44 protein-coding genes and 1 pseudogene are annotated in these 42,131 nt (G+C 35.6%); 23 read left to right on the top strand and 22 right to left on the bottom strand.

Annotated features, from left to right (window positions below; genetic code table 11):
* On the top strand, nt 1-273 hold a 273-nt coding region (locus BM088_RS21000; RefSeq protein WP_218156544.1), incomplete at its 5' end, for a transposase.
* Between the two features lie 47 nt (nt 274-320).
* Here BM088_RS21000 and BM088_RS21005 read toward each other — a convergent pair.
* Nucleotides 321-518 (bottom strand): helix-turn-helix transcriptional regulator, encoded by a 198-nt coding sequence (locus tag BM088_RS21005; RefSeq protein ID WP_091989427.1) that lies wholly within the window; start codon nt 516-518, stop codon nt 321-323.
* Nucleotides 519-527: 9 nt separating this feature from the next.
* Nucleotides 528-965 carry a hypothetical protein gene (locus BM088_RS21010; protein ID WP_091989430.1) on the bottom strand — a complete coding sequence of 146 codons (438 nt, stop codon included), beginning with the start codon at nt 963-965 and terminating at the stop codon, nt 528-530.
* Between the two features lie 247 nt (nt 966-1,212).
* Here BM088_RS21010 and BM088_RS21015 point away from each other — a divergent pair, with 247 nt between their 5' ends.
* Nucleotides 1,213-1,443 carry a hypothetical protein gene (locus BM088_RS21015; protein WP_091989432.1) on the top strand — a complete coding sequence of 77 codons (231 nt, stop codon included), beginning with the start codon at nt 1,213-1,215 and terminating at the stop codon, nt 1,441-1,443.
* Here the strand turns inward: BM088_RS21015 and BM088_RS21020 are convergent.
* The 3 genes from BM088_RS21020 to BM088_RS21030 all read right to left on the bottom strand — a co-directional run bounded on the left by BM088_RS21020 (nt 1,440) and on the right by BM088_RS21030 (nt 4,609).
* A complete protein-coding gene (locus tag BM088_RS21020) occupies nt 1,440-2,573 on the bottom strand; it encodes a hypothetical protein (RefSeq protein ID WP_091989435.1) in 1,134 nt (377 codons plus the stop codon). The two genes, BM088_RS21015 and BM088_RS21020, sit on opposite strands and share 4 nt — an antisense overlap.
* A 540-nt stretch (nt 2,574-3,113) precedes the next feature.
* The gene (locus BM088_RS21025) at nt 3,114-3,962 is read right to left on the bottom strand and encodes a lamin tail domain-containing protein (RefSeq protein WP_091989437.1); all 849 of its coding nucleotides are present in this window, start codon (nt 3,960-3,962) and stop codon (nt 3,114-3,116) included.
* Between the two features lie 17 nt (nt 3,963-3,979).
* Entirely contained in the window at nt 3,980-4,609 is a 630-nt protein-coding gene (locus BM088_RS21030; protein WP_091989443.1) for a glycoside hydrolase family 19 protein, read from the bottom strand.
* Between the two features lie 241 nt (nt 4,610-4,850).
* Between BM088_RS21030 and BM088_RS21035 the strand changes: the two genes are divergently transcribed.
* Nucleotides 4,851-5,945, top strand: a complete 1,095-nt coding sequence (locus BM088_RS21035) for a hypothetical protein (RefSeq protein ID WP_091989446.1) — start codon at nt 4,851-4,853, stop codon at nt 5,943-5,945.
* Between the two features lie 80 nt (nt 5,946-6,025).
* Here the strand turns inward: BM088_RS21035 and BM088_RS21040 are convergent, their stop codons facing one another.
* Nucleotides 6,026-7,033, bottom strand: a complete 1,008-nt coding sequence (locus tag BM088_RS21040; RefSeq protein ID WP_091989448.1) for a LacI family DNA-binding transcriptional regulator — start codon at nt 7,031-7,033, stop codon at nt 6,026-6,028.
* A gap of 185 nt (nt 7,034-7,218) precedes the next feature.
* On the opposite strand from BM088_RS21040, the gene BM088_RS21045 reads away from it, so the two are divergent.
* From BM088_RS21045 to BM088_RS21060, 4 genes are all read left to right on the top strand, one after another.
* On the top strand, nt 7,219-9,660 hold the full coding sequence (locus BM088_RS21045) for a GH92 family glycosyl hydrolase (protein ID WP_245763882.1): 2,442 nt from the start codon (nt 7,219-7,221) through the stop codon (nt 9,658-9,660).
* A 168-nt stretch (nt 9,661-9,828) separates the two neighbouring features.
* On the top strand, nt 9,829-12,381 hold the full coding sequence (locus BM088_RS21050; protein ID WP_245763883.1) for a GH92 family glycosyl hydrolase: 2,553 nt from the start codon (nt 9,829-9,831) through the stop codon (nt 12,379-12,381).
* Nucleotides 12,378-13,370 (top strand): carbohydrate kinase family protein, encoded by a 993-nt coding sequence (locus BM088_RS21055; protein WP_091989451.1) that lies wholly within the window; start codon nt 12,378-12,380, stop codon nt 13,368-13,370. Before BM088_RS21050 ends, BM088_RS21055 begins: the two co-directional genes overlap by 4 nt.
* Nucleotides 13,371-14,558 (top strand): AGE family epimerase/isomerase, encoded by a 1,188-nt coding sequence (locus BM088_RS21060; protein WP_091989454.1) that lies wholly within the window; start codon nt 13,371-13,373, stop codon nt 14,556-14,558.
* An 84-nt stretch (nt 14,559-14,642) separates the two neighbouring features.
* Here BM088_RS21060 and BM088_RS21065 read toward each other — a convergent pair whose 3' ends face one another.
* Genes BM088_RS21065 through BM088_RS21075 form a run of 3 tightly spaced genes read right to left on the bottom strand, consistent with a single transcriptional unit; the run spans nt 14,643 to nt 15,641 of the window.
* Nucleotides 14,643-14,882, bottom strand: coding sequence for a hypothetical protein (locus BM088_RS21065; RefSeq protein WP_091989456.1), 240 nt, complete (start codon nt 14,880-14,882; stop codon nt 14,643-14,645).
* 15 nt (nt 14,883-14,897) lie between these two features.
* Nucleotides 14,898-15,434, bottom strand: coding sequence for an RNA polymerase sigma factor (locus BM088_RS21070; RefSeq protein WP_091989459.1), 537 nt, complete (start codon nt 15,432-15,434; stop codon nt 14,898-14,900).
* Nucleotides 15,435-15,641: a YgaP family membrane protein gene (locus BM088_RS21075; RefSeq protein WP_091989462.1), complete on the bottom strand. Its 207-nt coding sequence runs from the start codon at nt 15,639-15,641 to the stop codon at nt 15,435-15,437.
* Nucleotides 15,642-15,853: 212 nt separating this feature from the next.
* Between BM088_RS21075 and BM088_RS21080 the strand changes: the two genes are divergently transcribed.
* From BM088_RS21080 to BM088_RS21090, 3 genes and pseudogenes are all read left to right on the top strand, one after another.
* The gene (locus BM088_RS21080) at nt 15,854-17,158 is read left to right on the top strand and encodes a metal-dependent hydrolase family protein (protein WP_091989464.1); all 1,305 of its coding nucleotides are present in this window, start codon (nt 15,854-15,856) and stop codon (nt 17,156-17,158) included.
* A 36-nt stretch (nt 17,159-17,194) separates the two neighbouring features.
* Complete coding sequence (locus BM088_RS21085) at nt 17,195-17,806, top strand: MSMEG_1061 family FMN-dependent PPOX-type flavoprotein (protein WP_091989467.1); 612 nt, start codon at nt 17,195-17,197, stop codon at nt 17,804-17,806.
* Nucleotides 17,807-17,985: 179 nt separating this feature from the next.
* Nucleotides 17,986-18,465: pseudogene (locus BM088_RS21090) on the top strand (YSC84-related protein); the annotation flags it as partial.
* A gap of 52 nt (nt 18,466-18,517) precedes the next feature.
* On the opposite strand, the gene BM088_RS27945 reads toward BM088_RS21090, so the two are convergent.
* Together BM088_RS27945 and BM088_RS21095 are read right to left on the bottom strand one after the other, a co-directional pair.
* Nucleotides 18,518-18,649, bottom strand: a complete 132-nt coding sequence (locus BM088_RS27945; RefSeq protein WP_281247183.1) for a hypothetical protein — start codon at nt 18,647-18,649, stop codon at nt 18,518-18,520.
* Between the two features lie 38 nt (nt 18,650-18,687).
* The gene (locus BM088_RS21095) at nt 18,688-18,879 is read right to left on the bottom strand and encodes a hypothetical protein (protein WP_091989470.1); all 192 of its coding nucleotides are present in this window, start codon (nt 18,877-18,879) and stop codon (nt 18,688-18,690) included.
* Nucleotides 18,880-19,162: 283 nt separating this feature from the next.
* Between BM088_RS21095 and BM088_RS21100 the strand changes: the two genes are divergently transcribed.
* The 3 genes from BM088_RS21100 to BM088_RS21110 all read left to right on the top strand — a co-directional run bounded on the left by BM088_RS21100 (nt 19,163) and on the right by BM088_RS21110 (nt 20,751).
* Nucleotides 19,163-19,660 carry a hypothetical protein gene (locus BM088_RS21100; RefSeq protein ID WP_091989473.1) on the top strand — a complete coding sequence of 166 codons (498 nt, stop codon included), beginning with the start codon at nt 19,163-19,165 and terminating at the stop codon, nt 19,658-19,660.
* Nucleotides 19,661-20,015: 355 nt separating this feature from the next.
* Complete coding sequence (locus BM088_RS21105; RefSeq protein ID WP_091989476.1) at nt 20,016-20,450, top strand: glycine-rich domain-containing protein; 435 nt, start codon at nt 20,016-20,018, stop codon at nt 20,448-20,450.
* 61 nt (nt 20,451-20,511) lie between these two features.
* Nucleotides 20,512-20,751, top strand: a complete 240-nt coding sequence (locus tag BM088_RS21110) for a hypothetical protein (protein WP_091989478.1) — start codon at nt 20,512-20,514, stop codon at nt 20,749-20,751.
* A 128-nt stretch (nt 20,752-20,879) separates the two neighbouring features.
* Here BM088_RS21110 and BM088_RS21115 read toward each other — a convergent pair whose 3' ends face one another.
* A complete protein-coding gene (locus BM088_RS21115) occupies nt 20,880-21,230 on the bottom strand; it encodes a hypothetical protein (protein ID WP_091989481.1) in 351 nt (116 codons plus the stop codon).
* Between the two features lie 120 nt (nt 21,231-21,350).
* On the opposite strand from BM088_RS21115, the gene BM088_RS21120 reads away from it, so the two are divergent.
* Complete coding sequence (locus BM088_RS21120) at nt 21,351-22,109, top strand: hypothetical protein (RefSeq protein WP_091989483.1); 759 nt, start codon at nt 21,351-21,353, stop codon at nt 22,107-22,109.
* On the opposite strand, the gene BM088_RS21125 is transcribed toward BM088_RS21120, so the two are convergent.
* Entirely contained in the window at nt 22,093-23,118 is a 1,026-nt protein-coding gene (locus BM088_RS21125; protein WP_091989486.1) for a M48 family metalloprotease, read from the bottom strand. The genes BM088_RS21120 and BM088_RS21125 overlap by 17 nt on opposite strands.
* A gap of 66 nt (nt 23,119-23,184) precedes the next feature.
* Entirely contained in the window at nt 23,185-24,306 is a 1,122-nt protein-coding gene (locus tag BM088_RS21130) for a hypothetical protein (RefSeq protein WP_091989489.1), read from the bottom strand.
* 809 nt (nt 24,307-25,115) lie between these two features.
* On the opposite strand from BM088_RS21130, the gene exaC reads away from it, so the two are divergent.
* Both exaC and elbB read left to right on the top strand, forming a co-directional pair.
* Nucleotides 25,116-26,636: an acetaldehyde dehydrogenase ExaC gene (exaC, locus tag BM088_RS21135; protein WP_091989491.1), complete on the top strand. Its 1,521-nt coding sequence runs from the start codon at nt 25,116-25,118 to the stop codon at nt 26,634-26,636.
* Nucleotides 26,637-26,934: 298 nt separating this feature from the next.
* Complete coding sequence (gene elbB / locus BM088_RS21140; protein ID WP_091989494.1) at nt 26,935-27,588, top strand: isoprenoid biosynthesis glyoxalase ElbB; 654 nt, start codon at nt 26,935-26,937, stop codon at nt 27,586-27,588.
* A gap of 129 nt (nt 27,589-27,717) precedes the next feature.
* On the opposite strand, the gene BM088_RS21145 is transcribed toward elbB, so the two are convergent.
* Nucleotides 27,718-29,619 (bottom strand): phospholipase D-like domain-containing protein, encoded by a 1,902-nt coding sequence (locus tag BM088_RS21145; RefSeq protein ID WP_091989497.1) that lies wholly within the window; start codon nt 29,617-29,619, stop codon nt 27,718-27,720.
* Nucleotides 29,620-29,662: 43 nt separating this feature from the next.
* Nucleotides 29,663-30,925 (bottom strand): Tat pathway signal protein, encoded by a 1,263-nt coding sequence (locus BM088_RS21150; protein ID WP_091989500.1) that lies wholly within the window; start codon nt 30,923-30,925, stop codon nt 29,663-29,665.
* Nucleotides 30,926-31,481: 556 nt separating this feature from the next.
* Between BM088_RS21150 and BM088_RS21155 the strand changes: the two genes are divergently transcribed.
* Nucleotides 31,482-31,685, top strand: coding sequence for a hypothetical protein (locus BM088_RS21155; RefSeq protein ID WP_091989503.1), 204 nt, complete (start codon nt 31,482-31,484; stop codon nt 31,683-31,685).
* Nucleotides 31,686-31,849: 164 nt separating this feature from the next.
* Here the strand turns inward: BM088_RS21155 and BM088_RS21160 are convergent, their stop codons facing one another.
* On the bottom strand, nt 31,850-32,731 hold the full coding sequence (locus BM088_RS21160; RefSeq protein ID WP_091989506.1) for a hypothetical protein: 882 nt from the start codon (nt 32,729-32,731) through the stop codon (nt 31,850-31,852).
* A 262-nt stretch (nt 32,732-32,993) separates the two neighbouring features.
* Between BM088_RS21160 and BM088_RS27340 the strand changes: the two genes are divergently transcribed.
* The 3 genes from BM088_RS27340 to BM088_RS21170 all read left to right on the top strand — a co-directional run bounded on the left by BM088_RS27340 (nt 32,994) and on the right by BM088_RS21170 (nt 34,986).
* Complete coding sequence (locus tag BM088_RS27340; protein WP_177208122.1) at nt 32,994-33,161, top strand: hypothetical protein; 168 nt, start codon at nt 32,994-32,996, stop codon at nt 33,159-33,161.
* A gap of 283 nt (nt 33,162-33,444) precedes the next feature.
* A complete protein-coding gene (locus tag BM088_RS21165; protein ID WP_091989509.1) occupies nt 33,445-33,747 on the top strand; it encodes a hypothetical protein in 303 nt (100 codons plus the stop codon).
* A gap of 78 nt (nt 33,748-33,825) precedes the next feature.
* Entirely contained in the window at nt 33,826-34,986 is a 1,161-nt protein-coding gene (locus BM088_RS21170; protein ID WP_091989511.1) for a hypothetical protein, read from the top strand.
* A gap of 361 nt (nt 34,987-35,347) precedes the next feature.
* Here BM088_RS21170 and BM088_RS21175 read toward each other — a convergent pair whose 3' ends face one another.
* Nucleotides 35,348-35,962, bottom strand: a complete 615-nt coding sequence (locus tag BM088_RS21175) for a hypothetical protein (RefSeq protein ID WP_091989514.1) — start codon at nt 35,960-35,962, stop codon at nt 35,348-35,350.
* 277 nt (nt 35,963-36,239) lie between these two features.
* Here BM088_RS21175 and BM088_RS21180 point away from each other — a divergent pair, with 277 nt between their 5' ends.
* Complete coding sequence (locus BM088_RS21180) at nt 36,240-36,749, top strand: hypothetical protein (RefSeq protein ID WP_091989516.1); 510 nt, start codon at nt 36,240-36,242, stop codon at nt 36,747-36,749.
* 99 nt (nt 36,750-36,848) lie between these two features.
* Here the strand turns inward: BM088_RS21180 and BM088_RS21185 are convergent, their stop codons facing one another.
* Nucleotides 36,849-38,039 (bottom strand): IS4 family transposase, encoded by a 1,191-nt coding sequence (locus tag BM088_RS21185; protein WP_091989519.1) that lies wholly within the window; start codon nt 38,037-38,039, stop codon nt 36,849-36,851.
* 101 nt (nt 38,040-38,140) lie between these two features.
* The gene (locus BM088_RS21190) at nt 38,141-38,341 is read right to left on the bottom strand and encodes a hypothetical protein (RefSeq protein WP_091989521.1); all 201 of its coding nucleotides are present in this window, start codon (nt 38,339-38,341) and stop codon (nt 38,141-38,143) included.
* 338 nt (nt 38,342-38,679) lie between these two features.
* Here BM088_RS21190 and BM088_RS21195 point away from each other — a divergent pair, with 338 nt between their 5' ends.
* A complete protein-coding gene (locus tag BM088_RS21195) occupies nt 38,680-40,788 on the top strand; it encodes a hypothetical protein (protein ID WP_091989524.1) in 2,109 nt (702 codons plus the stop codon).
* Between the two features lie 5 nt (nt 40,789-40,793).
* On the top strand, nt 40,794-41,336 hold the full coding sequence (locus BM088_RS21200; RefSeq protein WP_091989527.1) for a glycine-rich domain-containing protein: 543 nt from the start codon (nt 40,794-40,796) through the stop codon (nt 41,334-41,336).
* Nucleotides 41,337-41,555: 219 nt separating this feature from the next.
* Here BM088_RS21200 and BM088_RS21205 read toward each other — a convergent pair whose 3' ends face one another.
* Nucleotides 41,556-41,819, bottom strand: a complete 264-nt coding sequence (locus BM088_RS21205) for a hypothetical protein (protein ID WP_342742246.1) — start codon at nt 41,817-41,819, stop codon at nt 41,556-41,558.
* Between the two features lie 6 nt (nt 41,820-41,825).
* Nucleotides 41,826-42,131 (bottom strand): IS66 family transposase (locus BM088_RS21210; protein ID WP_143085131.1); only part of this gene is annotated, 306 nt, incomplete at its 5' end.

Here is a 42,131-nt window from a genome sequence, read left to right on the forward strand (position 1 = left end):
AAGGAACTCGATGTAGATTTGATTACAACAGTTCGAAAAAACATGAAGTCGAAAGCCATGTCAGCCTTCGATAGAGCCATGTTATCAAAGAGATACATCATTGAAACTATCAATGACCAGTTGAAAAATATATCTCAAATAGAACATAGCCGCCATCGCAGTGAAACAAGTTTCATGCTCAACTTGATATCTGGAATAGTGGCTTATTGCTTAAAGAAACAGAAGCCGTGTATAAAACTATCAGCAGATGTATTTGGTATGATGCCAGACTAATAAATGGCGATGCTTAACCAGATCTCAGGTTATCTAAGTACTAACTTTTACTTCAAGTAAAATATCTCTTCCACAGTTACGTTTAGTACACTCGCTATCTTTAGCGCGAGAACGGTTGATGGAATAAATTTTCCATTTTCAACCGTATTAATTGTCTTTCTACTCACACCTACCTCCATAGCCAAATCAGCTTGAGTTAAATTATGAGTTGCACGATGTATTTTTAATGTATTAGATAATTCCAATTTAACTCTTTACGCCCCTAACTCTAATCGAATATGCACTAACAAATAAATAGAGACTCCAAAAAACAAAGAGAAAATGCTTATAAAAGCACCACTTAGAGGAAATAATAACAAGTCTATAAATAATAATAGAAAGTTACTCATGATTAAAGCAACAAAACTAACTTTTGATGCCCTGTACGAGTGACTTTTAAAGCGCTCATCATTTATCAACTGATTTTCATTTTTATACAACTTGTAATAACTGAGCCAGTCTTTACTAAAAATAACAAACCAAATAAAAGCAATGCATAATGTCACTATCATCCAACTGTGTATATTGAGCTCTTTTTGCTGCAATAAAATTGAGTAGAGCAGGCTTATGCCCAAGTTTAACACTACAAACAGCGCAAGAGACATGCTTGAAATATGAAACCTAGAAATAATTGAAAATGTATCATTTTTCATAAATATATCCTTATTTACATCGAATCAGACTAAAATGTAACACAAACACCACAAAAAGAAACCTTAAGGTTACATTTTAATTAATACTGCCTTATATGTATCAATGCATGCTTGAGAGTTTTAGCATTTTTATGATGCACTTAGTCGCTGTGGTTAAATAAAAAAAATGGCATAACATCCTTAATAAACCCAAGTTGATTTCTCTGATTGCTTTATTATTAAACAATGCAAGTTTGAGGAGTTAAAAATGAAAAATAAAGAAAAAGCACAAAAGCAAAAGGTTAAAGCCTTAAAACAAGCGCTCACCTTGTTAGATGAAATGGGTAATAAACCTAAAATGACCGCAAAACAATTTCAATTAATCACTAAAGTAAAAGTCACACTCAAAGGTGTGCAAAGTGGCACTGTCACGTTAGATAAGTTAATTGATGCACTTAATAAATTAAATGCATCTTTGAGTGAAACATTTAAACTTTAGCCATTTGATGGCTTTGACTGAGAATTTAAACTAGCCGTACTAGATTGAGATGTATTTGCAGGTGTTTTATCTATACTTTGTCTTAAATTATCAATAATTTTATCCATCAGTGTAAATAATACATCTACGTTATATCCCATTAAAAATGCAAGCGCCATAGATGAAACAGATGCTGACATTTGCACATCTTCAGGTTTTAAAAACCAACCTATGATCATGCCACCCAATGCACCTAAAGTCAGCCTTAACCTGTACCTTATTTCACAATCATAGGTGTACGTTATGGACTTTATTTCGCCTAACAAGCTTCTTAATACAAAAATAAATGCACCTAATAAGCCGTATAATAAAGGTAAAATATACCCTTGAAGTACTTTTAAAACCGCTTCTGCGGATAATAAATTACCAAAATAAACAATTCTTGCCTGATACAAACTTTGTTCTAATGTGAGCTTATCTAATTTATCATTTTGATTTTCACGTAGTAGAATTTTTTTATTCAGTTCGAACTTCTTTTGTGTATATTGCGGCATAACATCACTGAAATGTCCGCCAAGTGACCAAACCTGATTCCATAACATGAGCAGCTTGTAGTTAGCATCAATTTTTTGATTTAACAATTGCACTTCATTTTGATATTTAAGGTTTTGTGCATCTTTTTCTTCGCTATTCATCTTTGTAATTAGTATTTGGCGTTGATCAAAGAAATCACGTAAGTTACTACTTAGTCCATTGCCAAAAATATAATAAATTTGCATTGCTAATAAAATAAATAAGGCCAGCATAGTATAGCGTCTGTACCAAGCAACTGAACGCTCAGCTTTTGTAAGTTTAGGTTTTTTCCCAGACTTATCTGGGATCACTGAGTTGATGCTTTCAACTGTGACTGGATAAACAATTTTTGCCAATTTATCATAATTAATTAGATATTCTTGCTCATCTTCTACAGTCCATTCTTCATTAGAGATTTTATATTTTGCATTAATAATAATGTGAGTAACTTGAGGGTCTAATTCAGCATCACCATTTCGTGCAATATAGGTAATGAGCCTTTGCCCATCATTTATGACTTGCTCTATTTCGGGCGATACCTGAAATGCTTTAACTATTTCTTTTTTACTGACAGTCATATATATATAAATCCTATAAAGTATTGGTAAGTCCTAACCCGACCTTGTAACTAAACTTATTACAACTTGGTTAACTAAAGTATTCACCACCGAGGGCGCAGAGGTGCTGCCCACTACACCAATAAATTTCACTCTTCTTTCTCTGTGAACCTCTGGCTAAACTTATTTATTATCACCAAAGTAACAAAAGTCTTCACCACCGAGGGCGCAGAGGTGCTGCGCACTACACCAATAAATTTCACTCTTCTTTTTCTGTGAACCTCTGGCTAAACTTATTTATTATCACCAAAGTAACAAAAGTCTTTACCATCGAGGCCGCAGAGGTGCTGCGCACTACACCAATAAATTTCACTCTTCTTTCTCTGTGAACCTCTGGCTAAACTTATTTATTATCACCAAAGTAATAAAAATATTTACCGCCTAGCGCAGAGATGTCGTGCACATTACACTGAGAAAGTTTCAGTTTGCCCCCACCGACTTCTTTCTCAGTGAACTTCTTTATTTCTGCTGTTAAGTTTTTAGTGATCGAAATAAAACTAATTAACCATATTTATATTCACAGACTTGTTTACGTTTATAATCAAACAAGATGCCAATATCACTTTTGTTATTCCATACAGCTTTTTTACTGTTAAAAGAGTAACCGCCTGAATTTATATCTAGATGGTTTGTATATACTTTTATTTTTGCGTTCGGTTTCAAAGTTGCATTTTGGGGAAAAATGAACTCTTGATTTTTACCTGCACTCAATAACCAGTTTGAAATATCAATATAATTTGAACTTAAGTTCTCAATTTCAACGTATTCATCTGATTCGGTATACTTTTCCTGACCATCAAAGTAGATATGATTAATAAATACATCTTTATGCGCTTTTTCACCATACGCCCAAGTACAAATAAGTTGCTGACTTTTATCGAATAAAAAAGCTTTATCGCCTTTATTATTCCAAACAGATTGCTTACTATTAAAGCTGTAACTCTGATCTTTATTTGTATAAATACGAAGCTTAGATTTTGGATGAATTAACGTTCCTTTTGGAAAGATCATATCTTGACCTTCATTTCCTGCATTAATTTTCCAATCGGTTAAATCAACTATCATAGGCCCAGTGTTAAAGAGTTCAATATACTCACCATCTTCACTTTCAGAGCTATCAAAATTTAATTTATTGATGATAATTTGGCGCGCTGAAAACAATTCACAACAACTTAGCCACCAATCATTAAACGCAGAGCCTGACTCACTGCAATTGATTCTGTCTTGATGTAATAATTGTGCATTAGCCAAAACAGCTTTATCCATTTGATCCCAAGTATTTTGAACATCGGTTGAAAATTTAATCTCAGGTATTTTATCTATAAATTTTTGTAGGTTGAATGTATTCACTTTTTTTCCTTTGTTTTTTAAACATTAAATATTTTTTTAGCTCTGTCTAAGTAACTGGCACGGTCTTCTAAGCCATGATAGCCACCATTAATTTTTTTAGTGATGGTTTTTAAATCATCTTCATCTGCATGTCGATTAAGCTTTTTCATGTCCCAAAACCAACATGCAGCTCCCACAGCAATATCTGGGTCATGAATTAATAAATCAGGCTCTTCAATCAGGTCTTTTCCGATGACTTGTGAGCATTTTTCATAATTTTCACACCCTGTTAATTGAATTAACCCTCGGCCTCTATACTTCCAACCATCTCCGCTTTCAGTATCACTATTTCCCATGCGGTTTGCATAAACAGAGTTTGCTATTTTCTCTGGTTTTCTAGCACATTCCTGTGCTAATTCTTCGGTTGGAAAATATTTACCAAAAACAGCTTTAAGCGCTTTAGCACTGTAATTTAAATTTTCAGACTTATATCTAAAAGCACCGCTTTCATGTGCAATTTGTGCTATAAAATGAGCCTGCCTGAGTGGTGTATTAATTTCATATAGATTTAACTGCCTGTTTAATGCATCAAGATAAAAATCGATATCTTCATCTTTAGCATTAGGCATAATCTCTTTGAGTTGTAGGGGATCTAATATTACTGTCATTTTGATTCCTATATATTAAGTATTTACATAGAAATATTGACAGACAATTCTTGTATAAACTCTTGCAAATCTCGCTTAGATTGCGCAAAACCTCGTAAATGAATATTTAAGGTTTATAAAACAGATATTCGCTGTGGGCTTTGATTTATGGTCGAATAACGCTTGTAATTCGTTAATACAACCAAGTCACATTTTTCATTTTAGTGAATAGTTTACTCATTAATAAAATGAGGAAGCTAAAATGCTTAAAACGATTTACCTTGCGCTATTCATATCTTATTTATTCAGTGGTTATTTAAAAGCACAAGAAGTTCAAACAAATATAGATTCAATACTTGTTGTGACACAGCAACAAAGTAATTTAAACATGGCAAATTCAGAATTTCTTTATTCTTTAGATATAGAATTAACTCACCAAAGAAAAAAGTGGGGTATTTTTGCTTGGTTAGAACATGCAAAAAATACAAACTATAATGAAATTAGCAATTATTTTGGCGACGTTAATTCAGATGCAGGTACTGTGTCACATAATAATGCTCAAATATCTGCTTTTTATATTTATTCCGGTACTGATATTGAACATCCAAGTTGGCAATTTGGATTAACAGAAGTTTCAACTTTAATTGATACCAGCAATTTTGCAAACGATGAGGTAAGTCAATTTTTATCTGCTGGACTTGTTAATAACAAATCAATTAACTTTCCTGATTATGCACTATCTTCCCGTATACAAAATTTAGCTGCCTGGCAGCAGTTTGGCTACCGTATTGTCTTGGCAAGTAGCCATGGTTTAGGTGAAAATAATGGCAACTATCATCAACTACTTACTTTAAAAAATAAGCATGAGGGAGAAAAAAAAGGTTTTTTTAAAGCAGCCGAATTAGTGTATACAAATACTCAAAACAACATTCAAGCTAATTTTGGGCTATGGAAAAATACAGGTATCATAGAAGATGATGGAAACTTAATAGGCACAAGTAAAGGCTATTATGCAGGAGTAGATTATAGTATTAATGAAATAGACCTTAATCTTCGATATGGTCACTCCGATATAAATGAAACTGATGAACAAACTTCAATTAATTTTATTGGCGGTAGTTTTCAAATGCCATTTTATGAGGGAGTATTGGGCTCAGGTATTAGTTTTACTCGTTCTTCTTCTGAACAGAACGATTTAGGTAAAAATACTGAAGTTTATTATCGTTTCAAATTGCAAGAAACTTGCTACTTAACAGCAGCACTACAATGGACAAATGAAGTTAATATTCCTGAAGATAATCGCTTTAACCAAAAAACATACTTCATACCTACATTAAGACTAGAAGTGATGTTATAGCGACTAAAAAATAAAGTACAAAAATACCTTCATAATGACTCAGTTTGAATGCTTTTAAACATTCAAACTTTCCTATTCACCTAGCTTGTTTCTCTTTCTATTAAATCAACACCTACAAGAATCTTATTGCGGTTGCCGTCTTTAATATTACTTAAAATTTGACATACTGCGATGCCTATTTTATTTGCATCAACATGCACAGTGGAAAGTGAAGGAGACATCAATTTTGAGTCTTCTAAATCATCAAAGCCAACAACAGCAATATCTTTTCCAGGTATCTTTCCACTGGCACGCATTTGTTCTACGGCCCCATAAGCAATAACATCGTTAAAACAGACTATGGCTTCAATATCTGGCTCAACATCTAAAACTTCAAGCATGGCATTACGACCACCATTTCGGTTGGTTTCAGATTGAATGCACAATTTTTTTGCAACGCTTTTGTCGGCTAATACCATAGCTTCTGTAAAACCAGAAAGCCTTTGGTGGTAATCTGAAATTGATTCTAAACCGCCTATAAAAGCAAGTTTTTTATAGCCTTTAGCTAATAAATGCTCTGTCGCCAACTTAGTGCCTGTGAAATTATCTGGCAATACTGTCGCGACTTTAGCACCTGATATTTCACGCATAATATTCACAACAGGGAAGCCTTGGTCTACTAGTTTATTCATCCAATCAGATGTAGTGCCAGGCGCAGGACAAATTATAAAGGCAGCCACATTATATTCTTTTAAGTTTTTGACTAATTGAGTTTGTGTTTCAACACTTTCAGCACTGTTTACTAACATAGAAAACATGCCCATTTTTCTAATTTGTGCCTCTAAACCAACGGCAAGTTGTGCCGAATAGGGGTTGGTTAAGTCATTGATCACAATAGCAACTAAGTTAGAACGTCGGCTCCTAAGCGATGCAGCATCACGATTGTAAACATAGCCGGTTTTCTCTATGGCTTTTTCAACTTTTAATTTTGCTTTATCGCTGACTTTATCGCTTTGTGTTAAAACCAAGGATACGGTTGATTTTGATACACCAGCTTCTCGGGCTACATCAAATACAGTCACACTTTTCGAAGTTGGTTTGTCACCCATAGATTTATTTCCTGATTAAAATACCTTTTTATCCAAGCATTTTTACTTTAAACAGTATGTAAAATTTAAAGTATTTGGATATTTATTGATTGAATTATAACTAAGCATAGGTTACATTGGAATTTATTGGAACGTTCCAACATTAAAACAAATAAACTTTACACATAAAGTGGAATATTAACCATATGAAAAAATTAATGAAAAGCTATAAAAGCTCAATAATTAATGCTTTTAGTCATACAATAAAAGTATGTACCATTTCTATTGCTGGTTTAATCATTTTATTCAATGCCATCAGCATTTCAGCATCAGAAAAGTTAGAAGTAGATACAGATAAGACCCAATGGGTTGACACTTTTATTGGTACTGGTGGTGATGGTCATACTTTTCCAGGTGCTGTTGTGCCATTTGGTATGGTTCAGCTGAGCCCAGATACAGCAGCTGTTAATCGGGGTATCGACCCTCAAGCTGAAATTTATAAACATAGTGCTGGCTATCATTATGACGATACAAGCATTACCGGATTTTCACATACACATTTTAGTGGAACAGGCCATTCCGACTTAGGCGATTTGTTGATCATGCCATTTACCGGAAAAGCACATTTAGATGTTGGAACGGTTGAAAATCCAGATTCAGGCTACCGCTCTCGTTTTAGTCATAACAATGAACAATCAAAGCCGGGTTATTATTTTGTAGAGTTAGAAGATTACAATATCACAGCAGAACTCAGTGCGACACAAAGAGCGGGTTTTCATAAATATACCTTTAAAAATAACCAACCCGGCCAAGTCATGCTTGATTTAACATCCTCTATTTATAATTTTAGCAATAAAGTGATTTGGAGTGATGTAAGAGTCATTGATAAACAAACTTTGCTAGCTTATCGTTCAACCAACGGTTGGGCTAAACAAAGAGAAATGTATTTTGCGATTAAGTTTTCTCGCCCATTTGATTCTATTGATTTAATAAACTTAGATAACAATCGCTACCGCTGTCATGGTTGTTTAGATCACAAAAATTCAAATAATAAAACAAAACCTTCAACAATTGTAAATTCAGCGATTCAATTTACAGCGGGTAAAGCCATAAAAGTCATGGCACATTATAATAATCCGAACGAAGCACCATTAATGATAAAAGTGGGTTTATCGGCAGTCAGCCGCTCAAATGCACTTGAAAACCTCAATACAGAAATAAACCACTGGGATTTTGAATTAACAAAAAAACAAGCACAAAAACAATGGCAAAAGCAGCTCAGTGTTATTGATGCAAAAGGTTCAAAATCACAAAAACGCCAACTATATACTGCGCTGTATCATACGTTACAAGCCCCTTCGATTTACCAAGATGTCAATGGGCAATACCGTGGTGTTGACGGCGAAATTCACCAATCAGCTGATTTTACTAATTATACGCTATTTTCATTGTGGGACACTTATCGGGCACTACATCCATTATTAACTTATATTGCACCGGATAAAGTACCTGACATGATTCAATCTATGTTGGCTCATTACCAGCAAAGCTATGATAATATTTTGCCAATTTGGTCATTTCAAGCCCATGAAACATGGACTATGATAGGTTATCATGCTGTTTCCGTTATCGCAGATGCTTACCTAAAAGGCATTACAAATTTTGACACTGAACTTGCCATGAAAGCCATGTTAGATACCGCTAACCATGCCAGTTATGACGCCATTTCTGATTATAAAAAATATGGTTTTGTGCCTATGGATAAACTCAGCGAGTCCGTCTCCATTACCTTAGAATATGCCTATAACGATTTCACCATAGCAAAAATGGCTGACGCCATGGGCAATCAGGACGTTGCAAAAACCTTTTATCAACGTGCTTCATCTTATAAAAACCTATTTGATCATGATGTAAAGTTTATGCGAGGAAAAACCAGTAAAGGTGTTTGGGATCCTGACTTTGACCCCGAAGATGCAAAGTTAATGGGGCCCTTTACCGAAGGAAATAGTTTTCAATATACTTTTTATGTACCCCATGATGTCACTGGTTTAATTAGTTTAATTGGTGGTGATAAAGCCTTCGAAAATCGATTAGATACATTATTCAACAAAGAGTTGAGCCATGAGAAAATAAAAGAGCATGAAGATATTGCCGGATTAATTGGTCAATATGCCCATGGTAATGAACCCAGCCACCATATTGCTTATTTATATAACTACGCAGGTAAACCTTGGCGTACTCAAGAGCGTATTCGTCAAATAATGGATACCTTGTCATCCGATAAACCCGATGGCTTAGCCGGTAATGATGACGTAGGGCAAATGTCGGCTTGGTATATATTTTCAGCAATGGGTTTTTATCCGGTTTCACCTGCTGACTTAACCTATGCTATTGGAGCGCCGCAGCTACCATATATTGCATTAAAACTTAGCAACGGCAATGTATTTACTGTCAAAGCATCTGGCTTATCCATTAAAAATAAATACATCAAAACTGCACTCTTAAATGGTAAACCACTAAAACGCAGTTATATCACCCACAACGATATTATTAATGGTGGTGAATTAAAGATTAACATGTCTGATAAACCCAATAAGTCATGGGCCAATAAAATGTACGACCGCCCACCTTCCATGAATATGAACTAGTGCTTTCAATAAACTCCCGAATCGTTATTACGGGAGTTTATTTAAGATATGAGATCTGTATACGATAAAAATACGCAGCGCCAGCTTATTATCATTTTTAAATTCGTTTAAACCCTAACAAGTTCAATCAATAGTAACCCCCACCTAGCACGAGGTTAAGGATTAATAATGTCAAAATATCAAGCCATGAAAGTACTTACTTTAATGATCTGTTCTGGGCTTACAGCCTGTAATAAAGATACTGGCAATAATACTGAAAGTGAAAAGCATCAACATCAAACAATAACTGAAAAACACGCTAAAAACTGGATAAAAGACCCTGCGTCTTTAGTTGACCCATTCATCGGAACCGAAGGCGTTTATAATCATCGCCAAGCAGCTAATGTTGTGCCTGGCGCGGTATTACCCCATGGCATGTTCAATTTTGGACCTGAACATGCTTATACCCAAGACTTATTAGATGAAAGTAAAGAGATCAGTAAAAAAGTTCTTACAGAGCACAAACGCATTCCTGTCTCTCCTGGAGGTTATAATTATGCCGCCAGCCGTATCAAAGGATTTTCATTTACGCGTTTATCGGGCACTGGCTGTTTAGGTGCCTCGGGTGATATTCCTGTTTTACCTTTTACTTCAGATATTAAAGGTTCTCCTGAAACAGATATGCTTGATGCTTATTATAGTGCTGGTTTTAGCCATGATAACGAAACAGCAATCCCAGGTTATTATCAGGTTAAAATGCATAACGGTGTAAATGTAGAACTCAGTGCAACTACACGAACTGGTATCGCCAAATTTGCCTTTGATAATAAAGAAAACGCTAAATTATTATTTAAAACATCACATTCTCAACTTGGTAGTGGCGATGCACAAACGCAAGTAAATCTTAAAACAGGAGAGATCACAGGATCAGTCACCAGCGGTAATTTTTGTGGCTACTTAGGAGAGTATAATCGTCGTGATTATTACACGCTGCATTTTGTGGCCCAATTAGATGTCCCACTATCAGGCTCTGGTAGCTGGAGAAACGATAAAGTGACTTACAATAGCCAAGCAAGCTTTGGAGGCATGGGTTATGGTAAAAATGGAGTGCCCAAATTAGGAAGTGGCTCAGGGGTTTGGGTTAATTTAGATTTAAGCCAACAAAAAGTAGTGACGATGAAGGTTGGTATTTCCTATGTCAGTTTAGCCAATGCCCGTGAAAATTTAGCACATGAACAGAGTCAAAATTACTCTTTTGTTCAAGTTCGAAAAAGTGCTTATGAAGCTTGGGGGCAAGCACTTAATAAAGTTAAGGTCGTTTCAACCAATAAGTCACAACTAACCACATTTTATACCGCATTATTTCACTCTCAATTTCATCCGAATATATTCAGTGATGTAAATGGTGAATACTTAGGTTTTGATCAAAAACTACAAAAAATAAATGCAATGCAAGAAGCACAATATGCTAACTTTTCTGGCTGGGATGTATATCGCTCACAACTTCAACTTATCACATTATTAAACCCTAAACGTGGGAGTGATATAGCACAATCTTTGTTAAATCAAGCAATTCAGTACAATGGCATTTGGGATCGTTGGACTCATAATTCAGGACCAACAGGCGTTATGAGTGGCGACCCATCAAGTATAGCCATTGCTAATTTTGTTGCTTTTGGCGCCAATGAATTTGATGTTAAAACTGCCTATAACTCGCTGACCAATGCCGCAACTGTGCCCACAAAATTGGACTTAAGTGATGAAGGTTGCCCAGTATTTTGCCGTGGCCAGCACCCTTCTTTAGATCAATGGCTAGATATTAACTATATCGCTGATGAATCAAATAGCTGGGAAGGTGCTTCTGAAACATTAGAGCAAGCTTCTGCTGATTTTGCATTATCGCAGTTAGCAAAAAGGCTCGATAAAAAACAAGATGCTTTAACTTTATTAGCTCGCTCAGGGTATTGGAAAAACCTATTTAATCCTCTGGCAACTGAAAACCAAGGTTATATTCAGGGCCGTAACAAAGATGGTAGCTGGAAAAGTAAATTTGATGCAAATAGCGAACATTTATTTGTAGAAGGCAGCCCTGCACAATATTTATGGATGGTGCCATTTGATGGTAAAGGACTCAATGCACTTATTGGTGGCGATGACGTCATGACAAAGCGTTTAGATCAGCATTTTCATAAACCCGATGGTAGCTGGGTATTATTTAGAGATGAGGCCTCTTATGCCGATGTTTCTAATCAACCTTCAATTGCATCCCCGTGGATGTATTTATTTACTGGCAATGCCTATAAAACGCAAGACACTATTCGCGAAACGCTTAATCAATTATGGAATACCAGTACTAAAGGCATACCTGGACAAGATGACTTAGGTCAGATGTCGTCTTGGTATGTATTTTCAGCTTTAGGTTTATATCCATTAATGCCTGGCAGAGCCGACTTAGTATTAACAAGCCCTATTTTTCCACATGCAAAGATAGCAAACCTAACGATAAATGCCCCAGAAACCTCAAATATCAACAGATACATCAAATCTCTAAAAATAAATGATGAATTAACTGAGCGTAGCTGGATAGATGAAAGCTATATTAAAGAACCGCTAACCTTAGACTTTGAATTATCAAATTCACCTAATACTCAATGGGGTAAATCTTTGACTAATCGGCCTCCTTCGTATGCCACAACAAAATTGGCAACAAATAACAAGGCAATTTCAGGAGCTAAACAATGAAATCTGTGATTTGCTTTGGGGAAGCCTTAGTCGATTTTTTAAATACCAGCAAACAAACTGAAGATTTGCTGGTATTAAATAATTATCGACAATATCCTGGTGGCGCACCAGCCAATGCTGCGGTTGCAGTCGCAAAGTTAGGCGGTAAGGCCTATTTTGCAGGTCAGGTAGGTAAAGACATATTTGGTGATTTTTTAATGACAGCACTCAAAAAATATCACGTTAATACCGATTTTGTGGCGCAGCACCCCAATGCTAAAACCCCACTTGCTTTTGTTTCCTTGGATGATAAGGGGGAAAGAAGCTTTATTTTTCATCGTCATCAAACAGCTGATATTTTATTTAATCAAGATCAAATCAGCGAAACTTGGTTCATTCATGAGCCACTATTTCACTTTTGCAGTAATACCTTAACGGATGATCATATTGCACAATGCACCAATTTTGCTGTTAAAAAAGCATTGCAGTTCAATTGCGCCATCAGTTTTGATGTCAATCTCAGACATAATTTATGGCCTGATAATCGCGTTGATATCGATGTTGTTAATCAATTAGTATTTAAATCACATATCATAAAATTTGCCAAAGAAGAATTTGAATATTTAGCGCAAGGTGATTTTTCAGGTTATATAAACCAATGCTTAAAGGCGAACTGCCAACTCATCATTATTACAAATGGTGCCAAAGACATTTGTTATTACACCAAAACAACAAAAGGTAATATCACACCCCCTCAAGTAAATGCTATCGATACGACCGCTGGCGGTGATGGATTTATAGGTGGTGTTTTATTTGCTTTAAGTCAGTATTTAAACTTAAAAAATGTAAATATAAAACACATATTCAAAGATACTAACAAGCTCAATCAAATTATTTCTTTTGCCGCACAATGCGGCGCTTTTGCCGTGACAAAACCCGGCGCTTTTCCCGCATTACCAACTAAAACAGATATATCTAAAGCATTTTCAGATCTATTCTTGGAGCACTAAATGAATTTTTTCGACCGCAATTTTTTAACTGCGCACTGTCATAGTATTTTTAAATTTTATGATGAAAATATTATTGATAGCAGTGGCGGATATTTTCAAAATTTCTATGACAACGGTGTAGTATTTAACCAAACACATAAACAGTTAGTAAGTAGTACGCGCCTGGTTGTAAATTACGCTCTGGCAGCAAGCCTATTAAATAAACCTGAATATTTAAAAATAGCGAAACATGGCCTAAATTTTATTGAACAAAATCATTGGCAGGCAGATAAACAAGGTTATGCTTGGACTTTAAAAAATAATCAAGCGGATGATATGACACAACAAGCATATGGATATGCATTTGTTTTATTAGCTTATGCTGCGGCGAAAAAATCAGGCATTATTGATTCTAATTCAAATGATAAACTTAGCTTTGTGTATGATTTACTAGAACAAAGGTTTTGGCAAGCTGATTATGGTTTATATGCCGATACGCTAGATGAAAATGGTATTTTAAGTGATTATCGCGGTCAAAATGCCAATATGCATTTATGTGAGGCCATGATCGCCGCATATGAGGCAAGCCAAGATATTAAGTTTTTAAATCGTGCCCAACTCATTGCCACTAATATTTGTAAACGCCAAGCTGCTCTTAGTAAAGGACTTGTTTGGGAGCATTTCACAACAGATTTTAAACCTGATTGGGAATATAATAAAAACGATGCTAAAAATTTGTATCGCCCTTGGGGCTTTCAACCTGGACATCAAACCGAATGGGCTAAATTATTATTACAACTTAACCGACATGCACCAGAGCTTTGGTTAGTCGATACAGCAAAATTTTTATTTGATAGCGCATTTAAAAATGCATGGGATAGTCACTATGGCGGTCTTATTTATGGCTTCGATTTAGGTGGTATTTGGTGCGATGATGACAAGTATTTTTGGGTGCAAGCCGAAAGCTTTGCCGCAGCAGCCCTACTTTATAAAACAACCGGTGAACAAACGTATTTAGATAAATATCAACAAATATGGCAATACAGTTGGGATAATATGGTAGATCATCAATTTGGCGCTTGGTTTCGCGTTTTAAAACGTAACAATGAAAAAGACTCAAATGAAAAAAGTACCGCTGGCGCTAAGTGTGATTATCATACCTTAGGTGCCTGTTTTGAAGTGCTAAAATATGCAGGAGTTGAGGTTTGAGCTAAGTCCAAAGAAAGCTCATTACGTATTGCTATGCCTCAAGATGTAAATTCAAATTGTAACATCTTGAGGTATAATAGATATTCAGTTGATATGACGGTTTTTGAATTTGTGATACTGAAGATATACAGTCTCAAATAAACCAATGGTCCAACAAATAGGACACCCTCTAAATAAAAATAACGTTACAATACCAAGCCCCAAAGATATAAAGGGATCTGTGTAAGCCAGATCTATTGCAAACCATAATAAACAAATTCCCAGCCCACCCCTTAAAACATGTTCAATTAAAGAGTTACTGGCAAACATCGACTTTTCTTTCATTACAATAACCTTGCTTTAAACTAAAAGTTCACGCACTAATAACCTAGCGCGGTATAATTGTGCTTTGATACTTTCTCGTGAACGATTAAGTTTATTTGCGATTTCTTCAATGCTCATGCCTTCAATATCGCGTAATAATACCACATATCGATAATTCTCAGGCAATGACTGAATAGCCTTAATAAGATCAATTCTTAATTCATTTGAGGGTTTATTAGATAGCTGAATATCATCTTGATAATCATCAATATCTTCCATACCTTTAAAAAATGAATCACCAATTGTGCGTTGCGCAACCCGATAACATTCCCTACGTGCTACAGTAAATAACCATGCAGGAAGTGATGTGAGCATTTTTACTGTGCCGATTCTGCGCGCTAAAACCCACAGTGTTTCTTGCACAGCATCATCAATATCTGCAGCAGAGCAACTACGTCTGGCATAACGTTTAATATCAGGCTGAGTCGCGATAAGTAATGCTTTTAATGCTTCTGCATCACCAGCTCTTGCCTTTTCAAATACATTTTTGTCATACCTAATGAAACTTTTCATTTATTTTTTCTGTTTTCTCACTGCAAATGAACACATAGGGCAAAAGCCAATAAAACCCGTAAGCGCAGTTATAATACCCACACCACCAATTAAGTAACCTAATGGCAATCCTTGCAAACCATAATGAGCCCCGCAAGTAACCATAGCAAGTCCTGCAACAACTCTGATAATGCGTTTCCATGTCGGCAAATTTTTAACGTATAACATAACTATCCTCTTAGTATAATTTAAGGAAAACAATTTCTCCTCTTTAATGAAGAGGCGTCAAATCACCAAATGGGTTCACATTTATTTATATTTTTTTATTTATTAAATAAAACACGATCAATATACTGAGGTAAACACACATTAAATTATGTTTTTTTACGATTGCTAAGGTAAAAGAACCTCTCTATATTTTTGTCTTAACAGGTAAAACAATGAAATTATTTATCAAAGCTGCATGTATTACTGCTTTATCTCTATCAAGCATTGTACCAATGCAGTTATTAGCGCAAATTCAGGTGATCCATGCTGGTGAATTACTGGCTGTACCAGGTTCCCCAACCTTAAAAAAATATAGCCTCATTGTGACAAATAATATTATTACGGATGTAAAAAAAGGTTTTATAAAACCTAGCGACATTTCACAAACTGCTACTTTAATAGATTTATCATCTCGCTTTGTTTTACCCGGTTTAATGGATATGCATGTTCATTTACAAGGTGAATTCAGCCCAAAAAATGACAGTGAAAAGCTCAGAATGTCTGATGCTGACAAACTGGTAAAAAGCGCATATTTTGCAAAAAAAACCTTAATGGCCGGTTTTACCACAGTAAGAGATTTAGGTGGCAGCCCCGAGCAAAGTTTTGCATTACGTGATGGTATTCAAAAAGGTTTTCTTGATGGCCCTCGTATTATAGCTGCAGGGAGTAATGTTGCAGTCACAGGTGGTCATGGCGATGTAGATGGTATGAGTCCAGACTTATTAGATATACATACCGCAGAAACTATTTGTGATGGCCCATATGATTGTCGTCGTGCAACACGACGTGCCATAAAGTATGGCGCTGATGTCATTAAAATCACATCAACTGGTGGTGTATTATCAGATACAGATACTGGTACAGGTCAACAAATGGCTGATGATGAATTACGTGAAGTTGTCAATGCAGCTCATGCCTTAGGTCGAAAAGTTGCAAGTCATGCCCATGCAGCAGCCGGAATAAATGCAGCTCTTCGCGCTGGTGTTGACAGTATTGAACATGGCAGTTATGCCAACGATGAAAGCATTCAGTTATTTAAACAAACAGGCGCATATTTAGTACCCACTCTCATGGCCGGTGATACTGTGGTTGATATGGCAAAAAATAGTAATTTTATGTCGCCTGCCATTGCTGCTAAAGCGATCCGTGTTGGCTCTGACATGATTGCAAACTTTAAGCATGCTTTTAAATCAGGTGTAAAAATCGCTTATGGCACAGATAGTGGTGTATCCCCCCATGGTAATAATGCCCGAGAAGCCATTTTAATGTACCAAATAGGCATGACACCAAATGAAATTATCAAATCTGCCACCATAAATGCAGCTGATTTAATTGGTAAAAGTAAATCATTAGGTTCATTAGAGGTTGGTAAAATAGCGGATATCATCGCCGTAAATAATAGCCCGATTAAAAATATAGAAGCACTATTAGATGTTGATTTTGTAATGAAATCAGGAAAAATAATTAAAAATAAATAAACATCCAATATATAAAATAATTAAGGTCATATTCGAATGGAAGAATTAAAAAGTTTTAAAGATGTCAGAAAAGCCGTCGGTGAACCCAATCCAGTTGCAAGTAAAAAAATATATGACTTTTTAAATGATCGAATGACTCATTTTATTACCTTATCCCCATTAATGATGATTTCGACTTTAGATAGCCAAGGTTTTCCAACTATATCACCCAAAGGTGACGTTCCAGGTTTTGTGCACGTTGAAAATAATAAGACCTTATTAGTTCCTGAATTACGGGGTAATAAACTTGCATTTTCCTTACACAATATTCTTGAGCATAACAAAGTCGCTTTAATTTTTTTAGTTCCCGGAACAGTCGAATCTTTGAGAGTTCATGGTAGGTGTCGATTAATAAAAGCAGATGATATTTGTAAATCATTCGCTTCGAAATCTCACAATGCTTTATTAGTTATGGAAATTACAGTGACCAATGCTTATTTTCACTGTGGAAAGGCTTTTTTAAGAAGCAAAACTTGGCAACCTGATACTTGGGCCGAAAAAGTTAAAATTTCATTTGGTCAAGAAATAGCCCAAAACATAGATGAAAACTCTGAGTTTGTTGAAAACCTCGATGCAGGTGTTCAAGCACGCTATATCACAGATTTATAATTTAATGATCCATATTAATCACCCAAGTAAAGCTTTGGCTATTGAATCAAACAAACGTATTTAAAACACCATTCTCAATTTATAAATGTCATAGTGATATGAAAATCTGTTTATAAAACACCAGCAACCACAGTCAGCACCTACACCCACTTTGTGCTTTTAATATTGATTAGACATATAAAAAACAACACGAAACCCTCAATATGAAAGATAAAGTGCTCACTCAGCTTTTTAGCAAAAAACCTGATACTCGTGCACAAATTAATGCAGCCACAGGGTATACCGTATTTAGCAATGCCAGTATTAATCTGTTTTTAGTATCTGCAGGTACAGGATATGGGGTAGTGAAAAATATGCACACAAAACAACATATTTATATGAATATGGCAGAAGGTGGCGTTGGGCTGGGCCTTGGCGTAAAAGACTATCGTATTGTGATGGTATTTCATACCGACAATGCGATTAATGAGTTTATTAATCGTGGCTGGACTTTTGCTGGTAATGCCGATGCAGCAGCAAAAACAGCCGATTAAGGAGCATCAATAGAAGGTGAAGCTCACTATGGAGAAGTAACTGTTTATAACTTTACGCAAAGTGGTTTGGCCTTGCAAGCTACGGTAAAAGGTATTAAATTTTGGAAAGATAAAGAGCTAAATTAAGTTTATAAACTTTAAAAAGGTCAACTAAGTTGACCTTTTATATAAAGCGAACTTAACAAGCCCACATACTATGCTTACGACAGTGAACACATCCGCCAACAACTTGAGGTGTCATTTCTCTAGGGAGTGACCTTTTATCTTCTGATAAATTTTTAAGCTGCTTTTTATTTATTTTGAGTTTCATTTTTATTCTACTTAATAAATATTATCTTATTTAAACGACTACCAAATAATACATGGGCCATTAGGAGATTTTTGAGTGTAACAAATATCTACCGACTGGCAGTAAAGATCAGATTCACAGTTGTCAGAGTAGTTTTTACCGCCGCCAACATGAGGTGTCATTCCTAATGGAAGTGAATTGCTATCTTTAGATAAGTTTTTAAGTTTCTTTTTATTTAATTTAAGTTTCATTTTATTTCCTTATTAATAGTTTATTTTGTACCCACTTTAAAAACTATAACTTTATCACTACAATTAACAGGTGATATTTGTAACCAGATGTTTCCAAAATAAAAGCAACATTTAATTGATATTATTTTTATTCACGAGTCTCTGTTTTCAACAACCAAACTAAATAACGTATTTAAATTTACGATTCAACTTTTAATATTCATGGTCATACCTTGATCTTTTTTAATTTATATTGGCATTCATTTTGCTTTTTAAAAGCATGCTAAATAACGTGTAATTTTAAATGAATATAAACGCATTAAACAGCGCAGCTCAGGCTCTAACATTACAAAAAACTAATTTTCCAGCCAGTAATGCAATATCAAATGACACAACCCCACAGGTAGATAGATATACGCCTAGCAACCAAAAGCCTAACAATGAAAATACCTACGAACATTTAGCAAACAAAGCACAAAAGCCGAATCAAAATAGTGAAAAAGAAAAAGTCCAACCTATGACGGATAATGAAATAAAGGCAATGTTTGCCGACTTGCGGCAAGGTTTGCTTGATCAGAGGCTAGGCATTGACCGAGAAAAAATTGAAGAAATTAAAGTAAAGATAGAAGAGCTACAACGTGAGATTGCAAAATTAAAAAGTCGTGGTGAACCGACTTCTGAACTGGAAAAGCAACTAGAAAACTTGTATGAACAACTAGATAAAGAATATCAAAAGGGAAGAGAGCACTTAAAAGATGATAACAAGGATGAAAATAAAAACAAAATCAACATATCAATTTAACTATATTAGTTGTAGTTATTTGATTCTTAAACTTTTCTAACCTTAAAAATATAAGTTTATTTTAATTAAACCTTCTAACAGTAAAAAATAAGCCTCCCCCTTTAATTTTGGCTTATATTTGGTCTTGATGTACCCGATACTTTGACATTATAGTACTTTGTAAAATAAATATTCTTCAGTATTTATCAAAATGGATGTTTATAAAGAATTATTACAACAGGAAAGTAAGTGGAAACGTTAAAGAACATAAAACCAAAACTTATCGCAGATAAACCTCCCCTTGATCTTAAGTGTAATAAAGCACTCAAAAAAATTAGTACTACTAACAGCCCAGCTCGTATTGGAGGAGTTTAGGTTGAATAAAATAAAAAGCAACGAAGCAGCATGGCACTATATCCAAAATATAGACTTTTCAGCTGTCAATCGCAGAGTTGCATATAACAACCCGACATGGACAAAAGCCTGCTTAGAAAAATACCAAATACAATATTGCATGATGCTCTATATATTTAGGTTATATCCCAATGATAATCATGCACCTAGCATACCTATGGATGAGTTTTGGCATGAGCATTTGTTATATACAAAAATGTATTATGCAGATAGCGAAAAAATTTTTGGTCATTACTTACACCATACTCCAGGAGAAAGAACAGAAAGCATCCAAAAAGGTTTAGTAAAAAGAAAAACATTTGATGAAGGATGTGAATACCTTGAAGAAGCCTACCTCAATACACGAAGACAAATATCTTTGGTATTTGGTAATCAATATGATCCTGAAGTCGTGTAAACCTCTAAAAATTCAGTAATCATTTAAAAATGATTCTATTTCTCAAAATGAAGGAAAAAAAATGAAACTTAAATTAAATAAAAAGAAACTTAAAAATTTATCGGCTGATAAAAAAATGCTTCCTGAAATAATGACTCCATTTATTGCTGGCGGCGATGAACAAACTTTATCAAAAGTTGCGTGTGGCTCTTGGAATGGTGCGTGTCATGGTCGCTCTTTTGGTTGTACAAATGAAGTAAAATGCGCACCAAGAGAGTCTGACTACTCACAATGTGAGATATGCCCAACATTTGATTGTTAGATAACAATCGCATTAACTGATTAGCTTAATAAACTTTGCAGTTTATTTATAGCAAAAGGATGTGCATATACTTATCAAAAATAGCCGAGCATAAGAATAGCTCGGCTAATAAAAAAACTTTATTCTAATTAATTATTACAAGTGACAACTCTACTTTTACTATCACCAGTTAAAAAAACATCGACTTTATTAAATTGCTCATCACCATCATACGAAAATGAGTATGATTGAGTAAGCAGGTTCAATCTTTTCAAACCGACTTGAACAAGTTTATTATCAGATGTGATCCCATGCACAGCGACAGAATTATAATTCCACCAATCATTGTATGAAATTGACCCAACACTAATATCAATTTCTGTTGCTCCTGAGTAGCTATTACAATTAACAGTTCCTATATCTGCAGCAAATGACGTTGAAGATACGAGTAAAGCCCCTAGAGCGCAAGATAGTGAAATTGACTTTAATACATTTTTCATAATTTGTTCCTTTTAAGTATAAAATATAATAGGTTATGTGCTTCTTGAGCACGTATTTAGTATTACAAATACACTTTTTTAAAAACGTAACTTTAAGCAAAACTTAAGGAAGTTAAGAAATTGGATAAAATAAAAACGAGAAACAGGTCAACCAAGTTAGACCCTGCAAAAGTGAGAGGAAAAGCAGAAGCCCTTTATGGCATAAAAACCGAAAGAGAATTTATTCGAGAGTTTGAGTTATTTTCATCAATAAATGCAGCTGGAAGTGCTCCTAAACAAGCTTGGTCCGGAAGTTCAATTTGTATTAATCAATCTGAAAAAATAGCCGTATTTTTAAAATGCATGAGCCACCTAGCGTTATTACCAGAATCAACACCGCCATTTTGGGAAGATTTTATTCAACAATACCAATCAAAAAGCCAGTTTTCACAGTTTTGTATTGCTGATAAAAATAAACGACGTTTAATTGAGCCCGCTTCAGTTGAAAATGCTAACAGAGGATTTGATATACCTATAAATAGTGATTGGTGGCTTAAATTATCGGGTGAGGAAAATGACAGGTTTGTTATATTTATACGCTCTTCAAAACAGTTTTTTAAATTAGCTCCGATAAGTAATAGCCAATACTCAAGTGAAATAACAGAAAATATGAAAGGAATTGACTTTCCAAATACAGGCTTTCTTTCATTTTCAGAAAAAGATGGAGCAGGCTGGAGACAAATCATTGTGATTAAAGTAAAACAGTATTCAATAAAAAAAAGTGACTCTTTCAGGGAAGTGTTTGAAAGTGATCTAAATCTAATCGCTTATAATTTAGAGCACTTTAATGAAAGTGAAGATATTTTTGTAAATACAATCGACATTAATCTAACATGCTAATCCATTGTGCAACTTTAGAGTCAACCCAGTGAATATTATTCGAAGACTCATCATAAGACCCTATGTTTTCTTTCATCCAAGTTAACATTTTTTCGACTCTGATCTTTGCCGGCGGGTGCGTATTTGCACTGCGAAAACCTGATTTTGTTTCCAAAAACGCGAGTAAACTAAAAAACATATAAACTTGGGTAAAATTAGCCCATGCTGAAATAGGCGTTACACAAGTAGAACAAAGATAATGTAGCGCAAATGCATCGGCCTTAAATTCTGAATCCCAATATTGCTCACTTGTGCTTTCACTTTCAGAAATTAAAAAACGCTTATGGCTATCCATCACATTCAAGTCCTTATGTGCAATATGCGCAAACTCGTGAAGCACAATAAACTTTAATGTTATTGTGGCTAAGTTATGCTGACAGGCTGTGAGTTCAGCAACAACATCTATGTTATTAATATTGTCAAAATTAATATTTTTAATATCAAAATTACTGGTTTTTGAAAATAAACATGACGCCTGTTTAAAACTTTGAAAACCACACGCCTTAAATTGAGATAAGCTGCCCTCTACATTTTCTAATACGATAGACTTTGAAAGAAACAATATAAGAATGTACACATATTCATGCAAAATAATATAGTAACTATTGTGTGTTTTATTATCGTCGGTTTGCGCTAAACAGTATGCACATTGGTCCATTAGCGGTAATAAACCTATTTCGGTATTATTTACCAAAGATTGATATTGCTCTGAAACCCTCTCACTCAGATCCAGCTTAAGATCAGAACATAAACTATTTATTAATATCTCAGTTTGCTCTTTTACGCTCCCATTTTGAAAAAGAGGATCAAATACTTGCCCTGATCCCAAAACGTCACACATCAATTTATTTAACTTACTTTGTTTAATTGAATTTCGTGCAAAATTAAATTGGGTTGTTTCGCCTTTCGTATGAGCTTCATCTAATAAAGAGCGAATATAATTTTTTGCAGTTCGTTTTACATTATCCATATATAAATTATTCAGTATTTCACTCAGTTCAAAAATTAATTAAAGGCCATACGGCTATCTTAGATACTAATCAATCTTAATTGAAATAGGTCCAGGTTTAGCTGTATATGAAAATGATTTCATCTTCATCAATCTATTTAAAAACGCTTTATCATAGGTTTCATAAAATACTTTATCGATTGCTGTTTCTTGCGCATTTTTATCTAATTCACTTTCAACTAAACTCAATGCATGTTTTTCAGCAGCTTCAGTCGCCACCTTGTTTGCATCCATGATTAATTGCTCTATGTTTGCTTCATATTTTTGCAAAAATGATTTATTCATTTTTCTAAAATGCCCAGCAATGTTGCGGCCATATTCAATATTAGCATCAGAGATAGCAGCTAAAGGTACTTCATTGCCTAATACTTGCGTAATTAGTAACTTCTCATTTTGATTAGCAAAACCTCGAACAGTTGCCCAGTACAATCCTGTGTATTGTGGTCCTGTTAAAGTAATTTTATTAAACATTTCAGCAATAACTTGCAAACTTTTGTGTGTTTCTGAAGTCTGTTTCTCAGGTTCCACTACAGCAGTAACTTTAGCCGCCTCAACAGAAGCCGAAACCATAATATCAATCTCAGATGATGAGCAAATTGCAGAATAGCTTTTTAGCTGATTATGAACGGTATCAAAATCGCTTCCAGGAGTACTATCTATAACGTGTTTTGCACTATCCATAGCTCTTCTAACGAGCTTTGCAACAGACACACCACCAGGGCCTAATAAATAATAATTTTGATATAAATCCATCGAAGAAGTTACAAATGCCGTACCTAATACTAGCTTTTCTATACTTTCAGTACTTGCTTTATTCAATACTAGCATACCAGTACCTAAAACAGTTGCAGTGAGAAACTGACCTTTCATCCAGTTATGGTTTTTATCTTTTGAAGTTAAACTATCTAAATAGTTATCACACGCAGCTCTAGATAAGCTCATACCTCTTTGTAAATACAACGAAGCTAAACCTGAATTACTCGGGTCATCAAAAGAGTTTTTATACTGAACAAAATATCCATCACTATCTTCAGATACACCTAAAAGGTGTTGTTCAGACGCATATTTAGTATGAGGAGATGAAACACAACCACTTAGCACACATCCTAAAACGGCCAATTGAATATTTGATTTATATGATTTTTTCACCTTATTTTCCCTAAATATGATGATTTTAAAGTTTTAAACAAGGTTATATGTTAAAAAAATGTATATCAATACTTTAAAAGAACTTGTTGTAAAAATAGATACACTTTCATCTAAAAGACAATTTAGTTGAATCAAATCTGCTCATTACAACAAGCCTCAACCATATAACATGAAAGAATAAGAACAATAAAAAGTCGATTGTTCACAGAACCGGGGAACATAATTATTAAGGGTTTATAAGCCAGATAAACAATAAAATCTGAAACTGAAGTCATCTACATCAGTTGAAATAAGGTCTGAATTAATCATATCCAAACTTTTTCATTATAGAGTTCAAGTCTCATTTTAATGATTTATCGCATCTTGGAACACTATAAAACAGCCTATAACATAGTATCCCCCCTCTTCACTAGAAACTATTTATTAGCTTATATCAACAAGTTAACAAACCATCAATACTTGTAATTGTTGATTTCAATTTCACACATCATATTACGGTTTTTTACTGTGTTTATTATATAGTTAAACCGCTTAGTGAGGCGCAATAATTATATTTCCATCAATAACAATTGATATTAAGACTCGTGCGCAATTAATCAAAAACCAGCTTAGTTACGTCGTAAGATAAACACTTTAGCACTTCCCACACAAGTGAGCGTAACAACACCCTAGCGGCTTTCAAGTTAAAGCTATTTTATCTCAACAACGATATTAAACGTATTATCAAACGCTTTTTAATATAGAAAAAATTTGAGTAAAAACAACTCACTCCTAATTATAAAATGAATAATACACACAAGGATTATTAAATGATTTATGCAGTACCAGGAACGGATAATTCAGTAACCAGTTTTAAACCAAGATATCAAAACTATATTGGGGGTCAATGGGTTGAACCACAAGATGGGCAATATTTTGATAACTTAAGCCCAGTAAATGGCAACAAGATTTGTGAGATCCCAAGGTCAAATACCAAAGATATTGAACTTGCACTTGATGCCGCTCACACAGCAAAAGATGCTTGGGGCGGCAGTTCAGTGACAGTACGTTCAAATATTTTGCTTAAGATAGCCGACCGTTTAGAGCAAAATTTAACTTTATTGGCTGTTACTGAAACTTGGGATAATGGTAAACCTATACGTGAAACTTTAGCAGCAGATATTCCTTTAGCTATCGATCACTTTAGATATTTTGCAGGCTGTTTACGTGCACAGGAAGGCAGCATTGGTGATATTGATGAAAATACTGTGTCTTATCATTTCCATGAACCTTTAGGCGTTGTTGGCCAAATTATTCCGTGGAATTTTCCTATATTAATGGCTGCTTGGAAATTAGCGCCAGCATTAGCGGCTGGTAACTGTATTGTATTAAAACCAGCAGAGCAAACTCCTGCATCTATATTAGTATTAATGGAATTAATTGAAGACTTATTACCACCAGGTGTAGTTAATATTGTAAATGGTTTTGGTCCTGAAGCCGGACAAGCCCTAGCAACCAGTACACGTATAGCAAAAATTGCATTTACGGGTTCTACGCCAGTTGGCTCACATATTTTAAAGTGTGCCGCTGAAAATATTATACCTTCAACAGTAGAGTTAGGTGGTAAGTCTCCAAATATCTTTTTTCCTGATGTAATGGCTCATGAAGATGATTATTTAAGTAAGTGCATTGAAGGTGTTGTGCTTGCATATTTTAATCAAGGTGAAGTATGCACTTGCCCTTCACGTTTATTAATTCATGAAGATATTTATGAGGAATTTGTCGCTAAAGTTATTGAGCGTACCAAATTGATTAAACGCGGAAATCCACTCGATACTGACACTATGGTAGGAGCACAAGCTTCACAGGAGCAGTTTGATAAAATATTACAATATATAAATATCGGTAAAGAGGAAGGTGCGCAAATATTGATTGGTGGAGATAAAGAAAAACTTGGTGATGAATATGCTAGTGGATATTATATTCAACCGACTTTGCTTAAAGGCAATAATAAAATGCGCACTTTTCAGGAGGAGATTTTTGGCCCTGTGATCTCTGTTACGACTTTTAAAACTGAAGCTGAAGCTTTAGAGATAGCCAATGACTCTGAATTTGGTTTGGGAGCAGGTGTTTGGAGTCGAGATATGAATATCGCTTATCGCATGGGTCGTAAAATTCAAGCAGGTCGCGTGTGGACAAATTGTTATCATATGTACCCTGCGCATGCTGCATTTGGCGGTTATAAAAAATCTGGTGTGGGGAGAGAAACCCATAAGGTCGCACTAGAGCATTACCAGCAAACTAAAAACTTGTTAGTAAGCTACGATACAAGTCCGTTAGGTTTTTTTTAGAGAATCATACAAACACCTACATTAAAGTTAGGTAGACTCTGGCTTACCATTTATTTCAAAATGTTATCGTCATAAAAAGTACTTTATCTGCATTAAGATGCAAAGCTGCCTTTCCATCGCGGCAGCAATTTGTTTGCCTCAAAAAAAGACGATAATTTACTACGACCCGAAAACATAATTAAATAGGGGTTTAATAAGATGAACAAGCTAGCGGGCATTTTTAACAAGCTCTGAACTTAAAAATTTATAATTGAATGGCTTACTCAATAAGATTATTTTAACAAATATAAGGAAAAACATGAAAAAAATTGCAATTATCCTATCTGGTTCAGGTGTATTTGATGGCACAGAAATAACAGAGTCAATATTAACTTTATTACATGTCGCTAAAGCAGGCGCTCAATATCAATGTTTTGCACCAAACATTGACCAACTTCATACAATTAATCATTTAACTGGTGAAGAAATGCAGCCAAATCGCAATGTTTTAGTTGAATCAGCTCGAATTGCTCGAGGAGAAATAAAAGAAATAAAAGAACTAAATGTCGAAGATTTTGACGCATTAATTTTACCTGGAGGTTTCGGAGCTGCTAAGAATTTATCTGATTTTGCAACCAAAGGCCCAAAAGCGAATATGAATCCAGATATATTAAGTATATGTAAATCATTTGCTGTATCTAAAAAACCAGCAGGTTACATTTGTATTTCCCCAGCCCTCATTCCTATTGTTTATGGTGCTGATTCTATCGCAACAATAGGTCATGACCCTGATACAGCATCTGCAATTGAAAGCTTAGGTGGCAAACATGTTCAGTGTAATGCAAAAAACATTGTTATAGATGAAGTTAATAAAGTCGTTAGTACCCCAGCTTATATGGTAGCGACTGATATCCTTGAAGTAGATACAGGTATCAGTAAACTCATAAAAGCAGTTATAAACTTATGTTCATAACATCATTTTTTATCAAATAATTAGTGTATACATTTATCTAGAGCTTAGTGTTAACTAAGCAGAAGTTTTTAAATATCTGCGTCAATGCTTAAGCATGACACCTAGACATTAACGCAGATGTATAGCACATTAAGCTTTATGTGCTGGATTTGCTTTTTTGCAGTGTGTATTAGCGCAATGTGGGCCTGAATAGTGCCAGAGTTTTGTCCAATAGCTTTTTACCATATCATCAACGGCTGCTTGCCCTTCAATAAGATAACTAAACTCAGATAAAAAACCAGGGTAAAGGTTATCAGAGCCTACAACATAAGTTTCATTATCTATGATCATAATTTTGGCATGATTACCAGGTGCTGAGTCCACCGGTTTACCTTTAAATCCACCTGCTTTCAACACAGCCTGATAAGCACTGCCAATGATGCCTTTTTTTGGTGGCACTTTAGATAAGGGTGGTTGCTTTATTGAGGCTGTTTTACCCTCAGCACTGAGTCCTGGCCACTTATATGTTTCTCCTTCTGTAGTCATCATATCTGGTACTTGATCTGTATAAAAGAAGGGAGAAATATGCAAACGCTCCAGCGCTTTTGCCCGCTCCCCTGTAGTGTCACTAATTGGGGCGTCGGTATCAACCTGATGCTTCATATAATAATCAATTAGTTCGTAAGTACGACAAGCCCCTGAACCAAATGAATATTGATCCCCTTGTGCACCTGCGCCTGCATCTAAAGGCGATACAACAACCTTAACCACCAAGTCTGGATTAGCAAGCAATGCGTCCATTAACCAATGACAAACCACATGATCAGACCAACGTTTTTTCCACGCACTGATCAAATCCATTTGTGACATGCAAATACTATGTTTGGCATTTTTAATTAAATGCGCTTTCATAATTTCAGCCGCTTTTTGATACTCAGTTGTCATACTCGGCCCAGTCCAATATTTGCCTATAGATAACATACGAGTTGCTAATTTATATTTTGCAGCATCTTCATAGTCAGTATGTTTAATACGAATAGGAAAAACACCTTTGTCAATCTCTGAAAATGCAGCTAAGTCATCGGCTTTAATTTGCTCTGGGCTAACGGGTTTAGGCTTATTTGGTATAGGTTCATCTGCAATATCCCCCTCTTCTTGTGTTTCATGATAGCTAATAATACGAGCCACTTTTTTCTTGATATCGCCCTGTACATCAGAGTCTTCAAGTGGGTCCAGAGGTTTACGAATAAGCGCTTTATCGTCTTTTAACGCTTTCCAGTTTAACGCTGTAAGTGATTTTGTATCTAAATACTCTTTAGTGAGTAAATCATTTTTACACTGCCACATTTGGTTTAAAAATTGCTGTGCCCCAACAGCTGCATCCCCATGAACCACAACCGATACATCATGAACAGGTGGATAACTGGTAAATAAATCCATATTTAAGTTATGTCCACCCGTTAATGCTTGCACACCATCTGAGGCAATAATTTTGGCATGATTCCAAGTCATTTTTGTAATATCCAAATCTGGGCTCGGTTTCATCCCTTGAGAACTAAATTGATTTAACACTCCAGATTTAACCCCTTCTTCTAATCGATAAAAACGACCGCACCAAACCTCAGGTATGACTTCCCAGTGATCACACCGCTGTCGAAACAAGCGCAATAACGCACCTTTAAAGTCAATGTAATGTGCAGGCTCCCACATTGCATTCATAGGTGTTTGGCCAAATAAAAAGCGTATTTGCGGTGCTTTTTTTCGTCCTCTATGTTCCGACATAGCAGTATCGATTGCACCCATAATAATACGAGCCCAATCGGGATCAGGTGTATTAAGCGATGCAATATCACAACGATGATCCGTTGTTTGGATCACCTCTTCTACCGCTCTGGCAAATTGTTTTTGTCTGGCGATGGCATTTGGCATGATGGCTTTACCAAAAGGTAGCCCCCAAATATTAGGCGTATCTAGCACTCTTACATAACTTGCTTTACTGCAATGGCTAAAATACCCTTTTGTTTTTTTTATTACGCTATCTATATGACTCATTGTCGTTTTCTCCTGTGACTTTACCCTTAGTAGCCCAAAGCTGTTATAAAAAATCCCACTTTACCCAGCCCGCTTTTTTACGTTCATAAGTAACGGGGTAAGCCAGCTCATAAGGCGGGTCACCTGCCACATCGTCTATATAATATTTTTGCACTGGGTTACGGCCACTAATTGATGATACACGGCGCACTTTTTGACGATTAGGAATACTACTGGTGCGAGTTTCGCCCTCTCCCATGGCATCAAAATAACGGTGATGTGTATGAATATGTTGCCTTAATGCTTGTAGCCCAGTATCAACACCACTAGGCGCATTAAAAACCGTGCCCCATTGAGTGAGATAACTGCGAGCCAGTCGATAAACCAGCTCAGGAACCGCAGGCACTTCGGGTTTTAAGTACTGCTCGGTAACTTCTACATTATCGAAATTATATCCTGCATCTTTTGTTACATTGCCAGCAACTGTGCTGTGTTTTCCCCTGCAAGCATAAAGTTTATAATTGGCTAAAGTACGGATAGGTCCTTCTTCCAAAGGGTCTTTTAATTGATAGTCATCAGCTAAAGTTTTCCAACTTGTACCAAGTTTAATTTCTTTTTTTTCACCTGTCATAGCGCTATTTGGTCGGGGGACTAAAGCAGAAAACCCTGAATCTAAGTGATCCCAAGCGTATACACCCACATAACTGGCAACATTGGGCGGTAGCTGCGTTAAAATGCTATACCACTCACCTGGGCCTGGAACTGGGTCAATGGCAAAAATATTAATGGGAATATTTTTAACACTTTCATCGCCATAGGCATAAATAAACCATGCTGCCATTATCGCTTCCATTGCACCACGGCTATGACCAATAAAATTTAATTGACTTGCGCCACTGTCAACAGCTAAGTTAGCACCATGAAGGGCTAACGCCGTAGCGCTCCAACCAATAATTTGCCCTGTAGATGTACGTTGGTTCCCACTGGTGTAACTTTTTACATAATCAAGTAAATCACTCGGCGGAGTCAGTAAATGATTATTAGGCTGGGTAAGCAATAGGTCTGAAGTTTTTGTTTGATCAAACCAGTCGTTTTCTCCTACACCACGTACCGAAGCACTTTTAGTGGTATTGGTTAATACAGAAGAAATATCTTTATGAATGCGCACAGGGATATATCCCGTTTTGGGGTTGTAGATCCTTGCATCACTTTTTGTATAAGTATCTTCTTTCCAAAATTGCCATATTTTACTTTTCCACTGACGTGTTTGCTCGCCTTCGTCACGGGTACAGCCAGTGCCACAAAAGCTAACAGTAAAAGTTGTCATGCTTTGTCCTTATTGGATTATATGCTCACCTATTAAGCAACAAAGTTATTCACCAGATGAAAGCACCCAGCAAAAAATAACTGTGATTCTAGTTACCACGTTATATCGCAACTTAATGTGAAAGCATTGTTTTATATAAGATTTAAAAATGAATTTAAAAGCACTTAAAAAAGATGTGTAAACCTTTTTAAAAGCATAAAAATCAAAATTAAATAACATTGATTGCACTAGTTTCTATGAAGCTAGGCTGTAAAACTCAGACAAATAACGCCTTTATTGACGCTAAAATGGGATCTGTTGCATTCTTATTTTAGTGAAAATAAACCAAGTAAATACGCGGTTTACCGACACATATTCACGCAAGACTCACTTACAAGCATGGTCAATGCTTGTTCACTAAAATAGTGAAACTCTGTAACAATACTTATATTTCCATACTAATAAAATGTTTAAATAACAAACACATTGACTTCATAGCACTTTAGTTTTACCTTTATCGGGTAAAACACAAACGATTCTATAAACAATACTATTAACGATAATAAAAGGTAAAAAAATGAAACTGAATCTGAACAAAAAAAAGCTAAAAAATCTTTCTAAAGATGCGCAGATTTTGCCTAACGATATGACACCACAAGTTGGTGCAGGTTTTAGAGAATCAGCACAAAGCCCTTGCCGCTGGACGCATGTATATGTATGTGGACCTTCACAAGCACCTATTGGTTGTGACGCATCTAAACATGTCACTGTGTGTACTTAAATAATATAAAAATTTAAAACAAGCCTTTAAACTCAGCCTAAAATAATTTGTTTAGGTTAAATTTAAAGGCTTTTTCTAAAGGCTTAATTTTTAAGGTTAAAGTTAGATGCCAAGACAAGGCTCAGAGGTTGCACTTAAACTTCCAACTTCAAAAATTAATAAGTTTAAGTTGCATTTATTACACCATACTCATTACGATTACCTATAGGGTAAATAAGCCCAGTAGTCACAAGTAATGCCCTCGAAGTGACCACATTTGTTAAACTGGTTAATGGTGGAATATACTGCCCATTAGGCGACTTTTCATTGGCACCAAATAAATTAGCATTAACACATATGTCGGCATCAAAACCAATAACCACAACATGGTCATGTGTATTGGCAAAGTTAATGAAATCGGCAGAGTGACCCCCCATATGATACTTTGAAATAAGAATATCTGTTTTACGATCTCCATAAGCATTTGCTGCATCGCTTAATTCTGGGCATACGGGGTTGCCTTTCATATGCAAACACAATAAATCAGCACCTTTTAAACGCGCAATGCGTAATACCGAATTCATATGATCAACACTAGCACGTCCATTAAAAAGGTCTTTCATCGGATCTTGTAATCCAGATAGGTGAATAATAACAACACCTACAGAGCCATTTTCTGTGAGTAACCACTGCTCTACCGTTTGATTTAACCAAGCGCTAGGCGGTATATTTCTTGTAGGAGGCATGCTGCTTGGATCATAAGCCTGCGTAAGAGGGGTTCTAGAATAACGCGCTGCATTGGTTTTTCCTTGGCTATGAATACCGATAGGTAAATTTAAAGGATGAAACCCAGGATAAGTTACTTGTAAATACCATAATGCATCACGGTATTTTGCTGCTTTTAATACTGGTATTTTCTGCATTGCCATCGTTATTTGCATTGCAGTACTGGTTGAGTCGTTTAACAATGCAATCAAACTTTTTAATGAACTTCTTTTTAAAGTAAACCCCGGATTCGCGCGTCTAACATCTGCCATAAAAGATACGAGTTGGTGATATCGTGGCATTCAGTATTCCTTCATTTTAATAATTATTAATGTTTTCAATATCTAATATGCCAGCCATATGTTTTTTCAGCAAGGAATACTGAAAAGTTCAAATGTAATAAGCATGCTTATAAATCAACAAAGGAAACCATCATAAAAATTTGTATTTTACTAATACCATTAATAGCGTCTCAAAAACAGATACAAGCTGTCTTAAAATTCACTACCGATGCTAAAGTTTTTCTATATATTAACTACTTTTAAATACTAATAAGGTTATAAAATGAAACTTAAACTCAATAAAAAGAAAATGAAGAACTTATCAGAAGATCACAAAGCATTACCAGCCAAAATGACGGCTAAAGTTGCTGGCGGAGCTAATGCTAATACACCTTGTTACACAGCAGGTACAGCTTGTAGTATGGAACCATGTAAATGGGAAGAATATTAAGCTGATAATTAATTTAGTCTGTTAATTTAAGCATTTTCCGATATTAAAACATCACAATTTTTATCTCTTTGTGATGTTTTTATTTTTAGCTCGACAACTTAAACAACTTTCTGATTATAAATTAGCTCTCATGCTAAGCTGCTATTTAGCTTTAGAATTAAAATGCAAAACCCTCAGTCTTGCCGAGTTTATATGACGTATTGCCTGTAAATTACCATTTTCATGAATAAATTTATCAACATGAATAAACAATCAGGCTTAATACATCAATTAAGGAAGGCTAATGGAACAAAACCCTCTCACACATGGTCCATCGGGTGCAAAAACAAAATCTACGACGCAATCAACTACACCAAACATTCAATTACTTACGGGGCGCATACCTAATGCTTTTAACCCCAATGATTACCAAAGCGAAGTTGACCAGAGCATTTATGGGCAAAAATTTGTTCAAACAGCGCTATTTCAACAAATACCAGAGGTATTTGAAAACTTAATGTCTCACAGCATTATTAATCTGCGTAGTGAATTAACACAGCAAATTGCAGAATGTGTCACAACAAGTGTGAATGCTGACTTAGGATAAATTCGTTTAACCGAAGCGAATACATCTGCAAAAATCGGCTGGTATGTAGCCGAAACATTACTTAAAGTGGGCCTAAATATGGTCTCTCAAGGTGTGGGCGGTATTTTATTAGACTCTTTACACTCAGCACTCGATACACATGGTTCATCCCCTTTCGAATTAAACAAACAAATGATAAATGTCACAGGCAACAACGGCACTTCAGGTAATGTAGCCGTGAGATGTGAAACGGATTGGGGCAGAACCATTACTGGCGAGCAATTTTTAAAACAAATCACCAGTGATTTTGGTGACATTTTGATTAAAGATGCCGATGGATTAATGAGTGAATCATTATTAAGTAATCTTAATAAAGTCATTAGTAACTCAAAAAATGGCCGCCCGGTATCAACCTCGTCTCATGAGTCTGCTTTAGTGAGATTATTACTCCCATTAGAAATATTAAAGCTTCGCCTAGACATGGTTGACCAACTTATTAATGGCGTTGTATTTCATGAAATTTCACAAGCAAAAATAAATAAACCGTCATTAAATTTAGCCAATAAATCAGACTTAGACCCCGTTATCACAACAATTAAGCAACGCTTAACCAGAATGAACGTGCATGGCTACCTTACTTATTTGTCGACTATTGCTAACAATACAATTCCGAGATTATCTAAGTCAAGATTGTTTGCCGTAATCATGGCTGAAACACTGCTTGAAAACAGTAAGGAAGTACTAACACACGATCAAAATTTATCTAAAGGGCTATGGAACCTATTGGCTCAAAATCAGTTAGTCATTGTTGCAAAAGAAAGCCGCCTTAATGGTGCAATTAAAGACAACATATTAACCAAAGCACAGCAGCAAGCAGCGAGTTACAAAGAAAATTCATCGCTCCCTATTTTAGGACTAACAACGATTAACGCAACTTATAGAAAACAAGCCAGTGATGCCAAGCTTTGGAAACAGGTACTTTTTGCAAAGAATCGCCAACGCCTAACAACCAGTAGTAACTCAGGCAAGTTTGGCCCATCAAGTAGTTTGGCTGCATTTATATGCGCAGATAACTTTTTGAAAAGTCATTCACAACAAGAAAAACAACTCATTAAAGATGTACATATTGATAGCTCTTATAGAAATTACATTCAATATACGCAAATGGAACAAAACGATGAAAACTTACTAACCGCATTGCAAACCAGCCATGAACTTAAAGTGAGTGTTGGGGTACTCAAAAGCTTTTATCCTGACTAGCCAGAGCTGTATGGTTTTGATTCTGGCTATGGTTATGGCTATGCAGTGGTAAGTAAAAAAGAAAAGAGATAAAGAAGAGATAAAAGCCGCCTTAATATTGGCGGCTTTATTGTTAATGGAAGTGTCTCACCCTAAAACATGTTTAAACATTAAAAAAATAAAGTAACCGCGTATTGTGAAGCAAGTGACTTGCACCCTATTTATTTTGACCCCTCCTTTTTTCTGATCGTGATCAAGCGATTCAGACAGAATGTAGCAGCCGAGGTTATACGCTTAAGGAAATTGGTGATTATTTTGGCATACACGCTTCACGCATCAGCCGCATAGTAGCAAAAAGCAAGAGCTGCCCCTCTCTCATAAATCATGTAGGTTCAATTATTAAATCAACCCATTTTTTATAAACCGAAGGAAATTCTCTGCTATATGCGTTCCAAGGCTGATTAAAGTTAGCGCCAGGATCATATACATCCCCATTTGCCAGTTCACATACAAAATGCCAAGATTGATATACAGCTGTTGATTTCATCTTAAGCTCAGCAGTTCTAACTCTTAATTTTGGTTGCAAGTTATCAAAATAAGTTGGATCTTTAAATTCCACAAAATCATTAAAATTATTGGCTGGTATATTTAATTTAGAAATTAAATCAGGTTTAAGCCATTGCTCATGATCTTTATTACACATAATTTTGTGTGTTTTTTGAGTGTACATATTTATTTGCAATAGCATTTTATAAGGATCGCAATAACCAGCCAACGCTTGAGAAGCTACAAGATCATACATGCCTGACGCTATTTCTTGGTTAGTTAAAACTGTTTTTTGTCCTAAATTACCCTTTGCATTGTAATTAGTTAATAACTGTCTGGATAAGGCTTGAAAACTCTTTTGGTCATATTCAATAATATACTTACATGTAGAGTATGCACCACAGCGGATACTCTTGTCTGGTTGTTGTTCATTGAAACTATTACCTTCCATATAAAATCTCCTCACATTTGAAATACGTAATTACTATATCAACACTAATAACCAAAACCCGGGAGCTCTTACTTAAAGCACAGTCTAATTTAGGTCATTAAGATAAACACAAAATAAATAGGAAAGGAAAAAATAGGATATATATGGACTCTTCCCTTTTTGAGAACCCACCCGAATTCAACATGCTATATTCACCTGATTTAATAAGATAAATAACCAAGTTGTGGTTATTGTATTGAAATAAAATATTTTTAAGATAATTAAATGAGATAATTTTATGGATCAGCAAAACCCTCTAACAGCCTTCGGTGTCACCACTAAGGAAGAATTTAACGATAAATACTTTGTTATCAAAAGACTGTGTCATCCAATAGAAGCCTATATGATTTTAAAAGAAGGACAAGGCGCTGGCGGATGGCCAGTTGAAAAAGAGTCTACAGTGTTGAATGGGCAAATAAATCAAACTGAATATACTAAACAAAAAGCAAATAATGAAAGCGCTTTTAAAAAAACAGATCCAAGGAATACACCATACGATAAGCTAACTGATGAAACTTACCTCGCTGCTTGGCAAGATTACTCATCCATTTACGACAAAAGAACATACTATGAATATTTTGATGAAGAATTAGTATATGAATGGCCTGGGGTGACGATAATGATAGCCGTCGAAAAAAAATATGCTGTAAAATTTGATGGTATAGATGTTGATCTAAAATCAGGCAGCACGTTCATAATAGAGAAAGGGGCACCGGTTCATCCTCTTACGCTTATATCAATTAAATAAAAGACTGACAGGGTCACCTATTATGACTCTCCGATCAACGAACCGACAGGTGGAGTCAAAAGGGGTCAAGTCCTGAGGGATCCCCACAATTATTTATGTTTATAGGCACTCTTGGCAATCGATATTCAATTGCCTGACTTCCTTTGCAAAAATGCGTAAATGGATTTTAAATCCGAACCTTTGAAAGTATTGAGTTCCTAATGTAAAACAAGAAAATACAGTCCGATTTTTGATTGTATTTGCCTGAAACTCGTAGTGTACATTTGCTATTTTTGCACTCAGACCTGCAATCCACAGGATAAAATTAGCTAATAAAGCGATCAACAATGCGACATTCAATCGTCCTTTTTCATAACTACGGCAATGGCGCATATTCAAACCATTATTGGTAATTTTTAAGTCTCTAAAAGCTTCTTCTATTTGCATGCGTTGCTTGTAAATTTTAACAATACTTTGTGCAGGAAACGTAATTTGGCATAAAGAGGTAAACAGTAACCATGGCTCCGTTGCACCTTTGGCATGCTTTAAACTTGCACTACAACGTATAGGTTTGCCTCGTAAATTCTTATGCTTGCGATTTTTAGGTCGCTCTTTAAATAAATAGAAGTGCCCTTGTAAAGAGTTTGCTTTAGCTAGTGATGATTCAAATAAATAACGCGGCTTAGCGGTTGCCTTTGGATACAGTATTTTTATTGGCTCCCAACTGTTTTCATTAGGTATTTTATATTGTGTGCTATGTCTTACTCTACCAACAAAATCCCAGCCAAATTTGAGTATTAGCTGAAACCAGGTATTTCGAAATCCGGCATCCGTCACTACAATAGGTTTGCAGTTTTGCGGTAAAATTGACTTAAGTGTTTTAAGAAAGCCTTCATGGACACTCTGTTTCATATATTCTCTTTCACGATAACTTTGTTCAAAAATAGTCATAGCCCGACCTTTAACTGGCGCAGATGCTCGCAGTAAATGAAATTCCCCACATGGCGTTAAACCAGACCAATCAATGGAGATTGCTGGACGTTCTATATTACTAAGGGTTATGTTGGAAACTTCTCGATAATAATGAATACGAGCACTTTGAACGCGAGGATTGCCAAATAAACGGTCTATTCGTTTAATGTTATGTTTAACTTTAGCTTTGCTTTTTAAGCTTCGCCCTAACGCTGCAATAGATAAGTGTTTATTTTGACAAAGCGTCTCAGCGGTAAATAATAATGTTTTATGATTTCGTTTATCAATAAAGCCAGATGTTTTGTTAAAAGTTTTGTGTAATAAACCATTTATATGCATCGTAGTTTTCTTTTCGGGTAAATTCTTTGATTGGAAAATACACATAAGATCATAAATGGCTATACACTTCAATCCACTATTTAGTTAATTACTTGATTTAATTAACCTAAATGTGGGGATTCGTCAGGACTTGACCCCTTTTTTTCTTGGACCACCCAATTATAGCGCTCACATACTTGTTCCAGAGTATTAAGGAACAGCTCAAAATCATCATCATTTTGGTAGATAGTTTTGCGTTCGTTACCGCGTGCTGTGATGTAATAAAGGGCACCATTGAATTCAAGCCTAAGTGGTCGGCTCATAATATATTTTCAATAGAGATTGATATTTTGAGCTTAGTTGGAAGTGTTATTTTTGCAATGTTGTGGAACTAAGCCTGAGAGAGCTTTGTACCAGACTAAACCCTAGTTGTCAGCGCTATGTAGCAAATTTGTACCGGTCAAAATTACGGAAGTTAAAAGTGGAAGGTTTACCCGAGTTTTTATTTTCGTTAATAGATAGATTGGTAGTTAAGTTAACAAGATAAAGCAAACTACTCAGTTTAAAAAATTTTAGACTGATGATATTTCGGGTTGCACGATACAAGATCTGATGTACGTGACCCTGATTTATGGAGTTTAATAAACAATAGGATTGAACTATGCCTCAGTTAAAATCACCCATAAAAATGACTTATATTGAACTAAATGATGCGATTAAGGAGTTTAAGGAAATCACCCCTGAAATTTTAAACAACCCTGCGAATATTGAATATCTAGACTATATATTAGATAGTTTGAAAGAGATTTACTCTGATCAGGACTGGCGTATAACCAAAAGTGATAGTAATGATCTTAGATTTGATAGCGATCACACAACTTTTGGCTATGAGTGTGAATTTGCGCAAGTCGCTTTTTCTAATGAAGATGTCATGAGGCATTATGAACATAACGCACCGGATGTTAGATTGAATTCAGGTACTGTTAATCTATTTCATGCTGATTTAGCTAAGCAAAGCATCGGTACAAAGTATGTGGGAATGTGGGACTTAGGCAGTGACTATGAAAATGTAATTGAGTTGGGTACACCAGCTCTAAAGTGGGATAGAGTCTGGAATGCTGACCTGGAGTTAGTCTGTAGTGGCGAAGCATTTAAACGAATGTACTATATTAGCTTAATTTTTGATAAATACTTATCTTCATTGGTTTCAATAAAAGGCAACGAGCTGTTGTTGAATAGGGTAGGTAATGTCGAGGCCTTCCAAACACCTTTAACTACAAACTCAGCTCAGCTCGGTACCGTAAAAGGTAATCGAGAAAGTAATAAACTTAAAAGCCATAATGCTCCTCATAAAAAATTGCCAGGTGATGCACGCAAGTCACCCGCTAAAACGTTTGGTTTACTCCGAGATGTTTTTACTAAAACACTTTTTAACGGTTCGTTAGAGGAAAAAAGTGGAGCTAGCTTTAGTACAGTAGACGAAAGTGTTATTAAGGCGAAACATATGACATTGAACCCCGAGGAGGTGCCACTGTATTTAACAAAAGAAGGCTGTAATGAAAAGTATATTTCTAAAGGTCTAATTGAGAACACAATATTAAGCCGGGGGTTTATCAAAAATGGAGTACGGTTAAGGGCACCTCAATACACTATGACAGTGCCTGCAGAGGTGGCGCTTGAGTTAATTGAGGAAGGTGTAAATGTTGGTCAACAATTCAATTCTCCGTATTTAGAGCGTTTAAACGAGCTTCATCTTGGTTTTAGAAAGTACTTTACGAGTAAAGAGCCGCAGCTTGAAAAAATGTTATGCGAGTATAAAGGTGGAACATTAGGAGTTACAAAAGCAAAAATAGTAGCGAGGCAAGCAATCACTATCCTATCTTATTTTCTGACCACAGTTTGTGGTAAACCTGCAGAAGTTTCAGCGGAAATAAGACGTGAAACTAAGTTCGCTGGGTTGAAAGGAGATGCACTAATACAGGCCTTAAATAATTACAGGGATGTTTACCCTGATACCGAATTAAAGTGCTGGTGTTATACGCATAGTTGGATCAAAGATGTTGCTCATGTCTGGTTTAAGTGCGACCCCATCGAGTTTATAAGGTTACTGTGTAGGGTGGATATAAATGAGGCAAATGCGGGGCAGGATAACGGTGCATATCAGAGTATTCGAATATACCGAAAAGCCTTTACTTTTTTATTATTTAGCAGAGACTGGAATACGCTTAATTTTGATTTTCCAACAACAGATAATAACCTCACAAATTCTGTTGAAACGTTATTAAAAAATGGTGATATTGGCGCCCCATTAGAAGAACTGGCCAATAAAATGGAATATGATATGGACAGTAAACGCTTTATAAATACTGTTTTAAATAAGTTATCTATGGGGAATAAGTTACGTTCTGATATTTATAAAAAGTATCAATACAATTTATCTGTAACTCTCCAGGCTCCTAAAAACTTGGATACAGGAAATTCAGTAGCCCCATTAGAGTTTGCAAAAAGCCTTTTTAAATCTTCAGGCTTAAAACAAACAACCCATGTATTAGCACAAGCTATATTTGCATTAACGCACTATTCTGAATATGCGAAGGGAGACCACAAAAAATTTCAATGGTGTCGAGGTGATACCTACGCTACTTTCAATGACAATTATAAAACTTTTTTACAGAAGAAAGCTGGTATGGTAATAGTCGAACTACGCGATGAAGCGTTCCTTGAGCATTTAGCTATGGGTTCAATTGACGATGAACATCAAGGTGGGTAAATCTCATGTTGCGTAGTATAGAATTTTCTCAACCGACTAAAGGATCTTGGTTTGTACCCAAAGGAGTTACTCAAATTAATCTAATGATCAATGGTGCAGGCGGTGGTGGAGCGCTAAGTGCTTATGATGATAGGACTCAATCGAAAATGGATGGGATGGGTGGATTTGGTGGACATTATATTGAAGTTAAATTAAAAGTTCTACCTGAAACAAAAATTCCCATATCGATAGGAAAAGGGGGAAGTGGTGGGACTGTAAGGTCACCTAATGGAGAGTCTGGAGAAGCGACATATTTTGGTAATATAGTTAATGTTAATGGCGGATTGGGTGGCGTAATAAGTAACTCTAAATTTGAACAATTAAATATTTGGGATCGAAAAATATATATAAACCCTGACTTCTTAATAAGTATTAATGCATTAGATGTAGGGGAGTGGCCTTCAAACTTTCAAGATTATTTACGACAGGATGAATCTATTTGGGAAAGATATCGTTATACCTCTATTGGGGGAGAGGGGGCCAATTCATTACTAAAAGTTGTATTTTAATTAAAGCTCGAACCAGAGAACCTCCGGGGTTAAGTAAATAGGGTTAGGTCTAAATCGCACTTCATTAAACTAGAATTATATGAAAGTAGGGGTATTGTAGTATGAGGTTTACCGCACCTTGCACTGTAGTAGTGTCATTAGCAAGGGAAACTGTCGGACTAATTACCGAGCGACTTTGTCGTAAGTAGCATATCAGCCAGTTACTAAACTGGCTATTGTTTATGCTGACTTTTGTAAGGATTGTGATTTTTCAACTCTCAGAGAAATGGTATTCATACCGTTTCTTAACCATACACTGCGAACTCCATTTGGGCTGATATCAATACCAAGCGCTTCAGTCAGCTTCATGGCGACTTTCTGCTGACCAAGATGAGGATGTTCGATTGAGAATTGAATAACCGCTTCTTCGATTGCCATATCTACACAGTTTTTATGCCGTATATTTGGTGTTTCTTGCCGCTTTAATTGTAAACGACTGGGCAAATACACCTAGCCCAGTTTTACATTCCAGGGCAGAATGGCATCCAAGTTTTCAGGAGCATGGATAAGATGCTCAAGGCAATGACTGATGTAGTCATATGGCACCAATCCGTTTGCTTTGGCTGTTTGGACTATGCTGTAAAGTACCGCACTGGCTTGTGCACCATTGCGTGTATTACTGAACATCCAATTCTTTCTCCCGATAACAAATGGTTTAACCGCACGTTCGGCACGATTGTTATCAATATCCAGGTGACCGTTTTCAACATAGCGGATCAGTTTTTCCCATTGATTCAAGGCATAATGGATTGGCTT

Source organism: Pseudoalteromonas denitrificans DSM 6059 (genome assembly GCF_900112265.1).
GTDB classification, from domain to species: domain Bacteria; phylum Pseudomonadota; class Gammaproteobacteria; order Enterobacterales; family Alteromonadaceae; genus Pseudoalteromonas; species Pseudoalteromonas denitrificans.

What these genes read in the sequence shown, in the direction of transcription:
- BM088_RS21180 (WP_091989516.1), top strand. Translation starts at nt 36,240, where the DNA reads ATGGATCAGCAAAACCCTCTAACAGCCTTCGGTGTCACCACTAAGGAA.
- BM088_RS21015 (WP_091989432.1), top strand. Translation starts at nt 1,213, where the DNA reads ATGAAAAATAAAGAAAAAGCACAAAAGCAAAAGGTTAAAGCCTTAAAA.
- BM088_RS21080 (WP_091989464.1), top strand. Translation starts at nt 15,854, where the DNA reads ATGAAATTATTTATCAAAGCTGCATGTATTACTGCTTTATCTCTATCA.
- BM088_RS21170 (WP_091989511.1), top strand. Translation starts at nt 33,826, where the DNA reads ATGGTCTCTCAAGGTGTGGGCGGTATTTTATTAGACTCTTTACACTCA.
- BM088_RS21200 (WP_091989527.1), top strand. Translation starts at nt 40,794, where the DNA reads ATGTTGCGTAGTATAGAATTTTCTCAACCGACTAAAGGATCTTGGTTT.
- BM088_RS21165 (WP_091989509.1), top strand. Translation starts at nt 33,445, where the DNA reads ATGGAACAAAACCCTCTCACACATGGTCCATCGGGTGCAAAAACAAAA.
- exaC (WP_091989491.1), top strand. Translation starts at nt 25,116, where the DNA reads ATGATTTATGCAGTACCAGGAACGGATAATTCAGTAACCAGTTTTAAA.
- BM088_RS21040 (WP_091989448.1), bottom strand. Translation starts at nt 7,033, where the DNA reads ATGGGTGACAAACCAACTTCGAAAAGTGTGACTGTATTTGATGTAGCC.
- BM088_RS21100 (WP_091989473.1), top strand. Translation starts at nt 19,163, where the DNA reads ATGAATATAAACGCATTAAACAGCGCAGCTCAGGCTCTAACATTACAA.
- BM088_RS21035 (WP_091989446.1), top strand. Translation starts at nt 4,851, where the DNA reads ATGCTTAAAACGATTTACCTTGCGCTATTCATATCTTATTTATTCAGT.
- BM088_RS21190 (WP_091989521.1), bottom strand. Translation starts at nt 38,341, where the DNA reads ATGAGCCGACCACTTAGGCTTGAATTCAATGGTGCCCTTTATTACATC.
- BM088_RS21115 (WP_091989481.1), bottom strand. Translation starts at nt 21,230, where the DNA reads ATGAAAAATGTATTAAAGTCAATTTCACTATCTTGCGCTCTAGGGGCT.
- BM088_RS21075 (WP_091989462.1), bottom strand. Translation starts at nt 15,641, where the DNA reads ATGTTATACGTTAAAAATTTGCCGACATGGAAACGCATTATCAGAGTT.
- BM088_RS21065 (WP_091989456.1), bottom strand. Translation starts at nt 14,882, where the DNA reads ATGAAAGAAAAGTCGATGTTTGCCAGTAACTCTTTAATTGAACATGTT.
- BM088_RS21045 (WP_245763882.1), top strand. Translation starts at nt 7,219, where the DNA reads ATGAAAAAATTAATGAAAAGCTATAAAAGCTCAATAATTAATGCTTTT.
- BM088_RS21110 (WP_091989478.1), top strand. Translation starts at nt 20,512, where the DNA reads ATGAAACTTAAATTAAATAAAAAGAAACTTAAAAATTTATCGGCTGAT.
- BM088_RS21055 (WP_091989451.1), top strand. Translation starts at nt 12,378, where the DNA reads ATGAAATCTGTGATTTGCTTTGGGGAAGCCTTAGTCGATTTTTTAAAT.
- BM088_RS21095 (WP_091989470.1), bottom strand. Translation starts at nt 18,879, where the DNA reads ATGAAACTTAAATTAAATAAAAAGAAACTTAAAAACTTATCTAAAGAT.
- BM088_RS27945 (WP_281247183.1), bottom strand. Translation starts at nt 18,649, where the DNA reads ATGAAACTCAAAATAAATAAAAAGCAGCTTAAAAATTTATCAGAAGAT.
- BM088_RS21030 (WP_091989443.1), bottom strand. Translation starts at nt 4,609, where the DNA reads ATGACAGTAATATTAGATCCCCTACAACTCAAAGAGATTATGCCTAAT.
- BM088_RS21185 (WP_091989519.1), bottom strand. Translation starts at nt 38,039, where the DNA reads ATGCATATAAATGGTTTATTACACAAAACTTTTAACAAAACATCTGGC.
- elbB (WP_091989494.1), top strand. Translation starts at nt 26,935, where the DNA reads ATGAAAAAAATTGCAATTATCCTATCTGGTTCAGGTGTATTTGATGGC.
- BM088_RS21145 (WP_091989497.1), bottom strand. Translation starts at nt 29,619, where the DNA reads ATGAGTCATATAGATAGCGTAATAAAAAAAACAAAAGGGTATTTTAGC.
- BM088_RS21050 (WP_245763883.1), top strand. Translation starts at nt 9,829, where the DNA reads ATGTCAAAATATCAAGCCATGAAAGTACTTACTTTAATGATCTGTTCT.
- BM088_RS21160 (WP_091989506.1), bottom strand. Translation starts at nt 32,731, where the DNA reads ATGCCACGATATCACCAACTCGTATCTTTTATGGCAGATGTTAGACGC.
- BM088_RS21155 (WP_091989503.1), top strand. Translation starts at nt 31,482, where the DNA reads ATGAAACTGAATCTGAACAAAAAAAAGCTAAAAAATCTTTCTAAAGAT.
- BM088_RS21195 (WP_091989524.1), top strand. Translation starts at nt 38,680, where the DNA reads ATGCCTCAGTTAAAATCACCCATAAAAATGACTTATATTGAACTAAAT.
- BM088_RS21150 (WP_091989500.1), bottom strand. Translation starts at nt 30,925, where the DNA reads ATGACAACTTTTACTGTTAGCTTTTGTGGCACTGGCTGTACCCGTGAC.
- BM088_RS21060 (WP_091989454.1), top strand. Translation starts at nt 13,371, where the DNA reads ATGAATTTTTTCGACCGCAATTTTTTAACTGCGCACTGTCATAGTATT.
- BM088_RS21070 (WP_091989459.1), bottom strand. Translation starts at nt 15,434, where the DNA reads ATGAAAAGTTTCATTAGGTATGACAAAAATGTATTTGAAAAGGCAAGA.
- BM088_RS21085 (WP_091989467.1), top strand. Translation starts at nt 17,195, where the DNA reads ATGGAAGAATTAAAAAGTTTTAAAGATGTCAGAAAAGCCGTCGGTGAA.
- BM088_RS21125 (WP_091989486.1), bottom strand. Translation starts at nt 23,118, where the DNA reads ATGGATAATGTAAAACGAACTGCAAAAAATTATATTCGCTCTTTATTA.
- BM088_RS27340 (WP_177208122.1), top strand. Translation starts at nt 32,994, where the DNA reads ATGAAACTTAAACTCAATAAAAAGAAAATGAAGAACTTATCAGAAGAT.
- BM088_RS21175 (WP_091989514.1), bottom strand. Translation starts at nt 35,962, where the DNA reads ATGGAAGGTAATAGTTTCAATGAACAACAACCAGACAAGAGTATCCGC.
- BM088_RS21010 (WP_091989430.1), bottom strand. Translation starts at nt 965, where the DNA reads ATGAAAAATGATACATTTTCAATTATTTCTAGGTTTCATATTTCAAGC.
- BM088_RS21020 (WP_091989435.1), bottom strand. Translation starts at nt 2,573, where the DNA reads ATGACTGTCAGTAAAAAAGAAATAGTTAAAGCATTTCAGGTATCGCCC.